This is a genomic window from Cupriavidus sp. UBA2010 (assembly GCF_002335265.1).
Lineage (GTDB): Bacteria > Pseudomonadota > Gammaproteobacteria > Burkholderiales > Burkholderiaceae > Cupriavidus > Cupriavidus metallidurans.
This window is the reverse complement of record NZ_DDCI01000005.1, coordinates 55,576-111,071: the sequence shown is the minus strand read 5'-3', so window position 1 is coordinate 111,071 and position 55,496 is coordinate 55,576. Positions and strand designations below refer to the sequence as shown.

58 protein-coding genes, 1 tRNA gene and 1 pseudogene are annotated in these 55,496 nt (G+C 63.1%); 52 read left to right on the top strand and 8 right to left on the bottom strand.

The features are described 5' to 3' along the window. Window positions 1–6 precede the first annotated feature (6 nt). Entirely contained in the window at window positions 7–801 is a 795-nt protein-coding gene (locus B2246_RS02000) for a crotonase/enoyl-CoA hydratase family protein (RefSeq protein WP_029043919.1), read from the top strand. A gap of 59 nt (window positions 802–860) precedes the next feature. On the opposite strand, the gene B2246_RS01995 is transcribed toward B2246_RS02000, so the two are convergent. The 3 genes from B2246_RS01995 to B2246_RS01985 all read right to left on the bottom strand — a co-directional run bounded on the left by B2246_RS01995 (window position 861) and on the right by B2246_RS01985 (window position 3,023). Beyond that, window positions 861–1,232: a DsrE family protein gene (locus B2246_RS01995; RefSeq protein WP_020204501.1), complete on the bottom strand. Its 372-nt coding sequence runs from the start codon at window positions 1,230–1,232 to the stop codon at window positions 861–863. Window positions 1,233–1,342: 110 nt separating this feature from the next. Beyond that, a complete protein-coding gene (locus tag B2246_RS01990; protein ID WP_020204500.1) occupies window positions 1,343–1,720 on the bottom strand; it encodes a carboxymuconolactone decarboxylase family protein in 378 nt (125 codons plus the stop codon). A gap of 76 nt (window positions 1,721–1,796) precedes the next feature. After that, window positions 1,797–3,023 (bottom strand): MFS transporter, encoded by a 1,227-nt coding sequence (locus B2246_RS01985; protein ID WP_052165953.1) that lies wholly within the window; start codon window positions 3,021–3,023, stop codon window positions 1,797–1,799. Between the two features lie 149 nt (window positions 3,024–3,172). Between B2246_RS01985 and B2246_RS01980 the strand changes: the two genes are divergently transcribed. The 10 genes from B2246_RS01980 to lnt all read left to right on the top strand — a co-directional run bounded on the left by B2246_RS01980 (window position 3,173) and on the right by lnt (window position 15,296). After that, a complete protein-coding gene (locus B2246_RS01980; RefSeq protein WP_020204498.1) occupies window positions 3,173–3,484 on the top strand; it encodes an ArsR/SmtB family transcription factor in 312 nt (103 codons plus the stop codon). A gap of 22 nt (window positions 3,485–3,506) precedes the next feature. Further along, window positions 3,507–4,034 (top strand): rhodanese family protein, encoded by a 528-nt coding sequence (locus B2246_RS01975; RefSeq protein WP_020204497.1) that lies wholly within the window; start codon window positions 3,507–3,509, stop codon window positions 4,032–4,034. 142 nt (window positions 4,035–4,176) lie between these two features. Then, on the top strand, window positions 4,177–5,100 hold the full coding sequence (locus B2246_RS01970; protein WP_052165952.1) for an MBL fold metallo-hydrolase: 924 nt from the start codon (window positions 4,177–4,179) through the stop codon (window positions 5,098–5,100). A gap of 47 nt (window positions 5,101–5,147) precedes the next feature. After that, window positions 5,148–6,818, top strand: a complete 1,671-nt coding sequence (locus B2246_RS01965) for a bifunctional protein tyrosine phosphatase family protein/NAD(P)/FAD-dependent oxidoreductase (protein WP_020204495.1) — start codon at window positions 5,148–5,150, stop codon at window positions 6,816–6,818. 525 nt (window positions 6,819–7,343) lie between these two features. After that, the gene (locus B2246_RS01960; RefSeq protein ID WP_020204494.1) at window positions 7,344–8,900 is read left to right on the top strand and encodes a cbb3-type cytochrome c oxidase subunit I; all 1,557 of its coding nucleotides are present in this window, start codon (window positions 7,344–7,346) and stop codon (window positions 8,898–8,900) included. Continuing rightward, a complete protein-coding gene (locus B2246_RS01955; protein ID WP_020423863.1) occupies window positions 8,897–9,538 on the top strand; it encodes a cbb3-type cytochrome c oxidase subunit II in 642 nt (213 codons plus the stop codon). Before B2246_RS01960 ends, B2246_RS01955 begins: the two co-directional genes overlap by 4 nt. An 8-nt stretch (window positions 9,539–9,546) precedes the next feature. Next, complete coding sequence (locus tag B2246_RS01950) at window positions 9,547–10,353, top strand: c-type cytochrome (RefSeq protein WP_020204492.1); 807 nt, start codon at window positions 9,547–9,549, stop codon at window positions 10,351–10,353. Continuing rightward, on the top strand, window positions 10,337–11,434 hold the full coding sequence (locus B2246_RS01945) for a c-type cytochrome (RefSeq protein ID WP_020204491.1): 1,098 nt from the start codon (window positions 10,337–10,339) through the stop codon (window positions 11,432–11,434). The genes B2246_RS01950 and B2246_RS01945 overlap by 17 nt, the downstream gene beginning before the upstream one ends. Continuing rightward, entirely contained in the window at window positions 11,415–13,673 is a 2,259-nt protein-coding gene (locus B2246_RS01940; protein ID WP_020204490.1) for a heavy metal translocating P-type ATPase, read from the top strand. The genes B2246_RS01945 and B2246_RS01940 overlap by 20 nt, the downstream gene beginning before the upstream one ends. A 24-nt stretch (window positions 13,674–13,697) precedes the next feature. Then, the gene (lnt, locus tag B2246_RS01935; RefSeq protein ID WP_020204489.1) at window positions 13,698–15,296 is read left to right on the top strand and encodes an apolipoprotein N-acyltransferase; all 1,599 of its coding nucleotides are present in this window, start codon (window positions 13,698–13,700) and stop codon (window positions 15,294–15,296) included. Window positions 15,297–15,450: 154 nt separating this feature from the next. On the opposite strand, the gene B2246_RS01930 is transcribed toward lnt, so the two are convergent. Together B2246_RS01930 and B2246_RS01925 are read right to left on the bottom strand one after the other, a co-directional pair. After that, a complete protein-coding gene (locus tag B2246_RS01930; protein WP_286881752.1) occupies window positions 15,451–16,836 on the bottom strand; it encodes an ATP-binding protein in 1,386 nt (461 codons plus the stop codon). Further along, on the bottom strand, window positions 16,833–17,501 hold the full coding sequence (locus B2246_RS01925) for a response regulator (RefSeq protein ID WP_020204487.1): 669 nt from the start codon (window positions 17,499–17,501) through the stop codon (window positions 16,833–16,835). Before B2246_RS01925 ends, B2246_RS01930 begins: the two co-directional genes overlap by 4 nt. Before the next feature lie 168 nt (window positions 17,502–17,669). Here B2246_RS01925 and ccmA point away from each other — a divergent pair, with 168 nt between their 5' ends. From ccmA to B2246_RS01845, 16 genes are all read left to right on the top strand, one after another. Beyond that, window positions 17,670–18,293: a cytochrome c biogenesis heme-transporting ATPase CcmA gene (ccmA, locus tag B2246_RS01920; protein ID WP_020204486.1), complete on the top strand. Its 624-nt coding sequence runs from the start codon at window positions 17,670–17,672 to the stop codon at window positions 18,291–18,293. A 4-nt stretch (window positions 18,294–18,297) separates the two neighbouring features. Continuing rightward, on the top strand, window positions 18,298–18,984 hold the full coding sequence (ccmB, locus tag B2246_RS01915; RefSeq protein ID WP_020204485.1) for a heme exporter protein CcmB: 687 nt from the start codon (window positions 18,298–18,300) through the stop codon (window positions 18,982–18,984). A gap of 12 nt (window positions 18,985–18,996) precedes the next feature. After that, complete coding sequence (gene ccmC / locus B2246_RS01910) at window positions 18,997–19,734, top strand: heme ABC transporter permease CcmC (protein ID WP_020204484.1); 738 nt, start codon at window positions 18,997–18,999, stop codon at window positions 19,732–19,734. Beyond that, on the top strand, window positions 19,731–19,922 hold the full coding sequence (ccmD, locus tag B2246_RS01905) for a heme exporter protein CcmD (RefSeq protein ID WP_081651476.1): 192 nt from the start codon (window positions 19,731–19,733) through the stop codon (window positions 19,920–19,922). The genes ccmC and ccmD overlap by 4 nt, the downstream gene beginning before the upstream one ends. After that, complete coding sequence (gene ccmE / locus B2246_RS01900; RefSeq protein ID WP_020204483.1) at window positions 19,906–20,352, top strand: cytochrome c maturation protein CcmE; 447 nt, start codon at window positions 19,906–19,908, stop codon at window positions 20,350–20,352. Before ccmD ends, ccmE begins: the two co-directional genes overlap by 17 nt. 3 nt (window positions 20,353–20,355) lie before the next feature. Continuing rightward, window positions 20,356–22,317 (top strand): heme lyase CcmF/NrfE family subunit, encoded by a 1,962-nt coding sequence (locus B2246_RS01895; RefSeq protein WP_020204482.1) that lies wholly within the window; start codon window positions 20,356–20,358, stop codon window positions 22,315–22,317. After that, window positions 22,314–22,838 (top strand): DsbE family thiol:disulfide interchange protein, encoded by a 525-nt coding sequence (locus tag B2246_RS01890; RefSeq protein WP_029043915.1) that lies wholly within the window; start codon window positions 22,314–22,316, stop codon window positions 22,836–22,838. Before B2246_RS01895 ends, B2246_RS01890 begins: the two co-directional genes overlap by 4 nt. Next, window positions 22,835–23,290: a cytochrome c-type biogenesis protein gene (locus B2246_RS01885; RefSeq protein WP_020204480.1), complete on the top strand. Its 456-nt coding sequence runs from the start codon at window positions 22,835–22,837 to the stop codon at window positions 23,288–23,290. Before B2246_RS01890 ends, B2246_RS01885 begins: the two co-directional genes overlap by 4 nt. Further along, the gene (gene ccmI / locus B2246_RS01880; protein ID WP_029043914.1) at window positions 23,287–24,168 is read left to right on the top strand and encodes a c-type cytochrome biogenesis protein CcmI; all 882 of its coding nucleotides are present in this window, start codon (window positions 23,287–23,289) and stop codon (window positions 24,166–24,168) included. The genes B2246_RS01885 and ccmI overlap by 4 nt, the downstream gene beginning before the upstream one ends. A gap of 81 nt (window positions 24,169–24,249) precedes the next feature. Then, complete coding sequence (gene dsbD, locus B2246_RS01875; RefSeq protein WP_020204478.1) at window positions 24,250–26,103, top strand: protein-disulfide reductase DsbD; 1,854 nt, start codon at window positions 24,250–24,252, stop codon at window positions 26,101–26,103. Then, window positions 26,103–26,939, top strand: coding sequence for a TlpA disulfide reductase family protein (locus tag B2246_RS01870; protein ID WP_020204477.1), 837 nt, complete (start codon window positions 26,103–26,105; stop codon window positions 26,937–26,939). The genes dsbD and B2246_RS01870 overlap by 1 nt, the downstream gene beginning before the upstream one ends. A gap of 2 nt (window positions 26,940–26,941) precedes the next feature. Beyond that, the gene (gene dsbG / locus B2246_RS01865) at window positions 26,942–27,715 is read left to right on the top strand and encodes a thiol:disulfide interchange protein DsbG (RefSeq protein WP_020204476.1); all 774 of its coding nucleotides are present in this window, start codon (window positions 26,942–26,944) and stop codon (window positions 27,713–27,715) included. Between the two features lie 90 nt (window positions 27,716–27,805). Next, window positions 27,806–28,612, top strand: coding sequence for a sulfite exporter TauE/SafE family protein (locus tag B2246_RS01860; protein ID WP_020204475.1), 807 nt, complete (start codon window positions 27,806–27,808; stop codon window positions 28,610–28,612). Window positions 28,613–28,660: 48 nt separating this feature from the next. Further along, entirely contained in the window at window positions 28,661–30,037 is a 1,377-nt protein-coding gene (locus B2246_RS01855) for a dihydrolipoyl dehydrogenase (protein ID WP_020204474.1), read from the top strand. A gap of 32 nt (window positions 30,038–30,069) precedes the next feature. Further along, complete coding sequence (locus B2246_RS01850; protein ID WP_029043913.1) at window positions 30,070–30,393, top strand: hypothetical protein; 324 nt, start codon at window positions 30,070–30,072, stop codon at window positions 30,391–30,393. A 37-nt stretch (window positions 30,394–30,430) separates the two neighbouring features. Next, entirely contained in the window at window positions 30,431–31,321 is an 891-nt protein-coding gene (locus B2246_RS01845; RefSeq protein WP_029043912.1) for a LysR family transcriptional regulator, read from the top strand. A 23-nt stretch (window positions 31,322–31,344) separates the two neighbouring features. On the opposite strand, the gene B2246_RS01840 is transcribed toward B2246_RS01845, so the two are convergent. After that, a complete protein-coding gene (locus B2246_RS01840) occupies window positions 31,345–31,638 on the bottom strand; it encodes a helix-turn-helix domain-containing protein (protein WP_081651477.1) in 294 nt (97 codons plus the stop codon). A gap of 119 nt (window positions 31,639–31,757) precedes the next feature. Here B2246_RS01840 and B2246_RS01835 point away from each other — a divergent pair, with 119 nt between their 5' ends. Further along, on the top strand, window positions 31,758–32,414 hold the full coding sequence (locus B2246_RS01835; RefSeq protein WP_081651475.1) for a substrate-binding domain-containing protein: 657 nt from the start codon (window positions 31,758–31,760) through the stop codon (window positions 32,412–32,414). 200 nt (window positions 32,415–32,614) lie between these two features. Here the strand turns inward: B2246_RS01835 and B2246_RS01830 are convergent, their stop codons facing one another. Continuing rightward, a complete protein-coding gene (locus B2246_RS01830) occupies window positions 32,615–34,546 on the bottom strand; it encodes a tyrosine-type recombinase/integrase (RefSeq protein WP_196445952.1) in 1,932 nt (643 codons plus the stop codon). 228 nt (window positions 34,547–34,774) lie between these two features. Continuing rightward, window positions 34,775–34,850, bottom strand: a tRNA-Gly gene (locus B2246_RS01825). 791 nt (window positions 34,851–35,641) lie between these two features. Between B2246_RS01825 and B2246_RS01820 the strand changes: the two genes are divergently transcribed. From B2246_RS01820 to B2246_RS01705, 24 genes and pseudogenes are all read left to right on the top strand, one after another. Continuing rightward, entirely contained in the window at window positions 35,642–36,373 is a 732-nt protein-coding gene (locus B2246_RS01820; RefSeq protein WP_175994351.1) for a hypothetical protein, read from the top strand. A 152-nt stretch (window positions 36,374–36,525) separates the two neighbouring features. Beyond that, window positions 36,526–37,281 (top strand): hypothetical protein, encoded by a 756-nt coding sequence (locus B2246_RS01815; RefSeq protein ID WP_175658591.1) that lies wholly within the window; start codon window positions 36,526–36,528, stop codon window positions 37,279–37,281. A gap of 322 nt (window positions 37,282–37,603) precedes the next feature. Next, complete coding sequence (locus B2246_RS01810; RefSeq protein WP_175658602.1) at window positions 37,604–37,822, top strand: AlpA family transcriptional regulator; 219 nt, start codon at window positions 37,604–37,606, stop codon at window positions 37,820–37,822. Between the two features lie 42 nt (window positions 37,823–37,864). Beyond that, window positions 37,865–38,728: a ParA family protein gene (locus tag B2246_RS01805; protein ID WP_175658601.1), complete on the top strand. Its 864-nt coding sequence runs from the start codon at window positions 37,865–37,867 to the stop codon at window positions 38,726–38,728. Next, window positions 38,712–38,957 (top strand): type II toxin-antitoxin system HicA family toxin, encoded by a 246-nt coding sequence (locus B2246_RS01800; RefSeq protein WP_175658600.1) that lies wholly within the window; start codon window positions 38,712–38,714, stop codon window positions 38,955–38,957. The genes B2246_RS01805 and B2246_RS01800 overlap by 17 nt, the downstream gene beginning before the upstream one ends. After that, window positions 38,950–40,632 (top strand): ParB family protein, encoded by a 1,683-nt coding sequence (locus tag B2246_RS01795; protein ID WP_175658599.1) that lies wholly within the window; start codon window positions 38,950–38,952, stop codon window positions 40,630–40,632. Before B2246_RS01800 ends, B2246_RS01795 begins: the two co-directional genes overlap by 8 nt. 18 nt (window positions 40,633–40,650) lie before the next feature. Beyond that, window positions 40,651–41,220: a DUF2857 domain-containing protein gene (locus tag B2246_RS01790; RefSeq protein WP_175658598.1), complete on the top strand. Its 570-nt coding sequence runs from the start codon at window positions 40,651–40,653 to the stop codon at window positions 41,218–41,220. After that, entirely contained in the window at window positions 41,217–42,404 is a 1,188-nt protein-coding gene (locus B2246_RS01785) for an STY4528 family pathogenicity island replication protein (protein ID WP_175658597.1), read from the top strand. Before B2246_RS01790 ends, B2246_RS01785 begins: the two co-directional genes overlap by 4 nt. Before the next feature lie 169 nt (window positions 42,405–42,573). Then, window positions 42,574–43,359, top strand: a complete 786-nt coding sequence (locus B2246_RS01780; protein WP_175994350.1) for a PFL_4669 family integrating conjugative element protein — start codon at window positions 42,574–42,576, stop codon at window positions 43,357–43,359. Beyond that, window positions 43,356–43,874 carry a DUF3158 family protein gene (locus B2246_RS01775; RefSeq protein WP_175658595.1) on the top strand — a complete coding sequence of 173 codons (519 nt, stop codon included), beginning with the start codon at window positions 43,356–43,358 and terminating at the stop codon, window positions 43,872–43,874. The genes B2246_RS01780 and B2246_RS01775 overlap by 4 nt, the downstream gene beginning before the upstream one ends. Continuing rightward, window positions 43,874–44,251 (top strand): single-stranded DNA-binding protein, encoded by a 378-nt coding sequence (locus B2246_RS01770; protein ID WP_175994349.1) that lies wholly within the window; start codon window positions 43,874–43,876, stop codon window positions 44,249–44,251. Before B2246_RS01775 ends, B2246_RS01770 begins: the two co-directional genes overlap by 1 nt. Window positions 44,252–44,549: 298 nt before the next feature. Then, complete coding sequence (locus B2246_RS01765; protein ID WP_175994348.1) at window positions 44,550–46,577, top strand: DNA topoisomerase III; 2,028 nt, start codon at window positions 44,550–44,552, stop codon at window positions 46,575–46,577. Window positions 46,578–47,042: 465 nt separating this feature from the next. Beyond that, entirely contained in the window at window positions 47,043–48,551 is a 1,509-nt protein-coding gene (locus tag B2246_RS01760; RefSeq protein WP_286881753.1) for a DNA cytosine methyltransferase, read from the top strand. Window positions 48,552–48,811: 260 nt separating this feature from the next. Further along, on the top strand, window positions 48,812–49,063 hold the full coding sequence (locus B2246_RS01755) for a hypothetical protein (protein WP_175658530.1): 252 nt from the start codon (window positions 48,812–48,814) through the stop codon (window positions 49,061–49,063). Between the two features lie 24 nt (window positions 49,064–49,087). Continuing rightward, window positions 49,088–49,480 (top strand): hypothetical protein, encoded by a 393-nt coding sequence (locus B2246_RS01750; RefSeq protein ID WP_175994346.1) that lies wholly within the window; start codon window positions 49,088–49,090, stop codon window positions 49,478–49,480. 171 nt (window positions 49,481–49,651) lie between these two features. Then, window positions 49,652–50,008, top strand: a pseudogene (locus B2246_RS01745) (ABC transporter substrate-binding protein); the annotation flags it as partial. 259 nt (window positions 50,009–50,267) lie between these two features. Then, a complete protein-coding gene (locus B2246_RS01740; protein ID WP_176025663.1) occupies window positions 50,268–50,498 on the top strand; it encodes a uridylate kinase in 231 nt (76 codons plus the stop codon). A 282-nt stretch (window positions 50,499–50,780) separates the two neighbouring features. Further along, window positions 50,781–51,590 (top strand): GTPase, encoded by an 810-nt coding sequence (locus B2246_RS01735; protein WP_175658532.1) that lies wholly within the window; start codon window positions 50,781–50,783, stop codon window positions 51,588–51,590. Window positions 51,591–51,685: 95 nt separating this feature from the next. Next, complete coding sequence (locus tag B2246_RS01730; RefSeq protein ID WP_150982060.1) at window positions 51,686–52,051, top strand: DUF3085 domain-containing protein; 366 nt, start codon at window positions 51,686–51,688, stop codon at window positions 52,049–52,051. A gap of 135 nt (window positions 52,052–52,186) precedes the next feature. After that, the gene (locus B2246_RS01725) at window positions 52,187–53,029 is read left to right on the top strand and encodes a phosphoadenosine phosphosulfate reductase family protein (RefSeq protein ID WP_150982059.1); all 843 of its coding nucleotides are present in this window, start codon (window positions 52,187–52,189) and stop codon (window positions 53,027–53,029) included. Window positions 53,030–53,341: 312 nt separating this feature from the next. After that, window positions 53,342–53,884: an STY4534 family ICE replication protein gene (locus B2246_RS01720; protein ID WP_150982058.1), complete on the top strand. Its 543-nt coding sequence runs from the start codon at window positions 53,342–53,344 to the stop codon at window positions 53,882–53,884. Window positions 53,885–54,000: 116 nt separating this feature from the next. After that, on the top strand, window positions 54,001–54,612 hold the full coding sequence (locus B2246_RS01715) for a DUF3275 family protein (protein ID WP_150982057.1): 612 nt from the start codon (window positions 54,001–54,003) through the stop codon (window positions 54,610–54,612). 87 nt (window positions 54,613–54,699) lie between these two features. Further along, window positions 54,700–55,047: a hypothetical protein gene (locus B2246_RS01710; protein WP_150982056.1), complete on the top strand. Its 348-nt coding sequence runs from the start codon at window positions 54,700–54,702 to the stop codon at window positions 55,045–55,047. A 104-nt stretch (window positions 55,048–55,151) separates the two neighbouring features. Beyond that, window positions 55,152–55,493: a hypothetical protein gene (locus B2246_RS01705; protein ID WP_150982055.1), complete on the top strand. Its 342-nt coding sequence runs from the start codon at window positions 55,152–55,154 to the stop codon at window positions 55,491–55,493. The last annotated feature ends 3 nt before the right edge of the window (window positions 55,494–55,496 follow it).

Here is a 55,496-nt window from a genome sequence, read left to right as displayed (position 1 = left end):
AACTTCATGTCCGACCCCATTCTGCTGACCTCCGAACAAGGCAACATCGGCATCGTCACGCTCAACATGGCGCACAAGCGCAACGCGCTCAACGAGGATGCCATCGCCGCTATCGACGCCTATTTCTCGGCGGTGCCCAGCCACATCCGGACCATCCTCTTAACGGCCAAGGGCGATCACTTCTGTGCCGGCCTGGACCTCAAGGAGCACCACGACAAGGCGCGCAGCGGCGTCGAGTTCATGCGCGTCTGCCAGGGCTGGCACCGCGCGTTCGACAAGATCCAGCATGGCGGCATTCCCGTGATCGCCTGCCTGCAGGGCGCGGTCGTGGGCGGCGGTCTGGAACTGGCCAGCGCAGCGCACGTGCGCGTTGCCGACAGCCGCACCTTCTTTGCGCTGCCCGAGGGCACGCGGGGCATCTTTACGGGCGGCGGCGCGACGGTGCGCACTGCGCGGATCATTTCCGCGCCGCGCATGGTGGAGATGATGCTCACCGGACGGGTCCTCGATGCGCAGGAAGGCCGCGAACTGGGGTTGGCCCACTACGTTTGCGACACCGCGAAAGGCGACACGCCCGCACCGGAGTTGGCCCTGACTCTGGCAAAGAAGATCGCGGGCAATGCGCCGCTTTCCAACTACGCCATCGTCAGCGCCATCAGCCGCATCGCCGACATGTCGGCCACGGACGGGCTCTTCACCGAGGGGCTGGTGATGGCCATGATCCAGCAAGGTGACGATGTGCAGGAGCGCCTGGGCGAGTTCGTGAACAAGAAGGCGCACAAGGTACAACTGAATGCTTGATCTCCAAGACGCGCGCCACAGGCCTCAGCCAGCGACGCTTGATCGTGTCATGGTTGGGCTCAGGTGACTTGCAAGGACCCCCTGGCGCCCATCAGCAACTCCACCACATCGGCTGCATTGATGACGCTAAAGCGCGGGTCCATCTGCGCGGCGGTCATGCCGTTGTGGATCATGCAAGAGCCGCAAATGGCAATGCGACCTCCCTTCTCCAAGAACTTCTCCAGCAGATCGGCAACGGGTTCGAAAGGCTTGCCGATGTCCAACCCAATGGCCGCGCCGGGTTTTCCCAGCTCCACGGCTTCCACCATCAGGACGATGGTCGCCGTATGTCCCTTGAGCAGCGCGTTGAGTGCCATGGTAAAGGTCACGGTCACCTTGTTGGGATTGCTTCTCCCATCAAAAACTGTCGCAACGAAGTCGGTGGTCTGCATGGTTAGGCCTTTGTGGTAAACAGTGGTTGCGGGGATGCAAGTTGGAGGGAGCGAAGCTCTGGCACCGGATGCAGGCGGTCCGCGGCGCCGCACGACGGTCCGGGCCCAGGCTACGGGGCGCTGGCCGGCGCGCCCGGGTTGCTGGACAGCGCCGCGAACTCGTTGAAGGCGGCCACCGCGTTCGATGCGTACATCGCCGACGGGCCCCCTCCCATATAGATGGCCACGCCCAGGGCCTCATGGACCTCCGCAGCCGTCGCGCCGAGCCTGACCAATGCCTTGACATGAAAGCCGATGCAGCCATCGCACCGTGCGGCCACGCCGATCGCCAACGCGATCAGCTCTTTCGTCTTGGCGTCGAGTGCGCCGTCGGCGATGGCTGCCTTGCCCATCTCACCAAAACTCTTCATGACCTGCGGCACTCCCTTGTGCAGAGGCGCCAGATTGGCCACCACGTCCTGCGTCAGTTGCCGGTAACTTGTCGTCATCGCGAACTCCTCATGGTTTTGGAACATCGAATATGAAACGGGGTTGACCCGCACGCTCGACCGGACCCAGACGGCTTCATGGCGCGGCGGCTGCCGCCGACTGCTGGCGGTTGCGCCAAGCCAGCCAACCCAGCAGGGCCAGCACGAGCGCGATGAGCGGCAGCATCAGTCCGTTGATGGTTTCCCAGCCCGAGCTGTTCAGCAGCCGGCCCGACCCGAAAGAGGCGGCGGCCACGGTGCCGAACACCAGGAAGTCGTTGAGTGCCTGCACCTTGGCGCGCTCGGGCGCGGCGTAGCAGTCGGTCACCAGCGCCGTGGCACCGATGAAGCCGAAATTCCAGCCCACGCCCAGCAGGATCAGCGAGCCCCAGAAGTGCAGAAGTTCGAGCCCGGCCAGGGCCAGCAGGCCGGAGGTCCCGATCAACACCAGTCCGCACGCCGTGATCGCGATCTTGCCGAAACGCGCGATCAGGTGGCCGGTGACGAAACTCGGCGCGAACATGGCCAGCACGTGCCACTGGATGCCCAGCGCGGCCTCGCCCACGGTGTGGCCGCAACCCACCATGGCCATCGGCGCGGCGGTCATGATGAAAGCCATCAAACCGTAGGACACGATGCCCGCCGTGACGGCCACGACGAAGCCTGGGCTGCGCGCGATCACCGCCAGCGGGCGCGCCGCGCCCACGACGGCCGCTGCCTGGGGCGGCGGCATGCGCAGCATCAGCAGCAGCGGCAAGGCCAACAGCGCCAAGCCTGCCTGCCCGAGGAAGCTGCCAGCAAACGGCGCCATGGGCCAGGCGTCGCGCGTCCAGATGACGACCTGCGGGCCGATGACCGCGGCGATCAGGCCGCCGATCATGATGCGCGAGATGACGGTGGCGCGCTGCGGCGGCGGCACCGCATCGCTGGCCGCGAAGCGGTAGCTCTGCACGCACGCGCCGTAGAAGCCGGCCATCGCCGTGCCCATGCAGAAGGTCTCGAAGCTGCCCCACAGGACGCCCAATGCGGCGATGAGTCCGGACACCGAACCCAGCAGCGCCCCCAACGCATAAGCCGCGCGCCGGCCGAGACGACGCATCAGCAGGGCCGCGGGGATGGTCGACAGCGCCAGCCCCAGGTTGTAGAGGCTGACCGGCAGTGTGGCCAGCGAAGGGTTGCTGGCCAGCATCTGGCCCACGATGCCGCCCAGCGAAATGATGATGGGTGGCGCGGCGCCGCCCAGTGATTGGGCGGCCATCAGCAGTCCTACATTGCGTCGAGCGTCTGTCGCAATTGGCGGTGGCAGCGAAGCAGGTGGCGTCATGAAGAAATCAGGAATGAGGTGTCAGGTGAACCCATACCGCAGCATGGGAACACCGGCCGGAAGACCTGCAGCACTCCCTGCCTTGGAGGAATTTCCTTGATCTTTTATTAGTTTATGCTAAATTAGATAAACATGAAATACAAGCTGCCATGATGGTTGACAAGAAAGACCAGTCGTTTCTACAGGACGGCGCGGCCAAGGCTGCGGCCATGCTGCGGGCAGTCGGCAATGAGCATCGCCTGCTCGTTCTGTGCCTGCTGATCGAGCATGGCGAGATGACCGTCGGCGCCCTGCACGAAAACGTGGCGCTGAGCCAGTCCGCCTTGTCCCAGCATCTGGCCAAGATGCGCGAGGAAGGCCTGGTGACCTACCGGCGCGAGTCGCAGACCCTGCACTACCGTATCGACAATCCGGACGTGGCCAAGCTCATCGCCACGCTCAAGGCCATCTTTTGTCCATGATCCGCCCTAGGAGGCCCTTGCCATGTCCCTGAAATCCATCTCGCCCCAAGCCGCCAGCGAACTCGTGAACCAGGGTGCCGTCCTGGTGGACATCCGTGCGGCGGACGAACATGCCCGTGAGCGCATCGCACAGGCACGCCATGTGCCGATGGACCGCCTGCGAAGTGGCGGCCTGCCGCTCGACGGCGCTTCGGCAATCATCTTCCACTGCCGCTCGGGCAACCGGACGCGGGTGAACGCCCCGACGCTGGGTGCGTGCACGGCCTGTGACGCCTACGTGCTCGAAGGCGGCCTGGACGCATGGAAGAAAGCCGGCCTGCCCGTCGTGGCCGATGCCTCTCAACCCCTGGAACTGCAACGGCAGGTGCAGATTGTTGCGGGGTCCTTGATCGTGCTCGGTGCAGTGCTGGGTGCCACGGTCTCGCCATGGTTCCATGTGCTTTCGGGCTTCGTGGGCGCGGGGCTGGTCTTCGCCGGTGTCTCGGGGTTCTGTGGGCTCGCGCGCGTGCTGATGCGCATGCCCTGGAACCGCCGCGCGCTGCCCGGCTGAGTCAACGGGCGGGGAAGCGATTCCTTCACCCGGCAGCCGGCCGGCAGGAACATGCGACGACAGATTTTTAATTTTGAGTTAATTCGGCCCGGACACCATCTGACATTTGAGAACGCCCCAGAAAACATCCGATCAAAGGAGCATGGGCGACAACAGACGGGTCATACGTCAGCGAGGCAAAGGCACCGTGAAAATCGAACCCTTCTTTGACGAGGACAGCAGCACCTTCAGCTACATCGTGCTCGACACGAACAGCGGTCAGTGCGCCATCATCGACAGTGTGCTCGGCTACGATCCCAAATCCGGCCGCACCTCGCGCGCCGGTGCGGACCGCATGGCCGAGCGCGTGCGGGAACTGGGCGCGCGCGTCCAGTGGATTCTGGAGACGCATGTGCACGCCGATCACCTGAGTGCCGCGCCGTATCTCCAGTCGCTCGTGGGCGGCCACACCGGCATCGGGGCGAACATCCGTACCGTACAGCAGGTGTTCGGCCAGCTCTTCAACGCGGAGCCGGCGTTCGCGCGTGACGGCCGGCAGTTCGACCGTCTGTTCGACGACGGCGAGACCTTCATGCTCGGAACGCTGCAGGTGCGGGCCATGCACACCCCCGGTCATACGCCTGCGTGCATGACCTATGTGGTCGAGGACAACACCACATCTGACGCGCCTGCCGCGGCCTTCGTGGGAGACACGCTGTTCATGCCCGACTATGGCACGGCGCGCTGCGACTTTCCGGGTGGCGACGCACGCACGCTGTTTCGCTCGATCGGCCGCGTGCTCTCGCTGCCGCCTGAGACCGTGCTCTACATGTGCCACGACTACCGCCCCGGGGGACGCGAGCTTCAATGGAAAACCACCGTGGCCGAGGAGCGGGCGCACAACATCCATGTGCGCGACGGCATCAGCGAGGATGACTTCGCGGCCACGCGCGAGCAGCGCGACGCCACGCTGGCGATGCCCGTGCTGCTGCTGCCCTCCGTACAGGTGAACATGCGGGCCGGCGAGTTGCCGCCCGCCGAATCCAACGGCGTCCACTACCTCAAGATTCCCATCGATGCCCTCTGAGAGCGGCACCGACCGGCTGAAAGGACAATTTTCGGGCAGGAGACCTCATGGACATCAAAGCCTTGGATCAGGGACTGGCCGTCAGCGGCCAGATCGCTGCTACTGACCTGAAGGCCATCGCCGAAGCCGGCTACCGCGCGGTGGTTTGCAACCGGCCCGATGGAGAAGCGGGCGACCAACCCGGCTTCAGCGAAATCGAGCAAGCCGCGCAGGCACTGGGTATGGCGACGACCTACCTGCCGGTCGAGTCCGGCAAAGTGACCGACCAGCAGGCCCAGGCCTTCGGGACGCTGATGACGCAACTGCCTGGCCCGGTGTTCGCCTACTGCCGCACCGGCACGCGCTCGGCCACGCTGTGGGCGCTGAGCCAAGCACAGCGCCAGCCGCTGGCCTCCATCCTCGAAGCCGCACGCGGTGCCGGCTACGAGCTTTCCGGCGTGGCCCGGCGCATCGCCAACGGCGGTCGCACACCCACCGAGGTCGTGGACGCCACGCATGACATCGTGATCGTCGGCGCGGGCGCGGCGGGCATCGCGGTGGCGTCCAGTCTGCTCGCGCGCAAGCCGGACGCGGACATCGCCATCATCGACCCGGCGGACGTGCACTACTACCAGCCGGGGTGGACGATGGTGGGCGCGGGCATCTTTCCACCTGCGCACACGGCGCGCACGATGGCGAGCGTGCTGCCGCGCGGCGTCAAGTGGATCAAGATGGCCGTCGCCGCGTTCGAGCCCGAGCGCAACGCCGTGGTGCTCGACGGCTGCCGCGTCGTCAAATACCAGCAGCTCGTGGTCTGCCCGGGCCTGAAACTCGACTGGAACGGCATCGAGGGCCTGCCGGAGACACTGGGCCGCAACGGCGTCACCTCCAACTACCGCTACGACCTCGCGCCCTACACCTGGGAACTGGTACAGAACCTCAAGAGCGGCCAGGCCCTGTTCACGCAGCCGCCCATGCCCATCAAATGCGCGGGTGCACCGCAAAAGGCGATGTACCTCTCGGCCGATCGCTGGAAGCGGCACGGTGTGCTCAAGAACATCCACATCGAGTTCTGCAACGCGGGAGGCGTGCTCTTCGGCGTGCCGGACTACGTGCCTGCGCTCATGGAGTACGTGAAGGCTTACGGCATCGATCTGCAGTTCAACCACCAGCTCGTGGCCGTCGATGGCGCAGCGCATGAAGCCACCTTTGTCCGCACGAACGCCGACGGCACCAAAGAGCGCATCACCCGTCCATTTGACCTGCTGCACGCCGTGCCACCTCAGAAGGCGCCGGACTTCATCCGAGTGAGCCCACTGGCGGACGGTGCGGGCTGGGTGGACGTGGACCCATCGAGCCTGCGCCACAAGAAGTACGCCAACGTTTTCGCACTGGGCGACTGCACCAACACCACCAATGCCAAGACTGCCGCGGCCGCGCGCAAGCAAGCGCCGGTGGTCGCGCACAACCTGCTCGCCGCCCGGAGCGGGTCCACGCGCCTAGCCAGCTATGACGGCTATGGCTCCTGCCCGCTCACCGTCGAGCGCGGCAAGATCGTGCTGGCGGAATTTGCCTACGGCGGCAAGCTGGCACCTTCGTTTCCGAAATGGTTCATCGACGGCAAACGGCCGTCATCGCTGGCGTGGCTGCTGAAGGAACGCATCCTGCCGCCGGTCTATTGGGACGGCATGCTCAAGGGCCGCGAATGGCTCGCGCATCCTGTCCTCTCGGACGGATGAGCAGCGGCGTGCGTCGTCGCCGGGACATGGGAAGCCGACGCCTTTAGTGGGGGCGAACAGCGGGCGAAAGGAGGGCGGCATTCGGCCCTTCGACCCTCAACGCCGGCTACCCCTTCCAGGGCTGACGGTCCTTCGGGATGCGGGTGGGTACAACGGATACGTGCTCCGTTGTGATTTCCTGCGCAAGGCGAACGAGCGTTCGTCCCGACCCGTGCCAGGGCAGACCCCGGCGCAGCGTCGGCGTCTGCCGCGAGGCGAACGAGACCTTCGCATCACGACGATTCGAATACCCCGGCCGACTGTATTTGGCTCTCGCCATCCAGGCTGCCCACTGTCAAAGAACGCGGGGCGCCTCGAAGAACGTTCTTAACTTTCGCTTAATCGAGGCTGACCATCATTCTCGCGATTCACCTGTGACATTCATAAAAAAAATGCCGAGGCAAGCCCTGATGGAACACTATCGCCAACGCCAGTGGTTGGCATCGGAACCAATTCGAACGGTTGCGCGCCATTTCTGGAGCGCCCATGAATGAGAGCCTTGGGTTACTCCTTGCTCTGAGCTTCATCGTCTCGCTGGCGGCTCTGGGCGCATTGATCTGGTCCATCGTGACGCGCCAGATTCGTGCGGGAAAGAAAGAGGCTTCGACCATATTCCTGGAGGGTGAGGCCGGCACCCCGGATGACCCATCTTCATTTGATGAAGGGGCGGCCGAGCATCGATTCGACGCCTTGCGTGCCGGCGTCGACGCCCCGGGTAGGAACGTCGTACTGGTCCTGTCCATCGTTTCCTTCGTGTTCCTGATCGTTGGCTCGCTGTTCGGGATGATTGCCTCACTGAAGTTGCACTGGCCCGACTGGCTGGCGAATGAGGCGTTCACCACCTTCGGGCGCGCGCGCACCGTCCATCTGAACCTGGTCGCGTACGGCTGGCTGTCCACAGGAGGTATTGCGGTCGCGCTCTGGATCATCCCTCGCATGTTTCATACGCCCCTGCGGAGGCCCGCCATGGCGATGGTGGGCGCGGTGCTGTGGGCCCTCGGCGTGGCGGCCGGCGCCATCGCCATTGCCAATGGATGGAGCGACGGACTGGAATGGCTCGAAATCCCATGGCAGATCGACATTGTCCTGGCCCTCGGCGGCTTCTTCATCGCATGGTCCGCCATCGCGACGACCCGAAAACGCAACGTTCACCACATCTACGTCAGCGGCTGGTACTACCTCGCGGGACTGGCTTGGTTCCCCATCCTGTTCTTCATCGCGAATATCCCGGGCCTGCATTCGGGCGTGCAGCAAGCGACCACCAACTGGTGGTTCGCGCACAACGTGCTCGGCCTCTGGCTGACACCGCTGGGCCTGGGCGCGGCCTACTACCTGATTCCCAAGATCATCGGCAAGCCGATCTATTCCTACAGTGTGTCGCTGCTGGGCTTCTGGGGCCTCGCCTTGTTCTATAGCCAGGTGGGGATTCATCACCTGATCGGTGGGCCAGTGCCGACGTGGGTGGTCACGCTGTCGATCGTGCACAGCGTCATGATGTTCATTCCTGTCATCGCGGTGGCGATCAATCAGCACGTGACGGTCGCACAGAATTTCTGGGCGTTCAAGGAGTCCATGGCGCTACGCTTCGTGTCCACGGGCGCATTGATGTACACGGCCGCATCCTTCCAGGGATCGCTGGAGGCCGTACGGGCCATCAACTCGATCACCCACTTCACGCATTACACGGTAGGGCATGCGCACCTGGGGGCTTACGCATTCGTCTCCATCGTGCTGTTCGGCGCCTTTTACTATCTCTTGCCCTACCTGACAGGCAAGAACTGGCCCTGTCCGCGGCTCATCGCCCTCCACTATTGGCTGACGGTCTTGGGTTTTCTGATCTATTTCCTATCATTGACCATCGGCGGTTTTCTGCAAGGCATGTCGCTGCTCGATCCGCAGACCAGTTTCGCCGACATCACCCGCAACATCGTGCCGTATCTCGAAGGTCGATCGGTGGGCGGCGGCATGATGACGCTGGGACACTTCGTCTTTGCCTTCCATGCGATGGCCCTGCTCTGGTCGAAACGGCGAGGTGACGCATGAACCGGCTGATTCCATTGTTCGTCGGCGCTGTCGGAATCCTGGTGTTCGCGACCATCATGCTCGTGGTGCTCCCCGGCCTGCAGGTCCGTACGGTCCAGGCACCTGCGCAGTTGCAGAACTACACAATCGAACAGTTGAGAGGCCGTGCGCAGTACGTGGCCAATGGCTGTGTCTACTGTCACAGCCAGCAGCCCCGTTCGAGCGGCCAGACGCTGGCGGACCAGGCCCGGGGCTGGGGAAGGCCGTCCACGCCGGGTGATTACGCCTACGACGCCCCCCAACTGCTCGGGACGATGCGCACCGGCCCCGATTTGCTGAATGTCGGGGTGCGTCTGCCAAGCCGGGACTGGCAATTGACCCACCTGTACCAGCCCAGGGCCATTTTCGACTGGAGCATCATGCCTTCGTATCCCTTCCTCTTCGAGGTCAAGGAGAAGGCCGCGCCCGGCGAGGTCGTGGTCAAGCTGCCGCAGAAGTACCGCCCTGCGGACGGGAAGGTGGTGGTGGCCCGCCAGGAGGCGCTCGACCTGGTCGCGTACCTGTTGAGCCTGGATCGTTCCTACCCCGTCAGCGCCAAAGAGGCGACGTTGCGTGATCGTGGCTACGATCCGAAAACTCAGCAGGGCTCGCGTCAATGAGGGGCCAGATGAAATCCGATCTGAGCGGCAAGGGGCGTCGTGTTCAAGACGTGGACCCGACGTTCGACCCCTGGGAGCAATCGCGTCCCATTCCCTTGTTTGTGCTGGCCATCTTCCTGGCGCTGGCGATCTGGGGCGCTTTGAGCTACATCGCCGACCTGGCGCCGAATCGCGGGGCGGCGATTGGCGGGGCCGTTGCGCCGAAGCAGCAGGCCCCCGCAGTTGCCGCTGACGCGCCGGCGCTCGTCTTTCAGGGGAACGACATCGTCTGGGCCTGCGCGTCATGTCACGGCGACCATGGTGCCGGCGCGGGGCTGACGCCTGCGCTGGCTGGCTTGTCCGAAGCCTACATCGCGAAGCAACTCCACGACTTCGCCACCGGAAGCCGCCCCAACGAGTCCATGCAGTACGTGGCCAGCGCAATGAGCGCCGAGGAAATCGGGCAAGTCGCGGCCTACTACGCCGCGTTGCCGCGCGTTGTCGGCCCGCCCGTCGATCTGGGCGGAGACGCGGCACGTGGAGAGGCACTGAGCCGAACCGGCGACTGGAAAAAGGATATCCCGGCGTGCGTGACCTGTCATGGCCAGCAGGGCGAGGGCGTCGGTGGCCATTTCCCTGCGCTGGCGGGGCAGCAGCCCGAGTACATCTTCCACCAGTTGGTCTCATGGAAAGGCGGCCATCGCCACAACTCGCCGCAATCCTTGATGGATGACATCGCGTCGCGCATGTCGGAGCAAGACATGCGCGATGTGGCTCAGTATTTCGGATCTTTGCGTCCAGGCAGCAAAGGAGGCAATCATGATGAACAACGGTGATCGCCGCTCTGCGCATACGGGGACACTCAGGCGTGCCGGTTATGCCGCGGGGCTGGGTATCCTGCTGTTTTCGGCGGGTTACGGCATCTACGAGAGCGGCGTCATCGGGCGTCTGTACAGCGCGATCAGCGGCAAAACGGTCACGATTCCTTCGGCCGCGCCCTATTCGAGAGCAGACATGGAAGCTGCTCGCAAGGCCTATGCAAAAGACGCCAAGGCGTCTGCGCCCGGTATGCCTGTCGGTGCGGACGGCTATTACATCCCGCCTGCGGAGGATGACATTCCGAAGGGACCCTATGGCGATGCCATCCGGCGAGGAATGAAAATCTTCACCGACACTGGCGCCATGGTCAAGGACCACGTGGGCAATTCGCTGGCCTGCGCGAACTGCCACCTCGACTCGGGACGCCGCGAGAATGCCGCACCGATGTGGGCGGCTTATGCGTCCTATCCCGCTTTTCGCAGCAAGACCGGGACCATCAGCACGCTCGAAGACCGGATCATGGGATGTTTCACCTATTCGATGAACGCCCAGGCGTCGTCCTCGGGAAAGCCGCCACCTGCTGGCAGCGACGTGTACCGCGATCTCATGACTTACATGGCCTGGATGGCCGATGGGTTGCCTGCTGGCAACAAGCCGCGCGGAGCGCTCTATCCCAAGGTGGCGAAGCCAAAGGACGACTACGACGTGGGCCGAGGCCTGGCGGTCTATCAACAAAATTGCGCGCTGTGCCATGGTCCCAATGGACAGGGGACCCGGGAGGCGAACGGAAAAATGCGATTCCCCCCGCTTTGGGGAGCAGAGTCGTATAACTGGGGCGCCGGCATGGCCCGCATCGATACCGCAGCGGGCTTCATCTGGGCGAACATGCCCCTTGGAAAGCCGTACAGCCTGACTGAACAGGAGGCCTGGGACGTGGCGGCATTCATCAACAGCCACGAACGCCCCAAGGACACACGCCAGACCGGAACCGTGGCTGAGGCGCTGGAGAAATACCACGAAGGTGAGCAAAGCTACTACGGGAAGGTCTTGGGTGGGAAGCTGCTTGGGGTTGGAACGGATGCCACGAGCGGACCGTAGTCCCGGCGCGGATTTCGACTATGAGCAGGCCCGTGTCGCGGGCCGGATGGTGTTTTCCGTGGACGGGCTTTGGTGCGTGAGCTGCGCGATGGCCTTGCAGCGCGTCCTGCAGCGTGTTCCCGGCGTGGTCTCGGCGACGGTGAATTTCACCTCGGGCTCGGCACTTGTGACCTGGGCCCCGGAGTCGATCGACTTCCCCTTGCTGCTGCGAAAGGCCGAGGGCCTGGGCTACGCACTGTCGCCGTTGAAAGGCACCGATGAGCTGGAAGCGGCCCTGCAGCGGCAGGCTGGGAAGATCCGCTTGCAGCTTACCGTTGCAGTCGTCTTCGGGATGTGGAGCATGCTCGGCTCATGGGTGCTTTACCTCAATGCCGACGAGGGGGCAGCGCTCGCCATTGCTTGGGCCAGCGTCGTAGCGAGCCTTCCCGTCGTCGGATATTCGGCTTTGGACTTCTACCGCGCCGCCGCCCGTTCACTGCGTGCCGGGATCGCCGGGATGGACGTCTTTGCCTCTGTTGCTGTCCTGGGTTCCCTCTTTGTGTCGGTTGGCTCCCTGGCAATGGGGGCCGTGGCGATTTACACCGACGCTGCCACCATGTTGATCACTTTTCTGCTGATCGGACGACTGATCGAAATCCATGCCCGGCAGGAGAGCGGACTTGCCGTGCAAGCATTGCGCAGCCTTGCGCCGGAAACCGTGACCAAGCTGACTTCGTCCGGCGGCACAAAGGCCGAGAGCACCGTCCTGCTGGCAGAGCTTGCGCCCGGTGATACCGTTCTGATACGCGCCAACGAGCGCATCGCGGTCGATGGCATCGTCGTGGCGGGAAAGTCGGCCGTCGATCTCTCGCTGCTGCAAGGCGAGTCCGTTCCTCGCAGCGTTCAGCCTGGCGAGCGGGTCTTCGCCGGGTCCGTGAACCTGCGCGGTCCTCTGACGGTCCACGTGACCGCCGGTGCGGGAGAGCGAAGATTGGATGTCCTCGGCCTGCGCATGCTTGAGCTGTTTGGCGCCCGGTCGTCGTTGTCCGAGACGGCCGAGCGCTTCGTCCGGATACTGCTTCCGGTCGTGGTGACGGCATCTCTGCTCGCCTTCGTCCATTACCTGTGGAGCGGCACAAGTGCAGATCGGGCGTTGCTCGGTGCGCTGAGCATCCTTGTCGCAGCCTGCCCTTGTGCGGTCGGTCTGGCAATGCCGCTGGCCTACGCATTTACCTGCCGCGAGGCCGCTCGGCGCGGCGTCCTCTTAAGAGACTCTGCGAGCGTCGAAGCGTTGGCCCGCACGAGGATCATGGCGTTCGACAAGACAGGTACGTTGACGTGCGGTCAGATGCGTATCGTCAGCATCCAGACGCGGGAGGGATGGTCTGAACAGGACCTCATCGACCTTGCGGCAAGGGCTGAGGCCGGCGTCGTGCACCCCATCGCACACGCGGTGGTCCTCGCGGCCCGGCAGTCTGGAATGAGCAGCGCGTGCGAGCCCGACGGATGCCAGGTGACGGCATGCGCGAAAGGCGTGACGATGCAGGTGCCCGGCGGCGAGGCCGTGCGGGTGGGTGAAAGGAATTGGCTGCTTGCCGCGGGTGTCGAGGGCATGCCGCCGGAAGATGGCATGCCGGGGCTGGTACACGTTGCCAAAGGCAGGGATTGGCTCGGCTCCTTGCGACTACAGGATGCCCCTCGCGACGATGCTCGTTCGTCACTGCAGCAGTTGCGTGCGCAGGGATTGAAACTCTGGTTGCTGACCGGGGATTCCAGCGCAGCGTCCGACCGCCTGACGGCTGACCTGGGCATAGACTTCGACCGGGTCGAGACCCACTGCTCTCCAGAAGAGAAAGCCGACATCGTGGCAAAGAGCCCAGCGCCTGTCGCCTTCGTGGGAGACGGCGCCAACGATGGCTTGGTCCTGGCCCAGGCAGCCTGCGGAATCGCCATTCCAGGATCGAGTTCCGTGGCTGTTTCCGCAGCCGGGGTGGTGATCGCACACGGCAGCGTGGGCGCTGTCGTCGAGACCCGTGAGTTGGCTCGCAAGTTCGATCGCATCGTCCGGCAGAACCTCGGGTTTTCCGTCGCGTACAACCTCGCCGTGATTGTCGTGCTGTTCGAAGCAGGCGTGACGCCCTTTGCGGCCGCGCTCGCCATGCTTGCCAGCAGTGCGTCGGTATTTCTGAACACCTGCAGGCTGCTGCACGGCCGCCCTGTCTTGGACAGGTCGATGCAGGCCGACCCTGCTACATCCTGAAAGGAGCACTGGAATGCTCAGGCCGTGAGCAAGGTCGTGCGGTGGGGAAATGCCGTGACCTTGGCGCTTGCCGGCAGCGCACATGCGTTGACGTTCGCCCCGGATCCGCTGCCCCAGTGGTCGCTGCCCATCGTGCAAATCCTCGCGCTGGCGGTTCTGGCACGCGCCAGCTTCGCCGCCGAGCGCGGCCGGCAGGCATTCCTTCGCGGATGGGGGTTCGGTTTCGTCAATTTTGCGGTCGGCTTGTACTGGCTGTTCATCAGCATCCATGACTACGGTGGTTTGTCCGCGCCACTGGCCGGGGCCAGCGTCGTGGCGCTGTCTGCCTTTCTCGCGCTGTTTCCCGGTCTTGCCTGTGCGATCAGCAAGTGGCTGCAGTCCCGCATTCGGCGGCGAGCGGCACTGTCACACGTGCTGGCCTGGTCGGCTGCTTGGGCCGCCTCGGAATGGCTGCGCGGCGTGCTGTTCTCGGGCTTTCCGTGGCTGAACATTGGCTACGCCCATGTGGACAGCCCATTGGTCGGCTGGGCGCCGTTGCTGGGCGTGCATGGTGTCGCGCTGCTCGCGGCGTACCTCTCAGGGACCGTGGCGTTCCTGTCGCGTCCGGCCGCGGCGTCCATGCGTTGGAACGTGTCCTTGCTGGCGACGGTGCTGATCCTGATCGCCATGGGGTGGATACTTGCTCGTCTCGATTGGTCGACGGCCGAAGGCGAGCCATTGAATCTGAGGCTGGTACAGGCAAACATCGATCAATCGCAGAAGTTCGATCCGACGCGGCTCGAAGACGGCATCGTCAGGCACTTGCGGCTGGCTGCGCAGCCACCTGGTCCCGGAGAGCCGCATCCGGACCTGATCGTCCTGCCAGAGACGGTCGTGCCCATATTCCAAGACCAGCTCAACCCGACGATCTGGAAAGCCTGGCTTGACGTCGCCGCGCACCAGCGCAGCATGATTGCGATGGGCGTTCCTTTGCACAGCATGGCGGCCGACGGCAGCTCGCGGTACACCAACAGCGCCATCGGCTTCGACGCCGGCACACCTTTGCAGCAGCTTGTCGACGCCTCCCTGCCGCTACGCTACGACAAGCACCACCTCGTTCCGTGGGGCGAGTATGTACCGGCCGGGTTCGAGTGGTTCACGCGAATGCTGGACATGCCGCTGGGCGATTTCGATCGCGGAGCCCCGGTCCAGCTACCGTTCTCGGTGAATGATCAGCACTTGGCGTTCAACATTTGCTACGAGGATGTTTTCGGTTCCGAGCTGCTCCCGTCGCTCCTGCCGAACCCCGGCGGAGGACCCGGCGCGAGCGTGCTTGTGAACTTGAGCAACCTCGCCTGGTTCGGCCAGACCTGGGCGCTTCGCCAGCATCTGCAGATCGGGCGGATGCGCAGCATCGAGACCGCACGGCCTATGGTGACCTCCACGAATACAGGCATCACAGCCTCGATCGATCCGAAAGGACGGGTCGCTGCCGCTCTGCCGCCACACAGGCCGGGCGTGTTGTCCGTGACCGTACAAGGCATGAGCGGCCTGACGCCGTACGTTCGCCATGGCGACCAGCCCGTCCTGTTGCTCATAGGGATGGTGCTGGCTGGTCTCGCATGGCGCCCGACCCGACGGTAGCCGCAAGACCGGCAGCCGCACGAGCACTGCCATGCGCCCGATCCCCGGCGGCGGGTTACACCCAAGTCAGACGATAGATCGAACGAAGGGGAACCACATCAGCATGCATCCGTCCCTTGGCTGTAACCCCGCCATCCATGGCAGCACACCAAACCTACGGCTTTGAATCCAAACTGCGTCCTGCAGGCCAGGCTTGGCTTTTTTTGGGTGCAGGGTCAGTGGGCACGAGAAATTTCGCAACCAGACCTCCCCCTTCCCGGGGTTCGAGATTCAGTGCCCCACCAAATCTCTCTGCAATGGCCCGCACGATCGAAATGCCCAGGCCCGCCCCGTCCTTACTCTTTCGGCCCTGGTCGCCGCGCCAGAAACGTTGGCCGATTTGGGATGCCTGCTCGGCAGTCAGCCCGGGGCCACGGTCCGATACGGTAACCACACACCGCTGTGCATTCGGATCCAGGAACACGCCAACCTCGATCGCCGCATCTCGCGGCGAGTAGCGCATTGCGTTGTCAACCAGATTGCGAACTGCCGTTTCCAGCATCGACTTGGGCACCGGAGTTCCGGTGTCCTCGCCGATGATGTTCAACGACAAGCGCTCATTTTCGTGCGCCTTCCACTGTTCCAGCACGCCGCCGACAGAAGCGACCACAGAGGTGCAACCGTCCGCCTTGTCGGCAGACGTCTCGGCGCGGGCCAGCGTCATCATCTGGTCCAAGGTGCGCCGCAGTCGTTTCACGCCTTCCTCTGCACTGGAGAGAGACGATGCCACCTCGTCGCCTTCACTGAGCCGGGCCACCTGCAGATGCGTATCGATCACGGTCAACGGTGTGCGCAGCTCGTGCGCCGCGGCATCGGTGAATGCCCGCTGGCTGGCAAGTGTTCGTGCCAGGCGCTTGAGAAGCCCATTCATTGCGTCCAGAACCGGGCGCAGTTCCGAGGACGAATGGTTGACAGCAATGGGGGACGTGTCGTCCGCGTGTTTGTCGCGCAATTGCTGCGACAGAGCCTCCAGGGGGGCCAGCCCCCGGCCAATGCCGATCCAAAGGGCAGCCAGGCCGCCAAGGAAAGCAATCAAGAATGGCACGCCAGCCACGCTCAGCAGTTCGTTGATCAGCATATCCCGCTGATCCACGCGATCCGCCGTCGTGATCTGGTAGCCATTGGCACGAAGAACGTAGACCCTCCACTGATGTCCCAAAACGTCCCGCGTGCTGAAGCCGGCCGGCAGTGACTCGAACTCCGAGTGAGGTCCAGTGGTCGTTCGTGCCAGGATCTCTCCCTGCAAGGACCGGATTTCACATGCGATGCCCTCCTTGCCGCTGACGCGCACCGCCTCGGTGAAGTCGTTGGACGCCGCATTCGGAGCCAGCGCGGCGCGTTCAAGAAGCCCGGACACCATGCGTGCCGACATGGCAAGGCGGCCGTCGAGGGTTCGGTCGAGATTGGAATGAACGCCGCGCATCATCCAGCCGGCGGCAGCACCCCACAGAACCAACAGCGAGATACCGGCGATCAGAACAGCCCGAAGGCGCAGGCTCATGATGCGAGCCTCCAGCCCAGCCGATAGCCGAGCCCCCGGACCGTCTCGATGGCTTCGGCGCCGAGCTTGCGGCGGATGTTGTGGATATGCACATTGAGCGCATTGCTGCCGATCTCTTCCCCGAGGCCATACAAGCGCTCGTTGAGCAGGTCGGGCGGGACCCACCGGCCATCGGCGTTGGCGAGATGGGCCAGCAGATCGACCTCGCGGCGCGACAAGGAGACGGACTCGCCCTGGAACCAGGCCAGCCCGCTCTCCGGCTCCAGCCGCAGGGGGCCGGCCGAGATGACCTGGGCCGCACGGCCTTGCGTGCGTCTGACCAGCGCATGCAGCCGGGCCGCGAGTTCACGCAGATCGAACGGTTTGACCATGTAGTCGTCGGCACCTTCATGCAGCCCTTTGAGCCTGTGTTCGATGGCGTCCCGCGCCGTGAGGATCAGGACAGGCAACTGAGGCTCGACGGCCCGCATGCTGGCCAGCAACTCCATGCCGTCCCGGTCGGGAAGCCCGAGATCGAGCACCAGGGCATGGAAGGTGTCTTCTGCATGCGTGGCTTCGGCTTCTTCTGCGGTGGCGACGTGATGCACCGCGATGCCGTGCTTGTGCAGACCGGCCACGATCCCTCGCCCGATCAGTTCGTCGTCTTCCACCAACAGTATTCGCATGGCGCCTACCCACCTGAGTTTGCTTGTTTGACACGCTCATGTTAGGCCAGAAATGACAGCAACGTAGGACGCAAGTTCCCGCTAATTCTCAGTTAATCGGGAGAAGACATGATTTTGAAGACTGCCCCTTGAGGGCGCACCTTCCAAGGATGCCCATGTGTATGAACTATGACCCGGCCCATGCTTGAAGCTCTCGATCTGGTGGGCATTCGGGGGGAGCACCGACTGTTTGACCATTTGACTTTCCGGATCGCGCCGGGCGAGTGCCTGTTGGTGCAAGGCGAGAACGGCAGCGGGAAGACCACGCTATTGCGATCGCTCGCAGGCTTCGCAACGCCGGATGCCGGCAGAGTTTTATGGAAAGGAAAGCCGCTACGCAATCAATGGAGTGAATACCAACGCGAACTGGTCTACAGCGGCCATGGCATTGGGCTCAAAGAAGACCTGAATGCCTTGGACAACCTGCTCGCCGCAGCCGCCATTGCAGGTGAGCCACTCACCCCGGAACGTGTGGAATCAGCGCTGGACGACGTTGGCTTGACCGAGCACAGGCATCTGCCGGTCCGGATGTTGTCGCAAGGCCAAAAGCGCCGTGCAAGCCTGGCTCGACTGCTCCTCTACAAGAGGAAATTATGGATTCTCGACGAGCCCTCCACAGCGCTGGACAAATTCGGTGCGCGATGGCTTGGTGAAGTGATCCATGGGCACCAGTCCCGTGGCGGAATGGTCGTTCTGACAAGTCACCAAGAGCTGGCCGTGAAAGCTTCTCAGACCGTCCGGATGGGGGCATGAGCCAGTGAGCCAGCCCCTCGTTGCCCATCCGGTGTTTGTCGTGATTCGCCGGGACTTGGAAGTGGCCTTGCTCCGAAGGTCAGACGCGCTGATACCTCTTTTCTTCTTTGTCGTCGTCGTCAGTCTGTTTCCCTTGGGTATCGGCCCCGAGCGCGAAATACTCCGGCGGATCGCTCCAGGCGTCCTGTGGGTGTCGGCATTGCTGGCCAGCATGCTTTCGCTGAATCGCCTGTTCGAGCAGGATCACGCCGATGGCACGCTGGAGCAGATGATGCTGTCGCCGGCGCCGTTGGCCATGTTGGTCGTCGGCAAGATCACGGCACATTGGCTGTTGTCCGGTTTGCCCTTGGCCTTGCTTGCGCCCGCGCTGGCATTGCAGTTCGACCTGCCTGCCTCGTCCCTCTGGATTCTGACCGCATCGCTCGCTATCGGTACGCCTGTGCTCAGCCTCATCGGCGCCGTCGGCGCGGGGCTGACGCTGGGCGTACGCGCAGGGGGTGTTCTCGTTGCTGTGCTGGTGCTGCCGCTCTACATCCCGGTGCTGATCTTCGGCGCCGGCGCGGTCGATGCGTCGATCCTCGGTCAGGGTGCGTCGGCCAACCTCTCCTTGCTCGCCGCCGTGTTCGTCTTGGCGGCGTTCTTCACGCCATTCGCAACGAGTGCATCGCTGCGCATCGCACTTGAGTATTGAGGAGCGAAGCGAATGGTCAACTGGTTCAAATTTTCATCTCCCAAAGCGTTTTACCCTATCGCGGGAAAGCTCATCCCTTGGCTCGGCGTGACCGCCGCGGCGCTGTCACTCGCTGGCGTCTGTGTGGGGTTCTTCTTGGCACCCACGGACGCCCAGCAGGGAGAGGGATATCGCATCATCTTCCTGCACGTGCCGGTTTCATGGATGTCCATGGTCATCTACCTGGCGATGGCGTTCTGGGCCGGCATTGGCCTGGTGTTCAACAGCCGCCTGTCGGCAATGATGGCCTCGGCGCTGGCCCCCACGGGTGCACTGTTCACCTTCCTTTCGCTGTGGACAGGCGCCTTGTGGGGAAAGCCGATGTGGGGAACCTGGTGGGTCTGGGATGCACGACTGACCTCTGAACTTGTCCTGCTGTTTCTGTACGTCGGCTTCATCGCACTCCAATCGGCGATCGAAGATCGTCGCCGTGCCGATCGGGCAGGCGCCGTGCTGGCGCTGGTCGGCGTGGTGAACATCCCTGTGATCTATTTCTCCGTGCAATGGTGGAACACCTTGCACCAGGGTGCCTCGGTATCGCTGACTCGCGCGCCCTCCATGGCGATGGTCATGTTGCTGGGCATGCTGATCATGGTTCTTGCGGCCTGGGCTTACACGGCTGCGGCGGCGCTGGCGCGCGTGCGCTGCATCATCCTGGAACGCGAACATCACGCCGGCTGGTTGCAGGACATCGAGGAGGTGAAGCGATGAACTGGGCCAGTGTCGGTGAGTTCCTGGCGATGGGTGGTTATGGTGTGTACGTTTGGGGATCCGTCCTGATGACGGTGGTGTTGCTTTGGACGGAATGCCGAATGCTTCGGCGCCGGCGCCGAGCAGCACTACGGCGCATCCAGTCGGAATTGCCGGGCAAGGAGGTGCGGCGTGAAGCCACGACATAAACGCATCGCACTCATCGTCGCCGGGCTATCCGCCATCGGCATCGCCACGGCGCTGGTGCTCAATGCCTTTCAGAGCAACCTTGTGTTTTTCTTTACGCCCTCGCAGATCAGTGCCGGGGAGGCACCATTGGAGCGCACCTTTCGAGTCGGCGGCATGGTGGAACGAGGCAGTCTGAAGCGACAGCGTGGTGAGCTTGCCGTGCAATTCGTCATCACCGATACGGTCAAAACAATCCCGGTCACTTATTCGGGCATCTTGCCCGACCTGTTCAGTGAAGGAAAAGGGGTTGTTGTTCAAGGACGGCTGGACAGTGCCGGCCTCTTTCGCGCCGAGGAGGTGCTGGCCAAGCACGACGAGAACTACATGCCACCCGAGGCCCAGCATGCACTGGACGAGGCCCAGAAGAATTCAGCTTCAAGGAAGCCTTGACCCATGATTCCAGAAATCGGCCACCTCGCCCTCATCGCCGCCTTGTTCGTGGCACTCGCTCAAGGTGTTCTTGCCCTGGCCGGCGCGGCGCGAGCCAACCTCACCTGGATCGCGTTCGCCCGTCCCGCAGCACGCACGCAATTCCTGCTGGTGATCGTCGGTTTTACAGCGCTCACCTGGGCCTTTGTCGCGAAGGACTACTCGGTCGCCTACGTCGCTCAAAATTCCAATTCTCAGCTCCCGCTGGGCTACAGAATGGCCGCGGTCTGGGGCGGACATGAGGGTTCGCTCCTGCTCTGGCTGCTGATGCAGACCGGATGGGCCTATGCGGTCAGCCGGCTGTCGAAGCAGCTTCCGGATGCCATGGTGGCGCGCGTTCTGGGTGTGCTCGGGCTGGTGACGGCCGGTTTCCTGCTGTTCGTCCTGTTGACCTCCAATCCCTTCGAACGACTTTTCCCGGTCCCGCAAGACGGATGGGATCTGAATCCGCTCTTGCAGGATATCGGCTTGATCTTTCATCCGCCGCTGCTTTACATGGGGTACGTCGGATTTTCGGTGGCCTTCGCATTCGCGATCGCCGCATTGCTTGCCGGACAACTGGACTCGACGTGGGCGCGCTGGTCGCGTCCCTGGGCCACCGCAGCCTGGGCGTTTCTGACGGTCGGCATCGCCTTGGGAAGTTGGTGGGCCTACTACGAGTTGGGCTGGGGGGGATGGTGGTTTTGGGACCCGGTCGAGAACTCATCGTTCATCCCCTGGCTGGTGGGCACTGCCTTGATCCACTCTTTGGCAGTAACGGAAAAGCGGGCCAGCTTCAAGAATTGGACGGTGCTGCTGTCCATCGGTGCATTTTCATGCTCGTTGCTTGGTGCCTTTCTGGTGCGCTCGGGCGTACTGACTTCCGTGCATGCATTTGCCACCGATCCACGGCGCGGACTGTTTATTCTGATTCTGCTGACTGTCATTGTGGGCACGTCGCTCGCTTTGTTCGCATGGCGAGCCCCCAAGGTCGGAATGGGAGGACGGTTCGACACGGTCTCCAGGGAGTCCTTGCTGCTGGCGAACAATGTGCTGCTGGTGGTCACTGCCGGCGCGGTCGCACTCGGTACGCTGTACCCACTGCTCATCGACGCGTTGGGCCTGGGCAAGCTCTCCGTCGGGCCGCCATACTTCAATGCGGTGTTCGTGCCATTGATGATCCCCGCGTTACTTCTGATTGCGGTCGGACCCGTCGCCAATTGGAAGGCCGCCCAGTTCGGTGCCATCTTCAGGCAGTTGCGCGTTCCGATGATTGCGGCACCCGTGGTGGGCCTGACCGCTCCATTCGTGCTGGGACACTGGTCAGGCTCCGCGGCGTTGGGCTTGATGCTGGCCACATGGATCGCCGTGTCCGTGGGGACGGGCATCTTCGGTCGAATGCGCGCCACCCGCGGCGGGTTGCGTGCCCAGCCGCGCAGTTGGCTTGGGATGCATATGGCGCATCTGGGCATCGCGGTATTCGTGACTGGCGTGACCATCGTCAGCGGGTATGAGACCGAGCGAGACGTTCGATTGGCCCAGGGAGAGTCCGTCAGCATCGGCGGCTACAACCTCACTTTGGTCGGCGTAAGGAGCGCGCGAGGACCCAACTACGTGACGCAGATAGGCGATATCGAACTGTCGCGCGACGGCAAGGTCTTGCGTCGGCTCCATCCGGAGAAGCGCAACTACCCGGCCTCGCAGATGCCGATGACCGAAGTGGCGATCGACGCAAATGGACTGCGCCACGTCTACGCGGCGCTCGGCGAACCGCTCGGAGAGGGCGTTTGGAGCGTTCGCGTCTACCACAAGCCGTTCGTCGACTGGATCTGGATCGGCTGCATCCTGATGGCGCTTGGCGGCGGCTTGGCCATCAGCGATCGCCGATACCGCCTGAAGCCTCGCCGTCAACACGCCGCCCAGCCATTGCCCGAGGCCACATCATGAACCGCTTCCTATGGCCGCTGCTCGGATTCTTTGTATTGGTGTCATTTCTCGCGATGGGACTGACGCTCAAGCCCAGCGAGGTGCCGTCGCCCTTGATCAACAAGCCCGCGCCACGCTTCAGTCTTCCGCAACTGCAAGCCCCGGACAAGACCTTCTCGCCCGAGAGCATGATCGGGAAAGTATGGGTACTGAACGTGTGGGCTTCCTGGTGCGCGCCCTGTCTTGAGGAGCATCCCGTCATCACCGAATTGGCCAGCAGGCATGCCGTCTCGGTGGTCGGCATGAACTACAAGGACACGCCGCAGAACGCCATCGCCTGGCTAGGACGCAATGGCAACGCCTTTGAAACGACGATCTCCGATGCGCACGGGGCTGTCGGCATCGACTTCGGGGTGTACGGCGTGCCGGAAACCTATCTGATCGACAAGGCGGGCATCATTCGCTACAAGCATACCGGGCCGATGGACGCGGGTGAAATGCGCAGCGAGCTGCTGCCGCTGGTGCAGGAGCTTGAGAAATGATCCTCTGGCGGCTGGCATTGTTTTTCTTTTTGTTCACGGCTCCGGTCTGGGCCAGCGACCAGGCGGCCGAGGACCGCATGCTGGGCATTGCATCCGAGTTGCGTTGCCTGGTTTGCCAGAACGAGTCGATTGCAGCTTCGCAGGCCGATCTCGCCGCCGACTTGCGTCAACAGATTCGCGAGCAGATCCGTGCCGGAAAAAGCGATGACGACATCCGAACCTATATGGTCGAACGATACGGCGACTTTGTGCTTTACCGCCCGCCATTGAAGCCGACAACGATGCTGCTTTGGTTTGGCCCGTTCGCGCTGCTTGCCCTGGGCTTTGTGGTCTTGGTCATGAGTCTGCGCAGCCGAAACCGCAAGCCGAAGAATGCTGCCCTCAATGAAGAGGAGCGCAGACACGCGGACGCGCTGCTGGCTCCGCCACACAATGCCCTGGACGAGTCATGAGCATCGTTTTCCTGGTTCTGGCGTCGGTGCTCGTGGGAGGCGTCTCGCTATGGCTTTCTTTCCTCCTCTGGCGAGGGGGACATGGTGCGGGCAACCAGGTTGCCCCTGACAGCGTGAACGCCGCGGTACTGCGCGATCAATGGGCGGAGTTGGAGAGAGACCACTTCAATGGCACGCTGTCGGCCCATGAATTGGCCGATGCAAGATCCGATCTGCAACGGCGAGCGCTGGATGAAACTGCTCCATCGCCGTCGAGATTGGGGCCACCTGCTGGAAGCAGGGGGGCAGCGATCACTGTCGCCATTGTGCTGCCGATCGCGACGGCGCTGACCTATTCGTACTTGGGGAATCCGGCCGCCGTGGACCCGCCACAGGTTCGCAGCGCGGGTATGACGACGCAAGCCGATGTGCAAGCCATGGTGGCCTCACTGCAGGCACGACTGGCCCAGCACCCCGATGATCCTGGAGGCTGGCTCATGCTGGCGCGTTCCTACCGCTACTTCGGCGATCATGAGCAAGCCGTCAATGCCTTCACTCGCGCCAATGAACTTGTCCAGAACGATCCACAAGCTTTGTCGGAATACGCGGAGTCGCTGTCCAGAATCCGCGGCTCCGGCTTTGAGGGAGAGCCCACCCGTATGCTTGAGCGGGCCTTGTCGCTCGATCCCAATGCAGCCCTGCCTCTGACTCTGGCCGGCGCTGCTGCGGTGCAGCGCCGGGACTACCAAGCGGCCATCGCGCACTGGCAGAAGCTGCTAGGGATGATGCCCCCCGACTCCGAGGCGGCGAAAGTCGTCGAGGCCGGGATCGAACGGGCCCGGACGGAGCAGGCGGAACTCGCCCACGGTCGATCATCAGAGCCAAGCGCAAAGCATTGATGGCATCCCGGTTCCCAGGGGCCGTGCGGGGGACCTTTAGTTTCGCTTAATCGGGTCATCGCATGATCCAGGCAGCTTTGCTTGGAGGATTCGGATTTGGCTTTTCATCGGCGCGTCGTAGCGATCTTTCTCCTGTGTTGTTGTGCGGTCGGCAGCGCGTGGGCGAATGGCCTTTTTTCCTCCTGGGGCAGCAGTGAACGGCAATTTCTGGACGTTGCCGAAGTTCTCAAGCTGGACCCTGCGCAGCAGCAGGGCGATTCGTTCTCGGCCGCTGGGCACATCGCCGATGGCTACTACGTCTATCGCCATGCCCTCAAGTTGGTCGATGCCCAGGGCCATGAGGTCAGCTTGAGCCTTCCGGCAGGAACGGCCAAACACGACGAATTCTTTGGCGACACGGAAATCTATACGGGCGAGGCGCTCAAGCTGCGCTTTCCTGCCACTGCCCCCGGCCCGCTGACGCTCCACTGGCAGGGCTGCGCGGAAGCAGGGATCTGCTATCCGCCGCAGACCATGAACGTGGCACTGCCGGCTGTGGTGGCCGGTACCTCCCCGGCCGGCAATGATTCCGTCCAGGGGAGTTCGGCCGTGGCCGCCACCCATGCAGGCAGCCAGGGTGGGCCGACCGAGGTGGCGGAGGATCAAGCCGCAGCGCAGCGGCTTGCAGCGCTGGGGCCCGTGTGGGGGACGCTGCTGTTCTTCGGCTTCGGGTTGCTGCTGGCTTTCACGCCATGCTCGCTCCCGATGATCCCCATCATCTCCACCATGGTGGTCGGCAGCCAGGCCAGGCCGCGGCGGGCTTTCTTCCTCTCCCTGTCCTATGTCTTGGCGATGGCGGGCACCTACGCCGCGGTAGGTGTGGCCGCTGGCCTGGCCGGGGCCAATCTGCAGGCCACACTGCAATCGCCTTGGCTGCTCGGAGCGTTTGCAGCCTTGTTCCTGGTCCTGGCGAGTTCCTTGTTCGGTCTGTTCGAGCTGCAGATGCCCTCGGCGCTGATCAATCGGGTCGAATCCGCTGGCAGAGAGCGCTCGGGCGGGAGCCTCCCCGGCGCGGCGGCGCTGGGCTTCCTCTCGGCGCTTCTGGTCGGGCCTTGCATGACCGCTCCATTGGCGGGCGCATTGCTGTACATCGGGCAGACCGGCAGCGCGGTCTACGGCGGCATGGCCTTGTTCGCGCTGGGTTTGGGCATGGGACTGCCCCTGCTGGCCATCGCCGTGTTCGGTGCCCGGGTCCTGCCGCGGCCTGGCGCGTGGATGGACCGCGTGCGCGTGGCATTCGGCTACGTCATGGTGGGCATGGCCGTGATGATGCTGACGCGCGTCCTGCCCGGCACGGTCAGCCTGGTTCTGTGGGGCGCGTGGGTCTTGTCGGTGGCGATTGGACTGATCGCTTGGGGCCAGGCCGTGGCAGCAAAGCATCGGCTGGCATGGACGCTGCGGTCCGGCGCTGTCTTCGCCGGCTTGTGGTCCATCCTGATGCTGGTCGGCGCGGCCTCTGGCGGCGAATCGGCATTGCAGCCGCTGGCACACCTGCGCGGGGATTCGGCTTCGGCAGCACCGGCGACAGGCGGCGTCGCTTACCTGCAGGCCAAATCGGTCGAGGACGTCGATGCGCATCTGGCACAGGCCGCCTCACGCGGTCAATGGACTCTGATCGATTTCTACGCCGACTGGTGCGTCAGTTGCCATGTGATCGAACGCAACGTATTCGGCGACCCGGCCGTCGCGTCCCGACTGGCCCGGATGCAGGTCGTGCGACCGGACGTGACGCGCAATGATGCGACCGACCAGACCTTGCTCAAGCATTGGGGTGTCATGGGACCGCCTACTCTCATTCTCGTCGGTCCGGATGGCAAGGAACGGCGCGATCTGCGCGTCGTCGGCGAGATCGATGCCAGCGCCTTCTTGGAGCGCTTGGACAAGGCTGGTTCCTGATGATCAGCATCGGTCCATTCTCCGTTCAGGTGGTTGCCGTCTTCTTGGCCATCCTGCTGGCCTGGGTCGTGGCGCGCATGGTGGCCAAGCGGTTGCCCGACTCTCCGTACAAGGCGGCCGGTGGCATGCTGCTGGACGCCGTTTTTGTGGGGCTTGTGGCAGCTCGCCTCGGCTACATCGCGCAGTGGTGGGAAGAGTACGCGCAGTCGCCAATGTCCATGATTTCCATTGGCGATCAAGGCTTTTTGTGGTGGGTCGGTGTCCTGGCCGCGGTGACGCTCATCTGGTGGCGCACCCGTGCGGTTCAGGCATTGCGCCGGCCTGTGCTGGCGGGAGTTGCGGCCGGACTCTTGGCCTGGTTTGCGGCCGGTGGCGTGCTGGCTTTGCTTCAGCGCTCGGCGCCGCCATTGCCGGCCTTGACGCTCGCAACGCTCGATGAACGGCCTGTCGTCCTCAATTCCTATGCTGGGCGGCCCGTCGTGCTCAACCTCTGGGCTTCATGGTGTCCACCATGCCGTCGCGAGATGCCGGTGTTCGAGCAGGCGCAAGCGCAGTATCCCGGTATCGCCTTCGTCATGGTCAACCAGGGAGAAAGCGCCCAGCAGGCCCGCGCCTTTCTTGAAAGCGAACGCCTGCAGCTCAAGGATGTGCTGCTCGACCCCGCTTCCCAGACCATGCAGGCCGTCGCCTCGCGAGGCCTGCCCACCACCTTGTTCTTCGATGAACAAGGACGCCTGGTGGATACCCATCTGGGCGAACTCACGATGGCAAGCCTCAAACACACGGTGTCGCGCCGATTCGCGCCAGCCCAACAGATCAAGACAGACAAGGAGTAATCATGTTTGCACAACGCTCGCACATTTCGTTCCTCTTGGCCGCCAGCTTCATGGCGGTCACCGGCTGCAGCAAGGCAGAGACGGCGGACAAGCCGGCCGTCCTCAAGGCGCTGGAGGGCCAGGGCCTGACCGTCACGCAGGAATTCAAGGTCGGCGGTGGTCTGCGCGCCTTCGCCGCCGTCGCGGGTGACCGGCCCATTGCCGTATACATCACGAGCGACGGCAATGCCATCGTGGGAACTCGCCTGAACGCCAAGGGCGAGCCGATGGACGAAGCGGACCTCGAAAAGCTGGCCGCCAAACCGATCAGCGACAAGGAATGGTCGCAGCTCCAGTCGTCTACCTGGGTGCTGGACGGCAAGGCAGATGCGCCGCGCGTCATCTACACCTTCAGCGATGCCAACTGCCCCTATTGCAACGCCTTTTGGGAAGCTGCACGCCCTTGGGTGGATTCCGGCAAGGTCCAATTGCGGCACATTCTGGTGGGCATCATCAAGGATGACAGTCCGGCCAAAGCCGCGGCCATCCTTGGCGCGCCTGACCGGAGCGCGGCATTGTTGACGAACGAACGACAGTTCGGCCAAGGCGGGATTACGCCAGCCAAGAGCGTGCCTGCCGATGTGCGCAAGATCCTCGATGACAACCTGGCACTCATGGCGAGCACCGGCTTCCGGGGGACGCCCGGCATCGTCGTGCGCGGCCCCAACGGGGTCCTCAAGAAATACAACGGCATGCCGCGAGGGGCGCAACTGGGTGAAGTGCTGGGACCGCGCTGAACCAGCCGCCGAGGCACCGAACCTGATGGCCACTTCTCTCAGACCGCATCCCAGGCTGTTCAACGGAAATTGCACAAAGGATCATTCACCATGCTCTCGCTGACGGGTGGAGTGCTGGGCCTCATCATTGGAGCCGTGCTGGGATTGACTGGGGCCGGCGGCGGCATCTTCGCCGTGCCGGCGCTGGTATTCGGCCTGGGCATGGACATCCGTCAGGCCGCGCCCGTGGCGCTGCTCGCCGTGGGCGCTGCGGCGACCCTGGGGGCTGCGCAGGGCTTGCGCCAGGGCGTTGTTCGGTACAAGGCAGCGATGATGCTGGCGGCTGCCGGTACCGTGACGGCTCCGCTGGGCGTGCAGCTCGCTCACTGGCTTTCGCCTCGATGGCTGAACCTGATCTTCGTCGCCATCATGCTCGTGGTGGCTTACCGTATGTTCATGTCATCCCGTGGCAACCAGCCGCAGGGCGATTCGGCTGACGAGCAGGGCCGGGTCTGCAAGATCTCCAAGGACACCGGCCGCTTCGTCTGGAACGTGCGAACCGCGACCACGCTGGGAAGCATCGGCGTCGTCTCCGGTTTGGCCACGGGCATGCTGGGGGTGGGCGGCGGATTCATCATCGTCCCGGCCCTGGCGCATTTCAGCGAGCTGCGCATGCACAGCATCGTCGCGACCTCGCTCATGGTGATCGCGCTGCTGTCCGCGGTGACCGTGTTCATCGCGTGGAGTCACGGCCTGACGCTTACCGCACCCGCCTGGACATTCGTTCTCACGGCGCTCGTGGGCATGTCAATTGGCCGCGTTCTGGCACGCAGGATTCCCTCAAAGATGCTCCAGCGGGTGTTCTCGATCACCTGCGTGGCCGTGGCGGCCCTCATGCTCATGCGCAATGTTGGCTAGAGGTCCGATGTTCGATGTTCGATTAATTGATGTGGACGGGAATATTCAATGCAGACAAGGAAAGCAGATATCGCCATCATTGGCGCGGGAACCGCTGGCAGCACCGCATTCCACGCGCTGAAGGCGGCAGGCAAACAGGTGGTTCTGATCGATCGGGGGCCATTGGGGACGACCTGCGCGCGCGTCGGATGCATGCCTTCGAAAGCGGCGCTGCATGCCGGCATGCACTGGAAGGTTGCCAAGGCACTCGCGGCGAGCGCCACGCCGTCGACCCAAGGGCCGCAGGCCTTGTGGTCCCACGCCCGCCAGACCAGGGATGCGCTGGCCAGCGCCGCCGCGGAACGCACACGCAAGGCGGCCGGCGAGAGCCTGATCATGGCCGAAGCGCGCTTCGTCGCGCCAGGCATCTTGCAGGCGGGCGAACAACGGATCGAGGCCGGCGCCTTCATCGTGGCGACGGGCTCCCGCCCGGTGGTTCCCAAAGCGCTCGAAGGTGTCGCCTCCCGCGTTCTGACCACCGATACCCTGTTCGACCTGGAAGTCCTGCCGGCCCGGATGGGGATCCTGGGGCTGGGCGCCATCGGGCTGGAACTCGGCTTGGCCCTGTCTCGGCTGGATGTGCAGGTGGTCGCGGCAGACCAGAAAGACACCATCGGCGGTATCCAAGACCCCGATGTCCTGAAGCGAGCGATCGCCAGGTTCGAGACCGAATTGCCGATGTGGCTGGGCGCCGCCGTCGAAGTCAGCCTTGAGGGCGACCAGGTACGCATGCGCACCGGCGAGCGCGAGGCCCTGGTGGATCGGCTTCTCGTCGTGACGGGACGACAGCCCAATACCGAGGCGCTCGACCTCGCCGCGGCCGGCATCTCCCTGGATCAGGCTGGCCGACCGAGCATCGACCCCGCGACCATGCAGGCCCCCGGGTCCTCCCAGGTGCCGATTTTCTTCGCAGGCGACGTGCAGCCGGATCGCCCCCTGATGCACGAGGCCGCGGACGAGGGCCAGATGGCGGCGCAGGCCGCGTTGTCGAGCTTGCGCGGGGAAAGCTGGCCAGGGGCATCGCGGCGCGTGCCGATCACGATCCTGTTCACCGACCCGGATGCGTGCGCAGTCGGCATGACCCATGAGGCCGCGATGCAGGAAGGCGCGGTCGTCGGCACTGCGGAAGGCAGCGGCAACGGGCGCTCCAAGATCCTGGGAGCCCCGGAAAACCTGCTGCGCATCTATGCCGACCCCGGCTCAGGCGCCTTGCTCGGTGCCAGCATGCTCCTGACGCAAGGCGAGCATCTGGCGCACCTGATCGCCTGGGCGATCCAGGCAAAGCAGACGGTCAACGATCTGCTGGCCATGCCGTACTACCACCCCTCCATCGAGGAGATGCTGCAAAGCGCCTTGAAATCCGCATCCCAGCAGATGCGCCCGTGAACGACCTTTCTGACGGCCACAGCCGAGCGACCATGACCCAAGACACCCAACGCCCTACATTGAAAGTGATCATCCACGCACCGACGGCAGAAGCCTTTGAGCGTGCGCGAAACAATGCAAGCAATCTCAAGCGCGCGGCGCCCGATGCCGATGTGCGCATCGTCGCGAACGCGCAAGCCGTCGCTGCCGCCCTGGACACGGCACCTTCCGACCTCGACACGCTCACCTGGGTATGTCCCAACACACTTTCGCGGATCGGCAGGGAGAACAGAGAGCCGCTCGAAGTACTGGACGGGCCTGCCGTCATCGAGATGGCGCGCATGCAGCAAGCGGGATGGACCTACATACGGGCGTAGCACGCGATTGCCCGTTCGGCATTGGGGGGGTGAGACCATGGAATTACGACATCTGCGCTATTTCATGGCCCTGGCTGAAGAGTTGCATTTCACGCGGGCCGCCGAGCGCCTGCACATCGAACAGCCCCCCTTGTCCCGTGCCATCAAAGAACTGGAGGACGAGCTAGGGGTCGTGCTGTTCGTCCGGAACCGCCGTGGAACCGTGCTGACGCCGGCGGGGGTCGTCTTTCTTCAAGATGTCCGCAGATTGTTCACCGTGCTCGAACAGGCACGCGAAAGCGCCCACGCCGTGGCAGCGGGTTTGCGAGGCAGTCTGCGCATCGCAATTTCCGACGGGGCGATCGATGCTCGCCTGTCGGCATTTCTGGCCCGGTGTCGTGCGGAGGAGCCGGAGATCGAGATACGTCTGTCCGAGGTTCCGCTGGCCGAGCAGTTACGCGGCCTGCGGTCCGGGGATTTCATGATCGGATTCGCGCATACGGCCGACGTCGGCGACGACATACGGGCTGAGCCCATCTGGCGAGATCCATTGGTCATCGCCGTGCCGGCACGGCACGCACTGCTCGCCCACAAAAAGGTCCCGCTCCAAGAAGTCGGGATCCATCCACTGGTCTTGTGTGATCCCCATGCATGCGAGGGCTACTGCCGGGAACTGACACGACTGCTGCAGGTGCTTGAGCACAAGTTGAACGTCGTCGAGGAGGTGTCCTCGCTGGACATGATGCTCACCTTAGTCGGTGCCGGCTACGGCATCGGTTTTTTGGCTGCAAGCAAGATTCCGGTTTGCCAACGCCCAGACGTGGTGATCCGTCCCCTGGCCATCGATTCAGCCGTCATCACGACTTACTTGCTGCGACCTGACAGCAACGATTTGTCGGCTTCGCTGGAGCGATTCATCGTTCGCCTACGTGAGTCTGCGAGCGGCTGACGCAGCCCCGCTGGCAGACACCCTCAAAGATCGGTTTCGGCACGAAGATTGCGCTCGGTGGCCGCCATCAATTCTGCCGCGCTTATCCTAAGTGCTACTGAAATTTTCAGTATGAGGGGCAGCGTGGGCACGTGCTCACCACGCTCGATCTTGCCCATGTGCGAGCGCGAAATGCCTGCCCGAGATGCGAACTCGTCTTGCGCGACTCCTTGTGCGACGCGCGCAGCGCGCACGGCCTGTCCGAAAGCTGTCGCCGCTGCGGATTCATACGTTTTTGTACCAGAAGGACGGCCTGGCTGAATGGTTGATTTCTGCATCAGCAGAAGCGTCAAACAATCTGCCAAAATTAACCACGTTAAAGATAACGGCGTTAAACTTCACTCTTGACCACGATGCAAGTTCACCTCCTCGGCCAGAACACTTTTTGGGGGCTCGCATGCATGATGCCACCAGCCAGTTTTCCCATCTCAGGCTTGCCATAGCACCTGGCGTGCCATCCTCATGCTTCTCCTCGCTTCTCGCCCTGCAACGCGCGGAAGAGCCAGAAATCACTATCGCGTTCTTTGAGACATCAAGTGACGACCTGGTGACGGGCATTGATGAAGGTCGCTACGACGCAGGAATGTCGCTCCGGGCCGTAAGCGCTCCGTCTCTGAATAGCCAACCATTGTGGCTTGAGAACATCGCTGTTGCCATGCCATGGCGGTCCCCGTTACTTGCCCAGACAAAACTCACGCTCGCCGAGCTTCTGAACTACCCCGTGTTTCGCTGGCCGGCAGAAAGCTGCTCACCGCTGGATCAGCGACTATCATCCCTACCACCGTTGAACCAGCAGAGTATCCAGCACGTGACCTCGTTCGAGATGTTGGCGCTATGGGTTGGCGCTGGCTATGGCGTTGGGATCACAGCGCAATCGCGCATCAAGCGTGCTGATGCATGGGGGATCACCGCCCGGCCGCTGGCTGAGGGTCCCTACGAGGTCGTGACGCATCTGCAGCGACCCAAAGGACGAGCCAACGCGGTTTCTGAGCGGTTCGAGCGCAGAGCGATGCAGGTAGCCAAGGATAGCGCGGTCCAATCGAATACCCGATAGCGTGCCCGCGCTGAGCGTCCCCTGATGTGCAGATGCCAGGCGTCCAACGATCCGCTGGACATGCATGATCGTCTGCTCGATTTCTAGACGGCGACATCGGCGCCTGTCCTTAGCTCCCGCACCACAGCACACTGAACGAACTCATGCAGGCGGTGCAGATGTAGCGCGGGGGCCGTGAGGCCCTCGCGGGCGCTGTAACACTACGCGCCGTCCAAAGCCACAGCGCTCTCCATCAGCCGGCGAACGCTCTGGCGCACCTCTTCGGAGATAGGCCGCGGCGGGACGACCTCGGGAGCATTCGCATGGGGCTGGCCGCCTGCGATGACCTGGGCCACCATGCCCAGATTGCTTGGCGTCACGATGTCGATGGCCGCGCGATCACCCAGGTCGGGGTGTGGCCGGGTCAACATGCGGTAAAGCTCCCATGAATCCGCCTGCGGGTACTGGTGCATGAGCACCTGGGCCAGCTTATGCTTGAGCGGCACCAGTTGCCAGTCGGGGACGCGCTGCCCCCGGTTGCCCAGGCTGATGGAGAGCAGCTTGCCGGCCTTCAGCTCGCGGTTGATCTGGTCCTTGGACTTTCCGGCGAGCTTGCCGAACAGGGGCACCGGCAGACTGCTCGGCGATTCGTAAATGGCCAGCATTTCCTCGCGCTCGCGCTGGATGGCGGACACCTCGGGTTCCGGCGCATGTGTCGGGGGTGGCGGCACCTGCGACAACCGTTGGAAGGTGATGCCTCCGTCGCTCGGCGTCACAACGATAGGGGTAGCCACTACCGGCGGAACGGGTGCCGCAGAGGAACTTGCAACGATGGCGTCAGCCTTGTCCTCCTCCGCAATGGCGGGCACGCCCTCGATGTGGATAGTGAGGTGTGCGCTGGCCGCTTCGACCTGGGCCTGTTCGAGCAAGTCGAGACGGTCAGCCCAGTCCTGCATCATCCGGCGCCGCGGCTCCACATACTTGGCGTGGTTGTAGGACGAACTTACCTTGTTCGGATCGGAGTGCGAAAGCTGGGCATCCACCCAAATCTTCGGGTAACCGATCTCGTTGAGCGCCGTCGAGATCGTTCCGCGAATACCGTGTCCGGTCAGTCGATCCGTGTAACCCATCCGCTTCAAGGCGGCGTTGAGCGTGTTCTCGCTGATGCGCTTCTTGAGGTTGCTGCGGTGTGTCAACAGGTGGCGCTGCGCCGGCCGCATCACCCCGAGCAGGTAGCGCACGATCTCGATGGCCTGGACGGACAACGGCACGATGTAGGGCGGCACATCCTGCGGACGCTTGCCCGCCTTGCGCATCTCGTCCTGAAGCTGCTTGACGATTTCCGGCGGGATGATCCACAGGCCACGGTCGAGGTCGAACTGGTCGGGGGTCGCGAGCCGCAGCTCTCCGGTACGCACGCCGGTCAGGAACAGCAGGCGGATACCAAGCTGGGTCTGCCAGCCCCGAGGGTTGTAGAGCCTGAGCTTCTGGAGGAACTCGGGAAGCTCAGGCAGATGCAGGTAGGGGTTGTGGGTCACCGCGGGCTTGGGCTCGGCCACTACGTCCAGGTCCGTAGCCGGATTGGCCTCCATTCCCTCGACAATGACCAGCGCGTAGCGGAACAACTGTCCCAGCCAGGTACGGACCTTCTCTGCAGTGGTGAACGCCTCGCGCTTTTCGATCCGCGCCAGGACGCCCAGGAGCTGCGGCCGCCGAATGTCATAGATCGACATTTGCTTGAGGCTGGGCAGCACGTCTTTCTCGAAGATCCGCTTGATCTGCGACAGCGTGCTGTTCCTGCCTTCCTTGAGTTCCTTGGCGCGGTGCTCGAACCAGGCATCGAAGACAGCCTTGAACGTGTAGTCCGAGGCCAACTTGACCGCGTGCCGCTTCTGCTTACGGTCAGCGTGGGGGTTGATGCCTTGGGCCAGGAGTGCCCGGGCTTCGTCGCGCAAGGTGCGGGCTTCGCGCAGGCCGATCTCGGGATAGTTGCCCAGGGAGATGCGTTTTTGCTTGCCGAGCCAGTAGTAACGCAGGTGCCACGATTTGCCGCCGGTAGGGGCGACCACCAGGCCGAGGCCGTCGGTATCGGGGATGCTGTAGGTTTTCTTGGCGGCCTTGGCTTGCCGCACGGTCAGATCAGAGAGTGCCATCATCAAACTCCTAAGTCGTGAGACTTAGGCTCGATGCTGCTGGTCATCCCGATCCAACCCCAGCAACAACCCGGAACCGGCACCACCCGCATTCTTTGGCCTTAATTTTGGCCTCAAAAACGCTGGCTGTCGGTGGATTTCCGTGGCTTTGGCTGGAATGAAAAAAGGAGCCGAAGCTCCTCTTTTCAATGACTTACAGACGTCAGTGGACGTCTGTAGATCATAAATTGGAGCGGGAGACGAGTCTCGAACTCGCGACCTCAACCTTGGCAAGGTTGCGCTCTACCAACTGAGCTACTCCCGCGTACAACTTTTACTGCTGTGGCAGCTTTGCTGCCGTTCCGATGACTTGCACATGCTTCGTCATGCCACCGGATGCCATTAACCTGGAGCGGGAGACGGGACTCTTATCGAGCGCCCAACTCGTTGATAAACAACAAGTTTTGCTGTCTCGCCGCATCAGCAAGACCTCAATTATGGCCTTAAACGAACTCACCGTCAACACCTAGTTGTCCATCAACATCCATGGCGATCTAAAGACAGCTACTGCGCGTTGTCGCGTGCCGTCTCACACACGCTCCGTTGTGAGGGCGGCGCGCTGTTCGTTGAGCATATTTCGACCACCAGCACTTGATGCGTATTCGGCCTCTCAGCATGCTGCTCACGCATCCAAAGCGTGCCGCTCGCCACAGAAACCGCTGGCCGAGCAACTCAATCAGCATACGAAACCGACGACAAGGCTCTAGCGCCAACACCTGATGCAAAACAAGCCTTGCCAAGCCTGTCGTAGCGCTTGACGCTCAATCCGCATGTGACTCCGGCATGACTGCTGCCGCGTGAACTGCCCCGAGTATCGCTAACAAACCGTAGCGACTTTGTACACCTTAGAGCAGCGCCAGGCTACCGGCCATTAGCCAGCCCTTGCGCCACGACATGACGCCCCGCTCAACGAGCCTTGCGTCTGTCCAAACGATTTTCTCCACTTAGGGCGGCTTTGCCTACGAGTGGATTTCCACTGGTCGATGTGTCGATGCACCAGTCCCACCTGGGCGCTGAGGAGTTCTCGATGGAGTAGCGTCACGAGGAGTCGAAGCCATGCGAGAGAATTCATTGTCGGACGTGTACTACCGTCCTATCGATGCAGCAATTCGATGGGCTGGGTTGCTGCGGTTCAGGGAAGAGATCCTAGCCGCTGTCCAACATCGGCATCTACCTGCACATCTAGACTGCCCACGCTGCGACGAACTTCGGCTCTACACCGATCGAATCTATGACGCGATCTACCACGGCGAACTCCCCTACGGTCAGAACGGCATCACGACGGACGACAAGACCCTCTGGGATTCTCCAGCGCTAACCGTTCGGCACATCGACCTCAAACAGTGGATGCTCCAGTACTACCCCGGACAGCGGCCGCCTTTTCTGTTCAGCCGCATCGAGCGGATTGCCCATCCCATCATCACCATGGAGGCTGGGCACGCGCTGCTGGTAGAACGTGAAGCGCTGAAATCCCAGCTCGAACAGAGCGTCCGCCAACTGCACGCCCTGCAAGAGCGGCAAAAGCTACAAGGCCCGGCACCTCCTGCCTGCAATCTGTGCCCGTTGAGTGACCGAGCCGAAGCGACTTACCTGCACATCATCGGCGCCATGCTGACGCTGATGCTGGAACGCTCACCGTCTGGTACGCCGTATTCCAGCTTCAACAGTCAAGAATCCATTGCCAACGCCTTGGTCGCACATCACGGCCATCTCATGGGCATAACCGAGCGCACCCTGCAAGGCAAGTTCGCTCAAGCGAAGCGAAAACTGCAATCCGCTATTTCTTGAGCTTTACAAACCTACCTCTGTGGCAGTTAAAAGCACATTCGCCGAGCCCATGATCGGAAGGCACTTTCCCGCTGCCTAAGCGACCGTCCTCTGGTCAATGGCTAGGGTATATTTACTCGTATCGCCTGATACGGGTGCACCGATCAAACGACATGAGCCTTCACGCAGCCGCCTGGCAGATTATTGGAACCACCGCGACCGCAATCATCGGCGTCGGATCAAGCCTCTACATCGCCAACAAGAATCGGAAGCAACTCACTCAACATAGCAAGGACACTCTCGACTTGCAGAAACTGTCCACGGCCCGATCGGCATCCACCTTCATTGCCGAGAAGCGCCAGAAATGGATCGATGAGCTGCGCGCTGACCTCTCTTTATACCTTGCTCTATCCACCGAGCTGACAGAGGGCTACAAGCGCCTCTTCTCACGATTGGGGCAAGAATGGGACGAACAACCAAACGCCGACCCTCGGGATGTGCTGGACTGGTGCGAGAAACGACGAAACGAGTTCGAGCACGAGAACGCAACGCGCAACAGCGAACACTATCAGCTTTTGATGCGGGTCTCGCTGCGGCTCAATGCGAATGAAGATCTGCACAACATCGTTATGGTGGCGATTAACGGCATTCGCAGGAGTCTTGCCGGACTAGCGTTGCAGGCAGTAAAGGGCGACTATTCCGCTCAGGTGCATTTTGAGGAGATTGAGAAAGAATTGCACCACGCATCGATGTATGCTCACGTTGTATTCAAGGCTGAGTGGCAGCGACTGAAATACGAGGTTGCTGCCCCTGACGAACTGTTGCGCGATATTCTCGCGACTCACGAGCGAGAGAAAGCTGAGGATTCAGTGCCTCTTGTGATCGCGGAGCACGGCACCTCACCACTCTCCAGTTCTCAAACAAAATGAGATTGCAGAGAAAGCTCGCCTGCACAGTATCAGCGTCATTCTGACGCTGGTGCGCAATCAATCACTCTCCGCATGCCTTTCCAGCCCTCAACAGCCGGAGAGCTGCAGGGTCGCCACGGCCCCCCTCATGGACATCACTGAGCGCACGCTGCAAGGCGAGTTCGCCTAGGCCAGACGCAAGCGCAATTCGCAGTTTCCTGAGCTTCGCAAGCCCGTATCTGCGGTCACGGAAACCGCATTTGCGGTGTACGCGGACGGACGCCGCTATTTCACTACGAGTCACCCCCTAACAAGCGCTCACGAGCGCCAAGGAGTGACTGTCATGCCGGACGAAACGCCGCTTCTTCCTTCCGCAGTTGAGCACCGCATCCTACGGCTAGATGAAGTCGAAGCCAAAAGTGGCTTCAAGCGCGCCCATATCTACAACCTGATGAAGGCGGGCAAGTTCCCCAAGGCCATTCGCCTGGGGATTCGCGCGATCGGCTGGGATTCGCTTGAAATCGAGCAGTGGATCGCCGAGCGCCGCAAGCAGCGCGTCTGATCTCTCTGACCGTTCCATCCCAACGCGACGAGGAAGCAGACCATGCTGGTCATCTCCATCATCTCGACCAAGGGCGGCGTCGGCAAAACGACGACCGCCGCCAACCTGGGCGGCTTCGCCGCCGATGCCGGCCTGCGCGTGTTGCTGATTGACCTGGACGTACAGCCGACACTTTCCAGCTACTACCCGCTCACGCACCAAGCGCCTGCCGGTATCTATGAATTGCTCGCGTTCAACGAACGAAACCCGGACAAGCTAGTGTCGCATACGTGCATCGACCGGCTTGACGTCGTGCTTTCCAACGATGACAAGGGCCAGTTGAACACGCTGTTGCTGCATGCACCCGATGGCCGCCTGCGGCTGCGGCATCTGCTCCCGGCATTCCAGCCCAGCTACGACCTGGTGCTGCTCGACACACAGGGCGCGCGCAGCGCGCTCCTGGAGATGGCCGTGCTCGCCTCCGATCTGGCGCTGTCGCCGGTGACGCCCGAGATTCTCGCCGCTCGCGAGCTTCGCCGCGGCACCTTGCAATTGATCGAGGACATCGCGCCATTCCGCCATCTAGGCATCGAACCACCACCGCTGCACCTGCTGATCAACCGCGTGCATCCCGTCTCGGCCAACGCTCGGCTGATTCAGCAGGCGCTACGCCAGATATTCGAGGGCCGCAGCGACGTGCGCGTGTTGAACACCGCCATTCCGGCCATCGAAGCCTACCCACGTGCGGCGACGCAGGGCCTGCCGGTCCATCGCGTGGAAGGCCGTCGCCCGAGCGGACGCAGCGCGCCGGCCGCGCTGGAATCTATTCGTGCCCTTGCCGTCGAACTGTTCCCCCAATGGCGAGACCAGTTCGAGCAGGTCGGTGTCAAAGCTCCCACGGAGACCGTCCATGTCCGGCGCACATGAGCTGTCACGCGGGCACAAGCAGCTCCGCGGCCTGATCGAGTTCGCGCTCCAGCACGGCTGGGAGGTCGTGCGCACACCGGGCGGCCATCTCAAATTCACCAAGCCGGGCCTGCCACCAATCTACACCGGCTCCACCGCCAGCGACTTCCGAGCCGAACGCAACGCCCGAGCCCAGTTGCGGCGGGCGGTCCGGCACGCCAACGCATCGGGAGGGGAACGCCATGGCTGACCTGACGCCCGACGACATGGCCGCCAAGCTGCTCGCCAGCGGCTTCCAGCGCCAGAGCCCCGCGGCACAGGCGTTGAGCGATCCCATCGCCGACACACCGATGGTCGTCACACTCGACGAACTTCGTCCCTATGAACTCGACCCGCGGCTGACGCGCAATCCGCTCTACGACGAGATCAAGGCGTCGATCCACGAACGCGGCCTGGACGCGCCGCCACCGATCACCCGTCGACCAGGTGCCGGCCACTACATCATCCGCAACGGCGGCAACACCCGGCTGGCGATCTTGCGCGAGCTGTGGTCGGAGACGAAAGACGAGCGGTTTTTCCGCATTTCATGCCTGTTCCGGCCGTGGCCCGAACGCGGCGAGATCGTCGCGCTGACCGGCCACCTGGCCGAGAACGAACTGCACGGCGGCCTGACCTTCATCGAGCGTGCCTTGGGCGTCGAGAAAGCCCGCGAGCTGTATGAACACGAGAGCGGCAAGCCGCCGTCACAGTCCGAACTGGCTCGTCGGCTGGCCGCCGACGGCTACCCGGTCCAGCAGTCCCACATCAGTCGGATGCAGGATACGGTCCGCTATCTGCTGCCAGCGATTCCCAACGTGCTCTACGGCGGACTGGGGCGGCACCAGATTGAACGACTCGCCGTGCTACGCAAGGCAGCAGAGTTTGCCTGGGAGACTCGTGCACATGGCAAACCGCTGAGCGTCGATTTCGGCACACTTTTCCATGAGGTTCTGACGCAGTTCGACACCCCAACAGAGGCGTTCTCACCCCAGCGCGTACAGGACGAACTGATCGGCCAGATGGCCGAATTGCTCGGCGCGGACTACAACGCTCTGGAACTGGACATCGACAACATCGAGAACCGCCAGCGGGCAGTGAACAGTCCGCCCAGCCTGCCCGCCGAGCCGCCCGTGTCATCTCCTGTGGACATTTCGCCGGAACCCGCAACCACCGCCCCACGAGTGGCACCGCCTTCGCCATCAACGACCGCCGGCGCATCGGAGAAGATTTCGCGGTCGCGTGATACGCCATCCCCGGTATCCACGACCGGCACGACGCATTCCCAGGCCTCGGTGCCGGAAGACGATGCAAGTGAACGGTTGCAAGGTCACATTGTCTCGCCAGCGGCCAGCACCGAACGCTTGCAGGCCATCCAGCAATTGGTGGCCGAGCACACCGGCGAAGCGACGCCGGATTTCACGGACAACGTGCTGCGCGCTATTCCGGTCCAGGCCGGCGGGCTGTTTCCGATCACCGACGTGTGGTACATCGAGCCCAGCCTAGACGCCCCCGACCGTCTGCGCATCCATATCGCGCAGTTCGCCCGCGAGATCGCCGAAGAAGCCAAACTGGCGGATTGCGTCGAATCGATCGAATCTGGCATCGGCTTTACCTGCTCGGCATCTCTGCCCGCCACATCTGTCGTGCCGCCGTTCGGTCGAGCGGTGCTGGCGCTGCTCCAGATGCTCACTCTCGACCACCCCAGCTCGCAAGCGGCACCCTGCCTGGACGAATTGGGCGTGCTGCTGCAGGGCGATCGTCCCGGCCGTCCCGTCACGATTCCCCGATTGAGCGACACCGGGCTGGTCAAACTCTTCCGCCTATTGCGGCTTGCCCGCCGCCTGGTGGAACTGGAGGCAGGACCAGACGACGCATCCGAGGGTTGAAAACGACGGGAGGCCACTATGTCCGCAACACCCCATCCGCTGAATCAAGCTGTTGTGGCACAGGCCCTACACGACCTGCGCAACGGGCAGTTGCGCCGATGCCTTGCGATGGGATTCGGTGAGCGTGAACTGGATGTGTTGAAACAACCGGCACTGGTCGCGCTGCTGGCCAACGCGCGGGTGCCCTGGTGCTCGGTCAAAGTCGATCGGGAGATGCTCTGGCGCCTGGTCAGCCAGATGCGCGACATCGAGCAGGAGATTTCTTCGGTCGATCGTATGTTGCGGCTTGGTGGCTCGACTGAGATGGTCAGCAAGTTCTACGGCCTTACCCACCAGGAAGTGGCGTTGCGCCGGGAGATCCTGGGGTTGCCCAAGCGCAAAGGCCGGCACCCGGTACTCAGCGAAGAACAGGAAACGACCCTGTGGCATCGCTGGAAGCCCGCGGTCGACGCACGCGGTATCGCTCTGGACGACGAGACCGCGATGCTGGAATTGACAATGGAGCTGGCCGAATCCATGTTTCTGCCCATGTCAGTGATCTGGGCCGCGATACGGAGCTGGATTGACCAGAAGTTGGCCAGACCATGAGCCAGATTGCTCCGAATCCTCCCGGTCCCATCCCACTTTCGACCCTGCTCGATGGTGCACTCCAACGGCTGGAATCCGCCCACCCGACCGAGAGCACGCCACCTCACGACGGCTTCCTGTTCAGCGGCAACCGCCACGAGGCCGTCCCGCGAGCTTTGTTCTTCGACCGCCGGCTGACCCCATTGGAACGCAATGCCTGGCAGGTCTGCCGGCTGATGCTCAACGACGACGGTCTCACCGCCTGGCCGACCTACGAGCAGTTGCGTCCTTGGCTGGCGGTGACGCCGTGCGCACCGAAGGCTTCCCACGAGACCATCGCACGGGCGCTGACTGTCCTGCGACTCACGCGCTGGCTCAGCCTCGCGCGCCGTCGGCGCGATGCGAAAACCGGGCGCATCCTCGGCAACCTCTACGTACTGCACGATGAGCCGTTGACGCCTTTCGAGGCGATGCAGGTCGACCCTGGCTATCTGGAACTGGTCAGTCAGGCGTTGAACCACGCCAGCAAGGCAATCCAACGCGTGGGCCAGCAGGTCTTGCAGGAGCTGACCGATGACCCATTGCTCAACGGCCGCACGCTGCCGACCCGACTTCAGGTTCTGACACAGCGCCTGGCTCAGCATCACCCAAATGTACCGGACACTTATCCACAGGACGCAGGAGGTCCCGAATCCGAAGAAGGTGCCGAAGTCCTTCTTCGGAATGGAGAAGAGCCTTATTCGGATTCCGAAGAAGGCAAAAACCCTGACAAATCCGCCCATCTTCGGAATTCGAAGGCGGGCCGTACTGAAGTACTGAGTAATCGTATAAAAGAAGTACGTACAGTACCGCGCGCGCAAGAACTGGCACAGTTGCGCCTGCCGGATCGCTTTCTCGGATTGAAAGATGAACAACAGGCCGGAGCACTCGTAGCGCTGCAACAGGTCGACGGCGACCAGCGCCAAGCCGTTCTCGACGAATGGGCCGCCCGCTGCCGCGGCAACACGGTACACAACCCGGCTGGCTACCTGTTCGGGATCATCCAGAAAGCGCTGCGAGGCGAGTTCAAGGCCTGGGCCGGGCAAGGTGATGCACCCACCTCGCAAGCCGAACACGACGACACTCCACCTGCTCGCAAGCGTGCCAGTCCTGAAGCAGTTCAGGCCCACTTGGCGCGGCTGCGCGCGTTGCTGGATTCGTCCTGATCGAGTGGACGTCCTTGGCGCTCCATAGCGCTATCCCCGGGGGATAGTTGCAACATACAGCCTTCCGCGCTCCTCCAAACCGGCGCTCTGTCCGTGCGGTTTGTTGACTGACGGCCTTCCGGCCTGTCCCGATGCTGGCGACTCGCTCATCACCTACCGAGTCGTCGCCATGCCCAACGAACCCCTCCAGCTCAACCTCGGGTCGCTGCGCAGCGCCATGTCGCTGACGCTACACACCCATCACGCCTCGCGCATCTGGCACGGCCGCGCCGCCGCCGAAGGCCGGCCTGGCATCGTCGGCCTGAACGGCTATCTCTCGATCATGAGCAAGCTGCGGCGCGGTGCCGAGCAGGACGACCCGTACAGTGACTGGTGGATGTTGCGCATCGAGGACAAGTTGACGCAGACCAAGACCAGCCTGCAATCGTTGCGCGAACAGGTCGATCAAGTACTGGCGAACGTACCGCCCGCTCTATCGCTCGGCGAGAACATGAACGTACAGCCAGTCAAGCTCCCGCTGTTCGTCAACGCGCAGCTCGGCTTCATGGCCGTCTACCTGTTGGCCGACTACGATGATCTGGCACGCAAGCTGATCCTCGCCCACCACACCGCGCTGATCGACCGCTCGACCCTGGAGCGCTGGCTCAACGAAGGCGCGCACGCGCTGCGCAGCCTTTTCAGCCTGGCCCAGCAATACCGCTACTCCGGTTGCACGCGCGACGACTTTGCTGCCAAGAACGCCGTGGCGCGAGCAGCCATCGAGAAGTACGGTGAGTTGCCGCAGGAAGTGCTAGAAGGCACGAAGCGCTCCCGCTATGCGCCACCCATCATTCGCCGCTCGCCTCTGGCCTCCGCTCCTGGAGGACGGGCAAGCCGCGCAGAAGACGAGCTGGCTCTGGATGACGAGACTCCGCCGACTGCGGCAGTCGGTGATGCCGCGGGTGAACCGGAATGAGCGCCAGCCCTACACGCCGTTTCGCACCGCTGGAACAGGCAGACTTCCTGACACTGGAACACGCGGCCTTCCTAAAAGGCCTTTTAAAACCTTTTAAAGGTAAGGGGAGTCTGGAGGACTGGGCCAGCCAATGCCAAGCGCTGCGCGACAGCCTGATCGACCTGGCGCAACGGCGCGTGCTGGCGCAGGCCATCGATTACCCGTTCCGCCTGCTGCCCGTGCACCTGGCCCAGCAGACGACAGGCGCAGGCACGACCTTTCTGCGCTGGCGCAGACCCGATCGTTCGGCGATGGGCGTGGCGCTGTGGCAATCGCTGATCGCCAGCCCTTCCACGCCCGACCACCTGATCGACGACCTCTACGCAATAGAGGTCCAGCGCATCGTGCTGAACATGCAGGTCAGCCTCACCCACAGCATCGCCCGCCAGGCGCTGGAGGCCGCCGAGAAGGTCGCCCAGGCCGAAGCGGTCTACCAACGGCGCAGCCGCGCCAACCACTCCCAGGAGAAGCATTGATGAGTACCCATTTCAGTGGCGAGGGCAATATCGGCTCTGCGCCGGAATACCGCGAGTTTCCCAGCGGCAACGACGTACCCCGCCGGTTGCTCCGCCTGAACGTCTACTTCGACAACCCGATCCCGAAGAAGGACGGCGAGTACGAGGATCGTGGCGGCTTTTGGGCGCCGGTCGAACTCTGGCACCCCGAAGCGGAACGATGGGCCATCCTCTACCAGAAAGGCATGCGCGTCCTGGTCGAGGGACGGACCGTTCGCGACGAGTGGGAAGATGCGGACAAGAACGAGCGCGTCACGTTCAAGATCGAGGCCCGCCGCGTAGGCATCCTGCCGTATCGCCTCGAAGCGGTGACGCTCAGCCCCAAGCCGACCACCTGATCGCTGTCGCTGCGAGGGCGGCTGCGACAACTCACCGTCGTCCTCCATGCGCCAGTAGACCTCAGTGGAGCTATCCCCAAGGGATAGCTCCACCAACGTCCACCGAGTTCCACGCGCACTCCCGATACGATGCTCCTGCCGACCATGCGGCAGCCTTGCCGTCTCGCTGCTGCGGCGACCACAACCTCATCGATCAACAAATCGGTGGTCGCGCCATGCGGCTTCTTTGCAGTTCCGCCCGCCCATTCCGGACACGCTGTTGCTCATCTGATGAACAGCACGTTTCCGAGGAGGTGGTATGCGCGTGCTCCTGTGCGAGAAGCCCTCCCAAGGCAAAGACATTGCCCGCGTGCTCGGCGCAACCCAGCGCGGCAATGGCTGCTACACCGGTGCCGGTCTCAGCGTCACCTGGGGCATCGGCCACCTGATCGAAACCGCTCCGCCGGAAGCCTACGGCGAGCAATACAAGCGATGGGCGCTGGAACCGCTGCCCATCGTTCCCCAGCGCTGGCAGGTCGAGGTCAAACCCAAGACTGCCGCGCAATTCAAGGTCGTCAAGCAATTGCTGGCGCAGGCCTCCGAGCTGGTCATCGCCACCGACGCCGACCGCGAAGGCGAGATGATCGCTCGCGAACTGATCGACTACTGTGGCTACCGCGGCCCCATTCAACGCCTCTGGCTGTCGGCGCTCAACGATGCGTCGATCCGCAAGGCGCTGGGCGTGCTCAAACCTTCGTCGGAGACCTTGCCGCTCTACCACTCTGCGCTCGCCCGTTCGCGTGCCGATTGGTTGATCGGCATGAACCTCAGTCGCCTGTTCACGGTACTGGGCCGGCAAGCCGGCTACGACGGCGTGCTCTCGGTCGGGCGTGTGCAAACGCCGACGCTGAAACTCGTGGTCGACCGCGACCGCGAGATCGCGCGTTTCATCTCCCTGCCATTCTGGGCGATCGAGGTCACCTTGTCCTCGGGCGGTGCCTCCTTCATGGCTCACTGGATGCCGCCACAGGGTTGCATCGATGACGCCGGACGCTGCCTGCAGCAGCCCATTGCGCAGCAGGCCACCGAGCGCATCCGTGCCGCCGGCACCGCCCAGGTCACCACGGTCGAGACCGAGCGCCTGCGCGAAGGCCCGCCGCTGCCGTTCGACCTGAGCACGCTGCAAGAGGTCTGCTCCCGGCAGTTCGGCCTAGACGTGCAGGAAACGCTCGACATCGCGCAGGCCCTGTACGAGACGCACAAGGCGACGACGTACCCCCGCTCCGACTCGGGCTATCTGCCCGAAAGCATGTTCGCCGAAGTCCCGACCGTGCTCGACAGCCTGGTCAAGACCGACCCGGCCCTGCGTCCACTGATCGCCCAACTCGACCGCACCCAGCGCTCGCGTGCCTGGAACGACAGCAAGATCACGGCGCACCACGGCATCATCCCGACGCTGGAGCCGGCCAACCTCTCCGTCATGAGCGAGAAGGAACTGGCTGTCTACCACCTGATTCGTGCGCACTACCTTGCGCAGTTTCTTCCCCATCACGAGTTCGATCGCACCACGGCGCGGCTCACCTGTGGCGGCCAGAACCTGGAAGCCGTTGGCAAGCAGGTGGTCGTGCCCGGTTGGCGCCTGGTACTGGCCACGCCAGAACCCGCCGACGAGGACGGTGATGCCGGGACTCGGAGCCAGGTGCTGCCGCCGCTGCGCGAAGGACTGGCCTGCCAGGTCGGCCAAGTCGATCTGAAGGCCCTCAAGACGCTGCCGCCCAAGCCGTACACACAGGGCGAACTGGTCAAAGCCATGAAAGGCGTTGCTCGCCTGGTCACCGATCCGCGCCTGAAGCAGAAGCTGAAGGACACCACCGGCATCGGCACCGAGGCGACTCGTGCCAACATCATCAAGGGCCTGCTCGACCGCGGCTACATGGTCAAGAAAGGTCGTGCGGTGCGTGCCTCCGACGCTGCCTTTACGCTCATCGACGCCGTGCCGGCGGCGATTGCCGATCCCGGCACGACCGCCGTGTGGGAGCAGGCACTGGACATGATCGAAGCCGGCCAGATGACCCTGGACGCCTTTGTCGAGAAGCAATCCGCCTGGATCACGCAGCTCGTGCAGCAGTACCGCAGCATCACCTTGTCCATCAAGCTGCCTCAAGGGCCTGCCTGCCCGCTATGTGGTGCTGCCACCCGGCAACGCACAGGCAAGAGCGGTGCGTTCTGGTCGTGCGTCCGGTATCCCGACTGCAAGGGGACGGTAGCCATCGAATCTAAACCGGGACACCGCACCAGCGGCGGCAACCGCAGCAAGGCACCCACGCAGCGCCGCTCGTCCAAGTAACCGCCTCACCGAACCCCATCGCATCGGCCGCGACCGATGCACTGGCCTCGCCCCCCGCGAGGCACCCAGCACGCACAACCTTCTGCGATGTGTGCACGTCCGCATCGGCCGTTCCTGCCGACGCGGCGAGAAGGCGTATTGGTCCATCGCCCGCATCCGTGGGCGCTTTGTTCCGCGTGTTTCCGTTTTCCCGGTCGGTCTCCCAGCGGCTTGCAGCGCGAGCCGCTGGGAGACCCACTGGGTCAGCGGTAATCGATGCCGGAGCCTACCGGCGAAACAACAGGCTCCTTTTGTACGCGGATGCGCGCCAAAGGATTTCGGCCCCAACCACGACACGGGCCGGGTGCGATCGCTGATGCAGCGACAGGCTCTACCGACGGCCACGTTCTGCGACAGCCCACAGGTGGTTTCCTCCTCGACAGCCGAAGACCTGCGTGGTCTTCGGCGCCTTTCTCCCGTCCATCCATGACCCGTGAAAGGAGAAAACCCATGCACCACCCATCTAGTTACCCGCCCGCGTTGCAGTACGGCAGCGTGTGCAGCGGCATCGAGGCGGTCAGCCTCGCCTGGGAACCTCTCGGCTTGCAACCGGCCTGGTTCGCAGAAATCGAGCCGTTCCCCAGCGCGGTGCTCTCGTACCGCTACCCCGGTGTCCCGAATCTCGGCGACATGACCCTGATCGCCGGCCAGATTCGCGCCGGCATCGTGCCAGCCCCCGACATCCTGGTCGGCGGAACCCCTTGCCAATCTTTCAGCGTCGCTGGCGACCGGCTCGGCCTGTCCGATCCGCGCGGTGCGCTGAGTCTCGCCTATGTGGAGTTAGCCAATGCCATCGACAAAGCCCGTCAGCAAGACCACCGCTCGCCGGCCACGCTCGTCTGGGAAAACGTCCCTGGCGTCCTCAGCGATCGCAGCAACGCCTTCGGACACTTCCTGGGCGCACTGGCCGGAGAAAGCCGTGCGCTCGAACCGCCAGGGGAAAAATGGACGCACGCGGGTTGTGTGTCTGGACCCCGCCGCCGCATCGCGTGGCGGGTGCTCGACGCCCAATACTTCGGCGTTGCCCAGCGCCGTCGTCGTGTGTTTCTTGTGGCAAGTGGTCGAGACGATCTCGATCCCACCGCAGTACTTTTTGAGCCCGGTGGCGTGTGCGGGCATCCTGCGCCGGGCCATGCACCGTGGCAAGACGCTTCCCCACATGCTGCACCAGGTGCTGATGCAGCAGGCGGATTTGCCGGATTGAAGCCGGCCTACGGCAAGGTGACGTACTCGTTCGGCGGTGGCAACACGAAGGGGCCGATCGACGTGGCCGCCTGCCTGACGGCGGCACCCGGTGCCAAGAACGACTTCGAGGTCGAAACCTTCACCGTGCAATCGGTGACGGGCTCCATCAGCCATGCGTTGAACACCGCCAATAACGGCAAGGGGTGCAGCGAAGACGGAACTGGACGTGGCGTGCCGATCATCGCCGTTCGTCCTGAATCCACGGTCATCGCCTTCGCGCAAAACAATCGCAGCGAGGTACGCCTGGAGTCGGGCCACGGGCAAGTCACCGGGACGATCATGTCCGGCGGAAAGCCGGGGTATGGCCAGCCTCTCGTCGCCTGTGTGGCGCTACGCGGCCGCGAAGCCGGCATGACGGCAGAACTCTCGCTCGGGTTGTCTCCCGCGCTGCGCGCGAGTAGCGGCGGTGGTGACAAGGGCCATGTGCTTGCACCGACCTTCGAGGCCCATTTTCGCTACGAAGCTAACGAGCCAGGTGATACGGACTGGTCGCAATGGCGCGTGCGCCGACTTATGCCGATGGAATGCGAGCGCCTTCAGGGCATGCCCGACGACTACACGCTTGTTCCATACCGCGGCAAGCCCGCCGCGGATGCGCCGCGCTACAAGGCGATCGGCAACTCGATGGCGGTGCCATGCTTGGCCTGGCTAGGCGAGCGCCTGTTGCAGACATTGCGCAGAACACGGTGATGAAGGGTTTCTGCTTTCGGGGCGACAGGAATCTGCGTTGTGCTGATGCTCCCTCCATGCGTCGCTGACTTCGTCAGTACCATGCCAGCAGCCTGGGTCTTCCGGCTGCCGCGGATTTTCTCCGCGCGACCCGCCAGTCCGCTTCGCATCGACCACCGCGGACGAGCGCCCACCGGCGCCGATGCTGCCTTGTTCCACCGACCGGGAGGTTTTCGCTTCCCGACAGGGATGTGGCCTCCGACTTTCCCCAGGAGATCGCCATGTCCTTTCCGTTTTCAGCGGAGCTTCCCAACTCCTCCCAAGCCCGAGCTGATGCCGTCGGCTATCTGGCGCTGATCTACGTCGGCAAACGCCTGCCCCTTCAGGTCTGCCACAGCGCCGCCGGCCACTACATCGGCACCGCCGATGCAGAGGGGCCGGTCTCACGCGAATCCGTCCAGTACTTCCGCTCGTACCAAGCAGCCAGCCAGGCCATGACGACAGGCCACTGGCAGCAACGGCTTCATCCCTAAACCGTCCTCGCCAGGAGTTTTCTCATGAACCAGTCTTTGCCCCAAGACGCACTCGATCTGATCGTGCGGGAAACGCAGCACTTCTCACAAGCACCTGAAGCGTTCTTCCAGGCCTGGAAGCGTGGCGCTGAAATCGCTGGCCCCCAATGGTTCGGCGATGGAACCGCCGATGGGCTGCAACGCGCCCAAACCAAATGGGATCTTCGCCCGAACACGCAGCGAATCAACGATGCCATCGGCGTGCTGAGTAGCGGCCAGCGGATGTTTCTCGCCGCGATGGTGAGCTTCTACAACGAACGCAATGGCGGCGCCATGCTCAAGCGCTGCGGCTTCTACGGCCTGGCCGACTTCGGCGGTCTCGATCTGGAGCGTCGCCAGGTACTTGCCGACCTCCTGTTGAACTACAGCGGCTGGTGAGTTCGTCCAGGCTCATCGCCATCGTCCATTCCTTCTCACCCGGGACATACGCTCCATTCCGAGCCATGTCCTTCTTTCATCGCCCGAAGTCGCTCGGCTTCGGGTCTCTCCCTTGCGGATGCTTGTCCGCAAGGGCTGGCTCCGCCCGTTTCTCGAATGGAGCCACCAATGACCAATTTCTACGGTCGCTGCTGGGAAATCAGCACGGCACACCTCACACAGGATGCGTGGAATTACCTCGCCAATCTGGCAGACATTGCCACACCGACTGGCTTTCTGTTCATCGCATTCCGCATCCCGTACTGTCCGGCGATCGGCGTGAAACTGATCTCCATCCCGTGGACGGACGCCAACCTCGGACAGGCTGATGGCATCACCTCCAAGCAGTTGCGGCAAGAGCATCTGGACAACGGCCTTCCGGTCGAACTGGCTGACGTGCTGCATCTGGCCGGGGAGGCCGACGTTCGTATCCTGATCTTCGATGCCGATGCCCCGGTGCAGGAAGGTCTGCCGGTGTACGAAGCATAACCACGCTCCACAAGAGCATCTCCCGTCCCTGCGGACTAGCACCCGCAAGGGTGTCGGTCCGCTCTTTTTCTGGAGTATTTCCATGTCCTATCCCGAACCCGCCTTGAGCGACCTGCTGACGCACCTGGGAAGCACTATCCGCGACCTGTGCCAGCGCCAGATCGACAAACATCGTCCCCTGGAAAACCTCAACCTCCCCAGCATCGTTGATCGCGTATTGCACGAACACGGAGCCGACGCGGATTTCGACGAGCAACTAATGGCCTGCATCAGCTTCATGTGCCATGACGGCGCAACCGGCCAGACCTTGGTATTCGAGCGCGAGAAGGGCAAATTAAACATGCGCGAGATCGACACATCCGATTTGGTAGACACCAGCATCGACAGTTACGAAATGGTGCTGTTCGACGGTGGCAATATCGACGGTGACTGCTGGAAGCACGTTTTTTTTCCACGACAGCGCACACACTATTTCGTATACGAAGCCTGACCCACCCAGCCCCTCCACCGAGAGGCTTTTTTTCGACCGAAAACGGGCGCCGCCGGATTCTGATTCCTCCGCGCACGATCACCGCTGTCGCGCAATGCTGCACGCATGTTCGCTGGCGTAGCCGGCGCATGCCCAGGCAGTCGAGACCTTCGAGACTGCGAGTGCCAACCGCACTGGTCATTGCCATCCCCAGGACGCACGCCGCGTCCACCCACGCCACCCACAAGGGACATTCCTCCCTTGCGGGCAGGGAGTCCCTTGCTTTTCTTCAAGGAGATTCCCATGGACCGTTCCACTATTCGCAACCAGATGCCCACGCTCGTCGTAGGTCATGTGCCGCGCAACATCCGCACGTTCAAGTTCCGCGTCATCGACGACCAGCCGCAGGAATCGGCGCTGGGCTTCATGATCGACCCGCAGCCCTTCGATGGCACGGTGATCGCGACGACCGACGAAGCCGTCGTCGTCAAGACCGGCCGCGCCGAGTTCGTGGCACTGGATCGCAAGCTGGTCACGACCGTCCCCGACGACGGTGCCAAGGTGCATGTCCATCCCTACGCACGGCGCCGTTTCGACGGCCTGCGCGCGGATACCCCGGAAGAGCGCACCGAGCACACTGCCGACGGCACGCCCTATACCGTCAAGACGCACATCCTCGGCTCGGCGCCAGCCAAGCTGCCCATCCCCGAGCCGCAATGCCCGGAGCTGGGCGACCTGATCCAGCAACTGGAACAGCTTCCGGCTCCCGACCGCTTCCGGCGCATCACGCACCTGCTGGTCGATGCCGGCGCCTGCGACTTCACCTGGGTCGATCCGACGCCGGACAAGATCATCGAGACGCCCCCGGCGATCAGCTTCACCGTCGAAACCACCAAGTTCGCGGGCCGGGTCACGGTGCTTTACGACCGTGCCGGCGATGTCTACGCGGTGGAGCTGCGCCGCGACGATGAACTGGTGGACCGACACGACGAGGTGTATTTCGACAGCCTCGGCGAAGTGCTCGAACGCTTGATCGACGACGGGCGCTGGCGCCAGATCGAGGTGAGCGTCACCTCCGGCACGAAGGCCTCCCGCCAGCGTCGGGCGGCGTAAAGCCCAACTCATCCCCGTCTGCATCTCTGCCTCGCAGGCTCCCTACCCATCGGGCGGGGAGCCTTTTTCCTTTTCAATCCATAGGAGATTCATTCATGTCACTGCGATTCAAAGGCGCCGATCTGCGCCCCGTGCTGGCGGAAGCAATCGCCAATCAGTGCAACGTCATCCTCGCCAAGGACCAGGGTGCGTATTTCCTCGCCGAGCGCGGGGAACGCCGCACCGATGGCCGCCAGAAGCTGATCGCTTACGCCGTCGGCTGCAACCCGGATACCGACCCGTTCGACGACTGGTGGGAGCTGGTACGCGCCGAGCTGGGTGGCGACGACTTCGGCGAGTTCTTGGACCCGAAGGATGGCGTCTTCACGCGCATCCTGAACAGCGAGGACGATCTCGAAGTGTCCGCCACCGAGACGCAACTGTTCTTGCAGGCGGTCGAACCGACCAAGAACAGCGGCTAACCCTCCGGTCTCATCGCCCCCGGCAAGGGGGCTTTTTTTCCTCGCGCCGCGGCTATTGCTGCGCGCCCGCACTCGTCTCCAGGCCGCACGGCCTTCGTCGCCGGCCGGCCCGCCGGCATGTCACCGGAGACGACCATGCGCGACCCGTTCAAGATCGACCAACCGACCTGCATCAGCTTCAGCGGTGGGCGCACCAGCGCCTACATGCTGTGGCGCGTGCTACAGGCGAACAGCGGATTGCCTGCCGACACCGTGGTCTGCTTTGCCAACACCGGCAAGGAAGTCGAAGCCACGCTGCGCTTCGTGCGCGACTGCGCCACACACTGGCACGTGCCGGTCCATTGGCTTGAATATCAGCCGGAGGCACCCGGTTTCGTGCGAGTAGATTTCGAGCGCGCGAGCCGTGACGGTGAACCCTTCGAGGCGCTGATCCGCAAGCGCCAGTACCTACCCAATCCCGTCGCGCGCGGTTGCACCACCTCACTGAAGATTCGCCCGATGCACCGCTTCCTGCGGCAGCTTGGCTGGACGGAGTGGGACCAGTTCATCGGTATTCGCACCGACGAACAGCGGCGCGTCGCCAAGATCCGCGCGCGCGGCCACTCCACCGAATCTGTCCACGAGACCATGTGCATGCCGCTGGCCGAAGCCGGAACAACCGTGCGCGACGTGACCGCCTTTTGGAAGGCACAACCGTTTGACCTGGAGCTGCTGACCGTCAACGGCCGCACGCTCGAAGGCAACTGCGATCTCTGCTTCCTGAAACCGCGCGGGCAGCGCCTGGCGCTCATCAAGGCCCGCCCGGAAGCGGCCGTGTGGTGGGTTCGCATGGAGTCGCTGAATCTCGCCAGCAAGCCCAGCGGCGCGCGCTTCCGCGTCGACGGACCGAGCTACGCCGACCTGGCCCGCTTCGCAGCCGATCAAGGCGACCTGTTCGATCCGGCGGACGAACCGATCGCCTGTTTCTGCGGCGATTGAAGAGCAAGGTCTGCATCGCCAATGCGGGCGCATGCAATTTCCGATTATCCGTGGCCCCGGCCTGGCCCGGCGTGCCACGCTCACTCCATGTCCCGCTGACGTCGTCAGCAACATGCCAGGCAGCCTTCGGTCTTTGAGGCTGCGCACGGTTTTTCCGTGTGACTGAGCCAGTTCGCACCGGCATCCATGCGCGAACGACCGTCGATCCCAACGGTGATGCCATCGCTGTTCCATCAACCCACGCGGGGGTTCCACACCTTCCCCGCCTGGGTCGGGTGTGTCTCCGCTTTCTTGTCCTACTGGAGATTCACCATGACCACTTCCAGCGAAAAGTCCTTTTTCGACCTGCATATCACCGGTCTGGGCTACCTCAATCGCATCCGCGAGGTGAAGCCCAAGAAAGGTTCCCCCTTCCTGGCCTGCGACATCGCGGCGCTCAACGGTCCTACCGATGACGTCTCGTATGTGCGCTTCGACACCCGCGTTTCGGGTAACGAAGCACAGCACCTGGTTCGCCGCTGCGAGGATGCGGTCAAGGCCGAAAAGAAGGTCTTGATCGGCTTCCGCCTCGGCGACCTCTGGGCCGATGTCTTCACCTATACCAAGGGGAAGCGCGTCGGCGAGCAGGGGGTGAGCTTCAAGGCCCGCCTGCTGTTCATCTCCTGGATCAAGGTCGACGGCGATCTCGTCTACAAAGCCGAGTCCAAGCCGACCGACTCCGACGACCGCGAAAGCGACGTTCCGGCTTCTGCCGAAACGCCCGCACCGCAGGAAGCTCCGGCCCAGGCGTCCCCCGCGCCGGCCGCTGAAGCTGACGTCGAGGCCTCCGCACTGGAGTCCGCCGAGTCGTTCTGACCCGCTGATCCACAAGGCCCCGCACTCCGGGGCCTTGTTCTTCTCCCCGCAGCTACCCCGTCGTCGGTCATCTACGCCGAAGGCCTGTGGCTGTCCTTCATTCGCAGGAGCCTCCCATGATTACCATCCCGGGCCAATTAGCCATCAAGACCATCCACGGCAGGAACGGCGACTTCAACGTCGGCCGCCTGGCGACCTCCATCGGCGAGTTCGTTGTGAAGAACGCCGAACTCGACCAGTACGCCGAAGGCAAGTACGAGGGCGATTTCGCTATTGCCGAGATCCGCCCGTCCACGTACACCGCCAACGGTCGCATGGTCATCGAAATCCGCGCCCTGCTGGGCGGAATGACGCTCTCCAACATCGACGAACTGAGCGGTGACGAAGCCCGACAACTGAGCCCGCAGGAAGTCGATCCGATCGACGAGGAAGCGCAGGCTCCCGCACCAACAACGCCCAAGGCTCGGGCCAAGGCGAAGTCCCGCGGCCCGCGCGATCCGCTGGTCGACACCACGCCGTTCGGTTCCAAGCCGGCTGTGGCGTCCCCCGAGGCTTCGGCCGATGCGGACGACGCAGCGCTGTTCGGCACCCTCTGGCCGCTGGGCGAGATCGTCAAGCTCGACGCTACCGTCGATCGTCGTGTTCTGCGCGAGCAGCGCGACCGTCTCGGCGTGCTGGGCTACGAGTTCGCGCCGCTGTCCCAGGACTGGCACCTCGCCACTGCCTGATCTTTCCGTCGCCTCGGCGACGTTCACCGCCCGCCGGGGTTCTTCCTCGCAGGGAGGACTCCGGCCTTTTTCTTAAGGCCTCCCATCATGTCAACGATCACTTCCAATGCCCCCGGCGGGGATACCTGCCCTGTGTCGGACGAACCCGCGTGGCGAACTGTCTGCGAGAGAGCGGCCACGCAAGCTAACGCAGGGTGCGGACTGTCTTACGACTACTACGTAGAGCGTTTCAGTTCGGAGATCGATGCGCAAGTTCGTCAATTTCCGGAATCCCAGCACGCAACAGCGCTGCAAATAGCTCAGGAATGGGGCTACGCAACACCCGCCGAACGGCAGGCGACGCGGAGCTGGAACTCTGAAAACGGCTATTGCTCGCACGGGATCGAGTTGGGATGTTGCCCGGCCGGTTGCGATCGAGACGACGACTGGGACTGAAATCCCTGCATTGGTTCCCACGCCGTACATACGGCATTTCCACACACCCGCCGGGGTTCTTCCCCGATGGGGAAGCTCCGGCAACTTCACCTAGGAGCTTCACCATGAGCCGGCACTACTTTGATACGACCCACAAGGGCTTTCCCATCACCGTCATCCTCGGCTGGGATCGGCCGATGGATTACTTCTTCCTGATGATTCAGAAGCCAGCCGAGTTGATCGACGACACGGCAATGGTCGAGGACGACGATTTTCTGTACAGCAACCTGCACGAGAGAGATCCGTTCGGCCATGACCTCGACTACTACCGCGAGGTTCTGCGTCATTTTCAGATCGTTGTGCCAGAAAGCATGTTCATCCAGTCCGAGCGCGACCAGGAAATGAATACCGGCAATCGCACCGTCAAGCATCAGGCAGACGGTTCCTTCACCGAACGGGAACTCTGATCC

Excerpts from the sequence above, each read along its gene's own strand:
- B2246_RS01960 (WP_020204494.1), top strand. The coding sequence starts at position 7,344 with ATGAATGAGAGCCTTGGGTTACTCCTTGCTCTGAGCTTCATCGTCTCG.
- B2246_RS01980 (WP_020204498.1), top strand. The coding sequence starts at position 3,173 with ATGATGGTTGACAAGAAAGACCAGTCGTTTCTACAGGACGGCGCGGCC.
- B2246_RS01780 (WP_175994350.1), top strand. The coding sequence starts at position 42,574 with ATGCCCAACGAACCCCTCCAGCTCAACCTCGGGTCGCTGCGCAGCGCC.
- B2246_RS01810 (WP_175658602.1), top strand. The coding sequence starts at position 37,604 with ATGCCGGACGAAACGCCGCTTCTTCCTTCCGCAGTTGAGCACCGCATC.
- B2246_RS01705 (WP_150982055.1), top strand. The coding sequence starts at position 55,152 with ATGAGCCGGCACTACTTTGATACGACCCACAAGGGCTTTCCCATCACC.
- B2246_RS02000 (WP_029043919.1), top strand. The coding sequence starts at position 7 with ATGTCCGACCCCATTCTGCTGACCTCCGAACAAGGCAACATCGGCATC.
- B2246_RS01785 (WP_175658597.1), top strand. The coding sequence starts at position 41,217 with ATGAGCCAGATTGCTCCGAATCCTCCCGGTCCCATCCCACTTTCGACC.
- B2246_RS01965 (WP_020204495.1), top strand. The coding sequence starts at position 5,148 with ATGGACATCAAAGCCTTGGATCAGGGACTGGCCGTCAGCGGCCAGATC.
- B2246_RS01850 (WP_029043913.1), top strand. The coding sequence starts at position 30,070 with ATGACCCAAGACACCCAACGCCCTACATTGAAAGTGATCATCCACGCA.
- B2246_RS01735 (WP_175658532.1), top strand. The coding sequence starts at position 50,781 with ATGGACCGTTCCACTATTCGCAACCAGATGCCCACGCTCGTCGTAGGT.
- B2246_RS01895 (WP_020204482.1), top strand. The coding sequence starts at position 20,356 with ATGATTCCAGAAATCGGCCACCTCGCCCTCATCGCCGCCTTGTTCGTG.
- dsbG (WP_020204476.1), top strand. The coding sequence starts at position 26,942 with ATGTTTGCACAACGCTCGCACATTTCGTTCCTCTTGGCCGCCAGCTTC.
- B2246_RS01805 (WP_175658601.1), top strand. The coding sequence starts at position 37,865 with ATGCTGGTCATCTCCATCATCTCGACCAAGGGCGGCGTCGGCAAAACG.
- B2246_RS01750 (WP_175994346.1), top strand. The coding sequence starts at position 49,088 with ATGAACCAGTCTTTGCCCCAAGACGCACTCGATCTGATCGTGCGGGAA.
- B2246_RS01760 (WP_286881753.1), top strand. The coding sequence starts at position 47,043 with ATGACCCGTGAAAGGAGAAAACCCATGCACCACCCATCTAGTTACCCG.
- B2246_RS01815 (WP_175658591.1), top strand. The coding sequence starts at position 36,526 with ATGAGCCTTCACGCAGCCGCCTGGCAGATTATTGGAACCACCGCGACC.
- B2246_RS01725 (WP_150982059.1), top strand. The coding sequence starts at position 52,187 with ATGCGCGACCCGTTCAAGATCGACCAACCGACCTGCATCAGCTTCAGC.
- B2246_RS01995 (WP_020204501.1), bottom strand. The coding sequence starts at position 1,232 with ATGCAGACCACCGACTTCGTTGCGACAGTTTTTGATGGGAGAAGCAAT.
- B2246_RS01855 (WP_020204474.1), top strand. The coding sequence starts at position 28,661 with ATGCAGACAAGGAAAGCAGATATCGCCATCATTGGCGCGGGAACCGCT.
- B2246_RS01985 (WP_052165953.1), bottom strand. The coding sequence starts at position 3,023 with ATGACGCCACCTGCTTCGCTGCCACCGCCAATTGCGACAGACGCTCGA.
- B2246_RS01710 (WP_150982056.1), top strand. The coding sequence starts at position 54,700 with ATGTCAACGATCACTTCCAATGCCCCCGGCGGGGATACCTGCCCTGTG.
- B2246_RS01765 (WP_175994348.1), top strand. The coding sequence starts at position 44,550 with ATGCGCGTGCTCCTGTGCGAGAAGCCCTCCCAAGGCAAAGACATTGCC.
- ccmI (WP_029043914.1), top strand. The coding sequence starts at position 23,287 with ATGAGCATCGTTTTCCTGGTTCTGGCGTCGGTGCTCGTGGGAGGCGTC.
- ccmC (WP_020204484.1), top strand. The coding sequence starts at position 18,997 with ATGGTCAACTGGTTCAAATTTTCATCTCCCAAAGCGTTTTACCCTATC.
- B2246_RS01925 (WP_020204487.1), bottom strand. The coding sequence starts at position 17,501 with ATGCGAATACTGTTGGTGGAAGACGACGAACTGATCGGGCGAGGGATC.
- B2246_RS01940 (WP_020204490.1), top strand. The coding sequence starts at position 11,415 with ATGCCACGAGCGGACCGTAGTCCCGGCGCGGATTTCGACTATGAGCAG.
- B2246_RS01950 (WP_020204492.1), top strand. The coding sequence starts at position 9,547 with ATGAAATCCGATCTGAGCGGCAAGGGGCGTCGTGTTCAAGACGTGGAC.
- B2246_RS01795 (WP_175658599.1), top strand. The coding sequence starts at position 38,950 with ATGGCTGACCTGACGCCCGACGACATGGCCGCCAAGCTGCTCGCCAGC.
- B2246_RS01720 (WP_150982058.1), top strand. The coding sequence starts at position 53,342 with ATGACCACTTCCAGCGAAAAGTCCTTTTTCGACCTGCATATCACCGGT.
- B2246_RS01835 (WP_081651475.1), top strand. The coding sequence starts at position 31,758 with ATGCATGATGCCACCAGCCAGTTTTCCCATCTCAGGCTTGCCATAGCA.
- B2246_RS01770 (WP_175994349.1), top strand. The coding sequence starts at position 43,874 with ATGAGTACCCATTTCAGTGGCGAGGGCAATATCGGCTCTGCGCCGGAA.
- B2246_RS01740 (WP_176025663.1), top strand. The coding sequence starts at position 50,268 with ATGGCCTGCATCAGCTTCATGTGCCATGACGGCGCAACCGGCCAGACC.
- B2246_RS01845 (WP_029043912.1), top strand. The coding sequence starts at position 30,431 with ATGGAATTACGACATCTGCGCTATTTCATGGCCCTGGCTGAAGAGTTG.
- B2246_RS01800 (WP_175658600.1), top strand. The coding sequence starts at position 38,712 with ATGTCCGGCGCACATGAGCTGTCACGCGGGCACAAGCAGCTCCGCGGC.
- B2246_RS01990 (WP_020204500.1), bottom strand. The coding sequence starts at position 1,720 with ATGACGACAAGTTACCGGCAACTGACGCAGGACGTGGTGGCCAATCTG.
- B2246_RS01840 (WP_081651477.1), bottom strand. The coding sequence starts at position 31,638 with ATGCAGAAATCAACCATTCAGCCAGGCCGTCCTTCTGGTACAAAAACG.
- B2246_RS01885 (WP_020204480.1), top strand. The coding sequence starts at position 22,835 with ATGATCCTCTGGCGGCTGGCATTGTTTTTCTTTTTGTTCACGGCTCCG.
- B2246_RS01945 (WP_020204491.1), top strand. The coding sequence starts at position 10,337 with ATGATGAACAACGGTGATCGCCGCTCTGCGCATACGGGGACACTCAGG.
- B2246_RS01755 (WP_175658530.1), top strand. The coding sequence starts at position 48,812 with ATGTCCTTTCCGTTTTCAGCGGAGCTTCCCAACTCCTCCCAAGCCCGA.
- B2246_RS01775 (WP_175658595.1), top strand. The coding sequence starts at position 43,356 with ATGAGCGCCAGCCCTACACGCCGTTTCGCACCGCTGGAACAGGCAGAC.
- B2246_RS01790 (WP_175658598.1), top strand. The coding sequence starts at position 40,651 with ATGTCCGCAACACCCCATCCGCTGAATCAAGCTGTTGTGGCACAGGCC.
- B2246_RS01930 (WP_286881752.1), bottom strand. The coding sequence starts at position 16,836 with ATGAGCCTGCGCCTTCGGGCTGTTCTGATCGCCGGTATCTCGCTGTTG.
- B2246_RS01860 (WP_020204475.1), top strand. The coding sequence starts at position 27,806 with ATGCTCTCGCTGACGGGTGGAGTGCTGGGCCTCATCATTGGAGCCGTG.
- B2246_RS01830 (WP_196445952.1), bottom strand. The coding sequence starts at position 34,546 with ATGGCACTCTCTGATCTGACCGTGCGGCAAGCCAAGGCCGCCAAGAAA.
- B2246_RS01715 (WP_150982057.1), top strand. The coding sequence starts at position 54,001 with ATGATTACCATCCCGGGCCAATTAGCCATCAAGACCATCCACGGCAGG.
- B2246_RS01870 (WP_020204477.1), top strand. The coding sequence starts at position 26,103 with ATGATCAGCATCGGTCCATTCTCCGTTCAGGTGGTTGCCGTCTTCTTG.
- B2246_RS01820 (WP_175994351.1), top strand. The coding sequence starts at position 35,642 with ATGCGAGAGAATTCATTGTCGGACGTGTACTACCGTCCTATCGATGCA.
- B2246_RS01975 (WP_020204497.1), top strand. The coding sequence starts at position 3,507 with ATGTCCCTGAAATCCATCTCGCCCCAAGCCGCCAGCGAACTCGTGAAC.
- B2246_RS01730 (WP_150982060.1), top strand. The coding sequence starts at position 51,686 with ATGTCACTGCGATTCAAAGGCGCCGATCTGCGCCCCGTGCTGGCGGAA.
- B2246_RS01890 (WP_029043915.1), top strand. The coding sequence starts at position 22,314 with ATGAACCGCTTCCTATGGCCGCTGCTCGGATTCTTTGTATTGGTGTCA.
- B2246_RS01955 (WP_020423863.1), top strand. The coding sequence starts at position 8,897 with ATGAACCGGCTGATTCCATTGTTCGTCGGCGCTGTCGGAATCCTGGTG.
- ccmA (WP_020204486.1), top strand. The coding sequence starts at position 17,670 with ATGACCCGGCCCATGCTTGAAGCTCTCGATCTGGTGGGCATTCGGGGG.
- ccmD (WP_081651476.1), top strand. The coding sequence starts at position 19,731 with ATGAACTGGGCCAGTGTCGGTGAGTTCCTGGCGATGGGTGGTTATGGT.
- B2246_RS01970 (WP_052165952.1), top strand. The coding sequence starts at position 4,177 with ATGGGCGACAACAGACGGGTCATACGTCAGCGAGGCAAAGGCACCGTG.